The sequence below is a fragment of the Kribbella sp. NBC_01505 genome, from assembly GCF_045040285.1.
In the GTDB taxonomy this organism is placed as follows: Bacteria; Actinomycetota; Actinomycetes; order Propionibacteriales; family Kribbellaceae; genus Kribbella.
The window spans coordinates 3,853,826-3,911,496 of sequence record NZ_CP109425.1 but is presented as its reverse complement, the minus strand read 5'-3'; the positions used below and the strand labels follow the sequence as shown (position 1 = coordinate 3,911,496).

The following is a 57,671-nucleotide window of genomic DNA, read 5'->3' as shown; positions in this document are numbered from 1 at the left end:
GGCGTCGGTCAGTACCAGCACGACCTGGCCGAGAACGCCTTGTCCCGTTCGCTGGACGCGGTCGTCGAAGACTGTGTGAACGCGGTCGGCGTCGACCTGAACACCGCTTCCGCGCCGCTGCTGACCCGGGTCTCCGGGATCACCCAGGGCCTGGCCGACAACATCGTCCAGCACCGCGACACCAACGGCCCGTTCGCGTCCCGTTCGGCGTTGAAGGATGTCGCGCGGCTCGGCCCGAAGGCGTTCGAGCAGGCGGCCGGCTTCCTCCGGATCCCCGGTGGCGACGACCCGCTGGACTCGTCCAGCGTGCACCCCGAGGCCTACCCCGTCGTACGCCGGATCCTCGACGCGACCGGTTCCGACGTGAAGTCGCTGATCGGTTCCGCGGAGCTGAAGCGGCTGAAGGCGGCGGACTTCGTCGACGACATGTTCGGTCTGCCGACCGTCACCGACATCCTGGCCGAGCTCGAGAAGCCGGGCCGTGACCCGCGACCGGCGTTCAAGACCGCGGTCTTCGCCGAGGGCGTCGACAAGATCGCCGACCTGAAGCCCGGCATGAAGCTGGAAGGCCAGGTCACCAACGTGGCCGCCTTCGGTGCCTTCATCGACATCGGCGTCCACCAGGACGGCCTGGCGCACGTGTCGGCCCTGTCGAAGAACTTCGTCAAGGACCCGAGCGAGGTCGTCAAGGTCGGCGACATCGTCACCGTCAAGGTGCTCGAGGTCGACATCCCCCGCCAGCGCATCTCCCTCACCCTCCGCCTCGACGACGAGGTAGGCGGCGCCCGCACCTCCGGCCCCGGCCAGCGCGAGAACCGAGGCGGCGGTGGCGGCGGCGGTGGCGGTCGTGGTCCCGGTGGACGCGGCCCGGGCGGTGGCGGTGGACGTGGACCCAGCGGTGGTGGCGGTGGCGGTCAAGGTGGCGGCGGTCGTGGCCCCGGTGGACGCGGCGGCCAAGGCGGCGGACGCGGCCCGGCCCAAGGCGCCCCGAAGTCCGACACCCCCATGGACGAAGGTTCCCTCGCCGACGCCTTCCGCAAGGCCGGCTTCACCGTCCGCTGACCTGACATCGGCCGCCGTCTACCCCACCCCACAGCTTTGCACGTGGGCGGAAAGGCGGCGGCCGATCGTTACGCTCGACAGATGGCAAGTGCGCCGGCCCTGACCGACTGACCGGCGAGCTGCGAGGCTGGTACGACCGCCTGCCCCCGGAGCCGCGCATGTTCCGCACCCTGGCGTTGGCCGCGGCTCAGTCAGGTGCAGGTGATCGTGTTGGTCGGAACTTTGTCGCCATATGGCGCCGAAGAGTTTCCGGCTAGTGCCACTTCCCGTGCCTCAGCCCTAGCCCGTCAGTCCCAGGCGACGGGATCGCGGTCGCTGGGCTCGCCGTCCCCTTAGCCATGCGCTCTGCTCGCCGCGCTGTGTTGTCGGCCGCTCTTGGCGGTCGGGCGGGGTACAGACCGAAAGGCCTCGGCCGGAGACGTGCGCTGTGGTTCCCCGCCGCGACCGGCCGATCTGAAAGACAGCACGGCCGGGCGCCGCAGTGGCTGAGCCAGATGGCGAGGCCGGTGACCGCGAGTCCGTTGCCTAGGGCTGACGGGCTTTGGTTGCCGTCCGAGAAGAGGTCGGTGATCGGCTGTCCGTTGTTTGGGGTTGACGGGCTTTGGGTTCGGTTGCTGTTCGGGAAGGGGCGCCGGTCAGCAGTTGAGACGTCCCGCCGGGCGGTCCCGCCTGCGATGTGCGTTAGCCGGTGGATTTTCGTCACCGGGTCCCCAAAATCGACCGGATAGCGCGTCCACCCCTCGGCCTGCATCGGCGCGGTCGGCTGAGACGACGCGTCGTGGGCCTGGTCCACCTCGCTCGCGGACCGCCACCACTGACCAACCTCCGCGGCACCCACCTCGCCACGCTCAACCGCCACCCAAAAACCCTCGCTGGAGTGAGTTGGTCAGTGGCGCAGGTCCGCGCTCGCCATCCAGCTCAGCCACCGGCCCGGCTCACCGCGGCGAAGGTTGCCTGAGGGTGGCGGGCTTTGGCTGAGGCCAGTTGCCGGGGCTGTGGAGGGCGAACCGTGGGCTTGAACAAGTTATGACCTGTGCCGAGCCACCGGTTCCTGTTCAAGCCCACGGTTGGTGGCTCGGCCCGGAGCGCGGGTGGGGCGGGCGGTTGGCTTCTAGATCGGCAGGTCTACTTCGATGCCGGTCTGTTCGTGCAGGAAGGTCTGCGCGCGACGTACCGGCTCGACCAGGAACTCGCGGAAGTCGACCCGCTTCGCGGGATCCAGCAGGTCGTCCGAATCCACAGCGGGCAGAACGTTCAGCAGCCAGCGGACCGTCGTCAAGACCTCGAAGTAGGCGAGGTCGTCGAGCGGACGGCCGCTCTGCTGTGCGTACTCGGCTCGAACAGCGCTGCTGAACGATCGGGAGTCGCTGCGTTCCATCAGCATGCAGGTCCAGGCAAGATCGAACCGGGGATCGCCGAGCTGCCAGTCCCAGTCGATCACCCAGAGGTGTTCGGCGCTGTCCACCAGCACGTTCCAGGGATGGTAGTCACGGTGGAGAACTACTAGCCGCTCACACGCGACCGTCCGTTTGCGTTCTTCCAGCCATGCCACGACCTCACCCAGGATTGAACGTGGAGAGTTCGCGCAGTCGCGACGCATCTGCTCGAGTTCCCGGTCGAGATAGCCATCCGGATCCGCGCGAACAGCAGTCGGCTCAAGTAGTTCTGGATCAAGAGCATGCAGAGCGACCAGCTGCGCGACGAACGACTTGGTGAGTCGGGCTTGGGCATCTGGATCGGCGGCCTGCATGACCGACCAGAAGGGCACACCGGCGAGGTGTTCCATCACGATGAACGGCCGCCCAAGGTGGTGAGTGTCCGGTTCGTAGAGAATGACGCGTGGCACGGAGTAGTTCAGGCCGCGCAGCCAGGTGAGCACACGCCACTCCCGGGTGGCGTGCGCACTGCCACGCGTGTCCGGTGCGTACGTCTTGAGCACCATCGTCGTCGCGAGAGCCTCAGCCGAGTCCGAAAGCGTGAAGGTGTACAGGTCGCTCGCCCATCCGCCGGCCAGCTTCACCAGCGGCCCGAGCAGTGGCGGTGGCTGCTCCGGGCTGCGGCGAGCGAAATAGCTCGCCAGCCGAGAGTCATCCACGCTAGGCGGGGATGGTTTGGGTCGGTGGGTTCGAGGTGCGACGGGCCCAGGGGTAGTAGATCGCGGCGGTGACCACGAGGCCGATGATCCAGGAGATGTCGGCGCCGCCCAACGCATCGGTGATGGGGCCGGTGTAGAGCTTTTGGGCCAGGAAGGGGATCTGGACGACGATCCCCAGGCCGTAGGAGACGAGGGCTACGACGTTCCAGGCGCCGTAGCGGCCGGTGGCGTCGTACAGGGCTGGGATGTCTACTCGTTCGCGGGAGATCAGGTAGTAGTCGGTGAGGTTGATGGCGCTCCAGGGGGTGAAGACCATCAGCAGGACGAGGACGAAGTTCTTGAAGTTGTCCAGGAAGTCGTGGGAGGCGAACAGAGCGATCAGCACCGACACGAGCAGAAAACCGATCGTGTACGCCGATCGCGCGGCCGGCCCGATGCGCGTTGCACGGCTGAACGCGGAGACTGTGGTGAGCATCGTCATCGAACCGCCGTACGCGTTCAGGCAGTTCACGGCGAGCTTGCCGATCACGATCACCAGGTAGATCAGGATCGCGATCGGCCCGGCCAACCCGCCGAGGTAGCCGACCTGGTTGGCCAGGAATCCGGCGCCGCCCGCCGCGACTAGTGCGCCGAGCGTCATCGACCACTGCGAGCCGATCACGCTGCCCAGGAAGGTCGCGAGGAACGTGTGCCGCTCCGGGGTGTCGGCGGGCAGGTAGCGCGAGTAGTCCGCGACGTACGGGCCGAAGGTCAGTTGCCAGCCGGCGCCGAGGGAGATCGCCAGCAGGAACGACACCCAGGTGAACGGCTTCGCGCCGAAGAGGGCACCGACATCTGACGTCACCAGCAGCCGAATCCCCAGGTAGGTAAAGCCAAGCACGCCACACACCGTCGCGATCCGACCGAGCAGGTGGATCCAGCGGTAGCCGAGTGTCGCGAACACCGCGGTCAGCGCGCCGAAGGCGATGATGCCGATCGCGGCCGGGCCGACGTGCAGGATCTTGTTCACCGCTTGCCCCGCGAGCACCGTCCCGGTCGCGGCGAAGCCGAGGTACATGATCACGACCAGGACGAGCGGTACGACGGCGCCGTACACACCGAACTGGGCACGGCTCGAGATCATCTGCGGCAGGCCGAGCCGGGGACCCTGCGCGGAGTGCAGCGCCATCACGATGCCGCCGAGGATGTTGCCGAGCAGCAGGCCGACGATCGCCCACAGCGCGTCGGCCCCGAACACCACCGCCAACGCGCCGTCGACCACCGCCGTGACCTGCGTGTTCGCGCCGAACCACAACGTGAACTGGCTGATCGGTGTCCCGTGCCGCTCAGCCGCCGGTACGACGTCGATGCTCCGCTGCTCGATCACTCCACCCGGACGTGTCATGCCCGCGATCGTGCCACTAACCACCGACGACCTGTAGCACCTTTCCGTTCTTGTCGTACGCGGTCGCCTTCGCGTACATCTCCCCCTTCGGGTCATCGCTGCGCCAGGCCACCGCGAACCAGCCGTCGGTCAGCTTGATCTCGTGCCTGCCACCCCGCGGGGGCTCGATCACGATCCGGGCGATGTCCGCCGACACGCGTCCGTCGGCGTGGTAGAACCAGCCCTCGCACTTGCCGCCGCTACACAGCGACTCCCCCGGGATCACCTTGAAGTTCGCCTCGAACGAGTCATGCACAACCGCCGCGGTCCGCATGATGCGCGAGTTCGGGTCGAGTCTGGCGCCGTCGTTCGGCGTCGCTGCCAGCAGCGTGCAACTGGCGACGCTCTTGCCGGTCGGTGAGATCGCGACCAGGGCCGCGCCGTATCCCGGCTGGAAGTCGGAGGCCACGACCCGCCACTTGGTCATGTCGGTCCAGAAGTAGACCGAGCAGTTACGGAGCTGGTCCTTCAGCGTGGCCGGCACCGGGTCCTTCTGGACGGCCTCGACCAGCTTGGCCGACGGCTTGTCGCCGCCGGGAACGGTACAGTCCGCGGCTCGATCGCCCGGCTTCAACTGGTAGTCAGCGGTCCCACCCGCAGGCCGGCTCGGCGCGGAGCGCAGCGGCCGGTCGATGTCCGGGTTCCGCACGCTGCAGCGACGATTCGCCTCGGCCGCCGAGACCAGACCGCCCACGCCTGCCTCACCACGCGGTACGCCGGGCACCGCGGAAAAATCAGGCTCGTCGGTCAGAACAGACGGCTTGGTCGAAGCGACTGCAGGATCCGGGTCGGCCACGACCAACCCGGGCAGCATCGACGCACCGGCGACGATCGCCGCTACGCCGAGCATGCCTCCGCCGGCGCCCAGCAGGCGGCGGTTCCGGCGACTGCGGCGGCCGCGCGTGAGCATGGCATGCGGGTCGATCGGGTCCAGCGGGTCGGTGGCGGCGAGTCTTTCGAGTTCGGCGCCGACAACGCGTTCGTCATTCACGGGGTTCTCCTTCACGCAGGCCTGCCGACTCGGCGGGTCTGTTCGATGGCGGTCCGGAGAGTGTCGAGACCACGCGCCGACTGGCTCTTCACCGTGCCCTCCGAGCAACCCAGGATCTGGGCGGTCTGCTCGACGGACAGGTCCTCGTAGTACCGCAGCACCACGCAGGCCCGCTGGCGGGGCGCAAGCGTCGCGAGGGCAGCGAGGACCTCGTCACGATCGGCGTGCCCGACGGCCGGGTCGTCGTACAACGGAACCCGTTCGGCGGGCAGGTCAGCGGTCGGCACTTCCCGGCGCCAGGGGCGCCGGCCGCTGTCCAGGGCCGCGTTGACGACCGTGCGGCGGGCGTAGGCGAGCGGGTTTGCGCTGCGATCAAGCCTGGCCCACGAGCGGTACAGCTTGCACAAAGCGTCCTGTACGACGTCGTCGGCGCGATGCCAATCGCCACACACCAGGAACGCCGTCCGCCGCAGCGATGCACTCGCTGCCGCGACGAACTCGACGTAGCCCTGATCCCGGTCCACCATCAGCCCCTCCACTCTCCACTGTCCCCCTCAATACGAGAGGGCGGGAGAACGGGGTTGCATCTAGCGCAGAGCGTCTAGATGGCCGCCTGGATCGCCGAGGTGGACGGCCGTCGCCTGCGGCGCGTAGCCGACCCGGCGGTAGACGCGGTCCGCGCCGTCGTCGCCCGGCGTCAGCCAGGCAAGCGAGGCACCTGCCTGCTCGAAGGCGAACTGAGTCGCATACGCGGTCGCGATCCCCGCGAGACCCTGGCGGCGATAACTGTGGATCGTGCCGACTCCGGCCACCTCGGTGACCCCGTCCGCGACCGCCGTCCAGGCAGCTGTCGCCACTGCGACACCATCGACCCGGACGAGCACTGCGCCACCGTCCGCGAGCACCGGCTGGTACTTGAACTCGACGTCCTCGGTCTCATAGGCGTCCGCAGCCACCGCGTTGGCCTCGGCCCGCTCGGCGTCCGAACCGATCAGCTCCACAGTCACTCCGGTCGGCAGCTTGGTCACCAGCAGGTCCTCGGGCTCGACCAGCAGCAACGGCCGCCGCGCGGCGATGGTCATCCCGTTCGCGACCAGCAGATCGGCCAGCCCCGGGCTCGCCTCCTCGACGATCTCCGCACTCAGCCAGCGCCCCTCGGCCGCGAAGGCCTTCCGGACGATCGCCAGCGACTCCGGGATCTCTTCCGGCTCGAACGGAGTCCCGGGCTCGGCGGCCAGCATGGTCGACAGATACCAAGCTTCTTCGTCGTGCAGCATCGCGACCAACGGCCCGACGATCACCTGCCGCCGCGATCTCGCCAGTCCGGACAGCTGTGCCCGCGCGATGCGCACCCCGATCTCCATGACAACGACCCTAGTCCGTCCGCGCGGACGCACTCGACCGCATTTCGGCCAGCAGGACGAGGTCGAGCAGCCGGTCGAGATCGGACGTCGTGGGCGGTTGCCCGAGCAGGTCACCGAGCGCATCGAGCACGCGCACCAGATCTGCCCGGACGGACGGTCTGGTCCGTCGTGCTCCGGCCGCGAACTCGATGACGACGCGTCCGGCCCGCTCGGAACTGACCAGCAGATCGGCGCCGGCCGAGCTCGGTGGTGGCGGCTCCTCGTCGGCGATCCGGACCTCGAGCTGGGCGCCGAGCGCGCCGGCCAGGCGCTCCAACGCCGCCATCGTCGGGTTGCCGCGACCATTCTCCAGGTTCGCGATGTAGGGCACGGACAGGCCGGCGTCGACCGCCACCGACGCGATCGTGCGGCCTGCCGCGGCCCGGCGGGCGCGCAGTACTTCCCCGAGTTCCATGCCCGAACTCTATCCTCACGCAACACATTTGCCAATTTGTGTTCTGTCAGGATACGTTCCGCGGCATGAACGGCGACTTTCGGCGATTGTGGATCAGCAGCGGGGTGTCCGGCATCGGCTCCTGGCTGCTGGTGATCGCCCTGCCGGTGCAGGTGTTCACGCTGACCGGTTCGGCGGCGGCCACCGGGCTGACGTTGGCCTTGGAGGCCCTGCCTCCACTCCTGCTCGGGCCCTGGGCCGGCGCCCTGCTGGACCGGTGGGACCTGTCCCGGGCGCTCTGGATCGCCGATCTGGTCAGCGCGGCCGCCGTGGCGGTGATCCTGTTCGCCAACGCGGATCGGATCTGGCTGATCTACCTGGCCATCCTGGTCGAGAGCGCGGCCGCCACGGTGTTCCGGCCCGCATCCCGCGCGCTGATCCCAGCCGTGGTGGGCACCGGCCCGGAGCTGGCCAAGGCCAACGCACTCACCGCCACGACCGCCAGCATCATCCGCCTGGCCGCACCACCACTCGGCGCACTCCTCCTGACCGGCCCAGGCATGACCACCGTCCTGCTGATCGACATCGTCAGCTACCTGTTGTCGGCAGCAATCATCGCGACGATCCGGCCACGCCGCCGCGCGGAGCCGACAGCAGTGGGAGTGCGCCCCGGCGTCCAGTACGTCGTACGCCACCGGGCCCTGCGCGGAATTCTGCTCGGCCAGACGCTCTTCCTGACCGCCAATGCCGGCCTGACCGCACTCCTGGTGCCCTTCACCGTGGAACGCCTGCACGCACCAGGCGCCACCATCGGCTACCTCATCTCGGGGCTCGGCGCCGGCTACCTCCTCGGCGCCACCCTGAGCTCGAAAGCTCAGTCCTGGCTGGGCATTCGCGAGCTCCTGGTGACAACCCAGCTAGCCACCGCCGCCGCGTTCTTCCTCCTCGTCAACTCCCCGAACGTCGCCTGCGCGATCGGCGCCGCCGTCCTGATCGGCTTCCCCGGGAGCATCCTGCTGATCACCGCCGAGACCTGCATCCAACGGACCGCGCCGGCAGCCATGCTCGCCCGCATCGGCGCGCTGTTCTTCGCCGCCGATTCACTCGCCCTGATCATCGGCGCGCTCGTCGCGCCGGCCGTCACACTGCTCATCGGCCTGCCGACGGCCCTGAACACCATCGCGGGGTTCGCCGCGATCGCCGGTGTGCTGACGCTCCTCGCCGTGCCAGGTCATCCGGCGGCATTCACCCGGCCTGCACCACCGAAGCCACCGAAGCCGACGGAGCAGCCGTCGCAGCCGCGTCGTACCGAGCTCGGGAGGTAGCGATGGCCGCCGTACTGGCGACCGCGGACGAGTTGACGACCGATGCCTTCCGCAACGGTCTCCTGGTGCCGCTGGTCGCGACCGTCGTCGGAGCCGGCGTCGCGGCCGGTGGATTACGGATGCCGGTGCGTGACCGAATGGCCGCGAAGGGTTAGCAGGAAGTGCGACATTTCCACCTGACTCGAAACGTGCCGCAGGCTGCCAAATCGTTATTGGTAAATCCCTGCCAACATTCTTGACAGGTCATTCCCGACGGCGGATAAGCGGTCCGCGAGACCGCTCTGACCAGGGGATTCGTAGGGTTTCCCTACTCTGCGTCAAGGCTCTGTAAAGGTCCCTACGAAAGTGTTCCTGCGGGAGCAGTGATGAGGTGTTCTTTTCTCAGCACCGGACAAAGCCGTCCGGGGAGCCGACCGAGACTGCCGAAGGACCCCGCTGATGACCGAGACGCTGGAAACCCCCGCCACGCACCGTCGGGTGCGGGTTTGGTTCGGCGCTCACCCGATCGCGGACCACACCGCCACAGCGGAGCAGGCAGCGCAGTACGAGGAAGCCATGCAGCGGCGTTTCGCGTCCCTCCGGGTGACGAGCGAGCCGGTGCCGGCGGTCGTTGTGGCAGGGCCGGGTCAATGACGACCCGGCCGACGCTGCTCGGATATGTGCGGGCCGACGCGCTGAGTTGCGCGGAGGAGCTGGCCGCGGCGACGGATTCCCTCGCCGCCTTCGCCAGCGCCGAGGGATTCACCCTCGGCACGGTCTACACCGAGCGCGACACGGCCGAATCCGCGGCGTTCCACGCACTGCTCGAGGAGGTGAAGCGGTCCGATGTCAGGGCGGTCGTCGTGCCCGCGATGCACCACCTCGGATCGGTCGGCACCCCGGCTGCTCTACGGCAGCACCTCGAGTTCCACCAGGCACACGTCTGGGCGGCGAACCCGGGAGCGTAACAACTCAACAGACAAGCGGAGCTGACGTCTTGACCCCTGCATCGGCGTCGGTTCCGCTCTCCACCTCCACAGCTGCACCGGGAATGCTCGGGCGGTAGTGGACCACCAAGGCCCCACCGGCTGCTACCGGTGGGGCCTTGTCGATTGCCCTGGGCAACTATTTGCCCGAACCCCCGGCATGTTCGATGAACGTCAAGTTTTCGGATCGTCCCGCGTGCGTCGAGGTGTGCTCGGCGCCGGAATGGGGTACCACTAGGTCGTCCCGCGGTTCAGTCAGTGTCATTCGGGCATGGGTGAGACTCACCGAGCCGCGAGTTCTCCCACTGAGGGGCGGGAGAACGACCGGCCCCGGCGGGCGCATCCCAGGTGCGCCCGCCGTGTTCGGGTCAGGCCCCCGAGAAACTCGCTTCCCGGAAGCGACGCGCTGAACCTAGGCTCCACGGATGATCGAGGTCCCGGACGAGTTTCGGCAGATGCCCCGCTGGTGGCACGACGGCAGCACCTGGCTGGACGCGCTTCCAGGATTGGTGGCCACCCAGTGCGCGACCTGGAGCCTGCAGGTCAACGGCCCCCTTGCCTGGGGTTCGAACGCGCTGGTGATCCCCGTGACCCGCGGCACCGACGAGTTCGTCCTCCGGATGACCCCGCCTGGTCCTGAGGTCGACGTGTTGGCCGACGCACTCCGCTGGTGGGACGGCCGCGGCATGGTCTACCTGTACGACGCCGACGTGACGACCGGGGCGATGCTGCTCGAACGGCTCTCCACCCCACTCGCCACCCGCCCGCTCGGGGAGGCGATGGCGGTCCTCGGCCAGGTGATGCGACGACTCGCCGTACCGCCGAAGCCGGAGGCTCGTTCCACCGGAGAGATCGTGCGGCAGCGGTCGGTCGAACTGGAGAGGCAGTGGGAGGAGCTCGGACGCCCGTTCGATGCCGCGTTCCTGCGGGTGGCGCTCGAGATCGCGCCACAGCTCACCGACCCGGCGACGGATCTCTCGGTCAACGGCGATCTGCACGTCCACCAGGTGCTGGCCGGCACCCGCGAGCCGTGGGTGACGGTCGATCCCGTGCTGTACCGCGGTGACATCGAGTACGACCTCGGCCGGGTGCTGTGGATGCAGCTCGACGAGATGGCGGAGATCCCGCCGTACTTCGAGATCGTCGTCCAGGAAGCGGACCTGGTCCGGGACCGGGCCCGCGCCTGGACGGTGTTCCGTACGGTCGACTACTGGCTGTGGGGCCTCGGCAACGGCCTGACCGAGGACCCCGTGCGTTGCGAACGGCTACTCAAAGCACTGCTCTAGCGGCAGGCGTTCTTCGCGGGCAGGGTGCCGTTCAGGAAGTAGGCCGTGATGGCGGTGCGGGCGCAGTCGGAGTTGAGGTACGCCGTGTGCCCGTGGGCCTGCGCGATGAACAGGTGGCTGTTGTCGATCTGACGAGCCAGCCCTCGGGCCGCCGAGACCGGGGTCGACGGGTCATTGGACGACGCCGCGATCAGGATCGGCGGTACGCCGTGCACGGGCGTGCGCTGCCACGGGTTGCTCGGCGGGATCGGCCAGCCGGAGCAGGCCGCCGCCATCACCCAGCCCTCGACGGCAGCACCGACGCGCGGGGCGACGGCCTTGGCGAGGGCCATTCGGGCGCGGGCGTCGGCGTACCCCTTGAGTTCGCCGGGCAGGTCCATGCAGGAGACGGCCGCGTAGGCGCTCTCGAGGTTGCCGATGTAGCTGGCGGCGAAACCCGAGCCGTCGCCCTTGGTAGCGGCGTCGATCGCGCCGGCGAGGGCGGTCCAGTCACTGCCGAAAAGCTCGATCTTCGGCAGTAGCGCGGGCAGCGCCATCCGCATGACGTCGCCGGTAATCGGGCCGTTCGGACCGGTCAGCGGGGTCTTGTCCGCTTTGGCGACCGTCTGATCCCAGAGCGCGCCGACGTCCTGACCATGCAACGCACAGGCGGCGTCCGAAGCACACCAGTCGATGAACGCGTTGAACTCGCTCTCCATCGACCTGGCTTCCTCGAGCATGAAGCGCGTCGAACCCTGCGAGTGGTCGATGATCCCGTCGATCACCATCCGGTCGACGCGCTGCGGGAACATCTGCGCATAGATCGTGCCGAGGAACGACCCGTACGACAGGCCGAAGAAGCTCAGTTTGCGCTCCCCCAGCGCACCCCGGATCGCGTCGATGTCGCGCGCCACGGTCCGGGTGTCCAGGTTCCGCATCAGGTCGCCGTGCTGCTTCAGGCACTGCTCCCCGGTCTTCCGGCTCGACGCGACCATCGCGTCGTACTGCGCCTTGCTCTTCGGGAAGACCGGTACGCCGGGCCGCAGTACCGGACCGCAGTTCAGCTGGCTGCTCGCCCCGGTACCGCGTGGGTCGAAGCTGACCAGGTCGTAGGTGTCCCGGAGCTGACCAAGGAACGAATCAGCCAGGCCGGCCTCGAAGATCGACCCACCGGCTCCACCCGGGCCACCCGGGTTGAAGACCAGCGCCCCCCGCCTGTGCGCCTGGTCCCTGGCCGGCACCCGCACCACGAACACGGTGGTGGTCGGCCCCGACGGCTTGGCCCAGTTCAGCGGCACCTTCAGCGTCGCGCACTGTTCGATCGCCCCCGGCTTGCATTCCTTCCAGGCGAGCCCGGCCGCGGCCGCCGTACCGGCCGGCACCAGCCCGGCGAGCAGCACCCCTGCACCAAGCACCCCACTCAGCTGTCTCCACATACCCAGCAACCTACGATGCCCTCGGTCCACCGCCGGGCGGGGAAGTGGCATGCTCACGGTATGTCGCAGATCGTGTGGTGGGAGATCGAGACCTCAGCACCCGAGGTCTTCCAGCAGTTCCACGGCGCGTTGTGGGGTTGGACTTTCGAGCCGGCGTTCGCGGAGAGCGAGCTCGACGCCGACTACTGGATCATCAAGGTCGACGGCACGGGCATCGGCGGACTCCAACGCTCCACGAGCGACGCACGTCCACAGGTCGGCACCCGCCTGTACGTCGAGGTGGCCGATCTCGAGGAGGCTCTCCAAGAGGTCGAGCGTCGCGGTGGTCAGGTGGAGCGAGCGCGGACCGCGCTGGGCGGGGACGACCGATGGTTCGGCACCGCCCTCGACCCGGTCGGAGTCTCCTTCGGCCTGTGGACCTCACATCCGCCGGCTAGTGCTCCGGGGCGAAGTCGTGGAAGCCGATCATGTGGGTGATGCGGCCGTCGGGGTCGAGGTGGACGATGTCGGTGCCGCCGGCGACGGGCTCCTGGCCTTCGGCTTTGAGGTGCCAGGTCCAGCGGTGGTAGATGTGGTGGTCGTCGATGTCGCCGATGCGGACGAAGGACAGGCCGGGGAACATCTGCTGGGCGGCGCCCATCAGCTTGTTGAGTTCGTCGCGTCCGTGGGTCTCGAAGCTCGGGTCGACGAAGGTCGAGGTCTCGGACCAGGTCGCCGCGATCAGTTCGGCCCGGCGGTCGGCGTCGGGCTCGTTCCAGGTCGCGAAGTACTGGTCGGCGAGAGTCTGTGCGGTCATCGTTTCCTCCTGGTCGGTGCGGATGACCAGAAGCTTGCCGCCGGTACGGCGTCTGGTCGATGACGTCGGAGGTAATGGCGATGTCTACGTCGGCGGCTACCGTCTGAGGCATGACAGAGACCTTCCAGCGACCGGTCGGCGAGCTGCTGCGTGGCTGGCGCGAGCAGCGGCGGCTGAGTCAGCTCGACCTCGCGAACCGGGTCGAGGTGTCCACGCGGCACGTGAGCTTCGTCGAGACCGGCCGGTCCCAGCCGAGCCGGGAGATGGTCCTGCGGCTGGCCGAGCACCTCGACGTACCGCTGCGGGATCGCAACCAGCTCCTGCTGGCCGGCGGCTACGCGCCGATCTACACCGAGTCCTCGCTGCATTCGCCCGCCATGCTCGCGATCCGGTCCACCCTGCGCCGACTGCTCGAAGCGCATCAGCCCTATCCGGCTTTGGTGGTCGACCGCTGGTGGAACATCGTCGAGTTCAACTCCGGCATCAAGATCTTCACCGAGGACGTCGACGAACAGTTGCTCAAGGCACCTATCAACGCGCTCCGGCTGACCCTGCACCCGGACGGTCTCGCGCGCCGGATCACCAACCTGGCCGAGGTCCACGCCGCCGCGCTCACCAGCCTGCAACGCCAGGTGGTCAGCACCGCCGATCCCGAACTCCAGGATCTGTACGACGAACTCCGCAGCTACTCGACCGCCGATCAGCCGCTGCACCCCGGGCAGACGGAAGTCGTCCTACCGTTCAATCTCGACTACCAGGGCCACCGTCTCTCCCTGCTGACCATGATCGCGACCTTCGGCACCCCGCTCGACGTCACGGTCTCCGAGCTGATGATCGAGTCGTTCTACCCAGCCGACGAACAGACCGCCGAACTCCTCCGCGAGCTGGCATAGCAACGAAGCTCGGTGGCGTCGGCCTGCGCGGGCCGACGGAAATGGTGGTCACCGGCGAGCGGGAGGCTCCGCCCGCCGCCTGCTCGCCGGTGACCGGTTGCCCTACCGGCCTGAGGAGGGGTGGCCGGTCGGGAAGGTGGTCGGGAAGCTCGGCGTCGGAACGCTGGGCTTCGTGGTCGGGAAGGAGGGAATCGAAGGCTTGCCCTGCGGGTGCTTGCCCGGCTCGACGGTGACCTCGACGCCGCCGGAGACCTTGACGGTCGGAACGGCCGGCTTCGGCGCGTTCGGCTTCGGCGCGGGCACCGACGGCTTGCCGGGCTTACCCGGAACCGAAGGAACAGTCGGTACGCCGTGCACGCAGTCCGGAACCGTGGTCGGGACCTTGCCCGGCAGCGACGGCTTCGCGGTCGGCAGCGACGGCTTGCCCGGCAGTGAAGGCTTGGCGGTCGGCAGGGAAGGCTTGCCCGGCAACGACGGCTTCGCAGTCGGGAGCGAAGGTACGGACGGCTTCGTCGTCGGGAAGCTCGGCTTCGCGGTCGGCAGCGACGGCTTACCCGGCAGCGAAGGCTTCGCAGTCGGGAGCGACGGCTTGCCCGGCAAGGACGGCTTGGCGGTCGGAGCCGTCGGCAGGGAAGGCTTGGCCGGCAGCGAAGGCTTCGCAGTCGGCAGGGAAGGCTTCGCCGGCTGCTGGTTCGGGTCGATCGTCTTGTTGACCGAGATGGTCGCCACCGGCAGCTTCGGCTTGGCCGGAACGCTCGGCAGGCAGCTCGGGTCGACCGTCGGGGGCTTCGGGGTCTCGGCCGGTACGGCGACCACCGGCGGCTTCGGTGCACCGGCGAACAGGTTCTTCACCGGGGCCGGTCCACCGACCGCGGCGGACACCGTGGCCACCGTCCCGGCGAGCGCGGTCACACCGGCCGCGGCCAGACCGCGCCGTACCCAGGCACGCCGCTTGCCGCGCCGCATCAGGTCACCGGCATTCGGCGTGAACGGGTCCACGTCGTACTCGAGAGCGCTGCGTACCCGCTGCTCGTCACTCATCAGTTTCCTCCACTTACGCTGTCGATCAGGTCGGGTGCCAGACGCAACTTGGCCAGCGCCCGGGAGGCCGTCGACTTCACGGTCCCGGGAGCCATGCCCAGCAGCTCGGCTGTCTCGGCCTCGGAGAGATCCTGCGAGTAGCGCAGCGCGACGACGGCTCTCTCCCGAACAGTCAGACCGGCCAAGGCCGAGAGCACGGCCTCTCTGGTCTGCACCTGCTGGGCGAAGTCCGCTACCGCTCGCTGGTCCCAATCGTTCTCAACCGGATCACTGGGTACTTCGTTGTTCCAGCGCCGGCGGGCCTGGGTGAGGAACCGGTTGACCAGCACCCGCCGGACATAGCGAAGTTCATCGCCGTCCAGCTTGTGCCATTTCGGATACGACCTCATCAACGCCTGCTGCACCAGGTCCTCGGCGTGGTGCCGATCGCCGCAGAGCATCTCCGCGAAACGGAGCAGCGGGGTTGACTGGGTCTGCACGAAGCGCTCGAAATCGGCGTCCGCGGTCCGGGTCATCGAATCTCCTCAGCCTCTGTCACATCAGTCCAAACCCTTTGAGTGACCGACTAGGTTCTGTTGTGTCACCAACTCTCTGGAAGAAATTTGTTAACACGCTGTACAGAGGAGAGGTTTCTTTGTCACATTGGATCCCTGGAAGCACCTCACCGCCCCGGAGGTTCCGCGACATGCGTATCACCCGAACCACGAAACTCGCAGCCTGTCTGGTCACAGCTCTCACACTCTTGACGATCAGCCTGCCGAGCTCAGCCTCTCCACAGCCCGTCAGCAGCTCCAGCAACGTCCGGTACGACGGCAGCCGGATCATCCTCGGTGACGCGCCCGCCGCGATCGGGTCGGCCGGGATCAAGCAGCGCTCGGGCCTCGCCGAGCTCGCGCCGGTCCGGTTCGCCGCACCGACCTCGGCAGTCGTCGCCAACTACAGCACCGGTACGCCGGACGGTTCCGCGGCCGATGTCGACGTACGGGCTTGGGTCCACGACCGTTGGTCGGAGTGGACGCCGACGACGGCAGGCAAGCCGACCGCACTGCCTGGCGCGAGTGACCAGGTGCAGTTGCGGATCATCGTCAGCGCACCGCCGACCGGTGCGCAGCCGTGGGTCAGCGACGTGACCGTCCAGCCGACCGACAAGGTGGCGCCCAGCGGAATGACTGTCCAGGCCGCGCCGCTCAAGTCCCGCGTCTTCGCCACTCGCGAAGGCCTCGTCGGCGGTACGACGGCGAACGGCCACGTGATCGTCAGCCGGGACCACTTCGTCGCACTGCCCTCTCGCCGCGGTCTGGCGAGCAACGGCTCCGGCAACTACTCGGTCAAGGTCTGTACGGCGTCGCGCTGCGCCTTCGAGCCGGTCTGGGACGTCGGCCCGTGGAACACCAAGGACGACTACTGGAACCCGAGCGCCACCCGCGAGACCTTCAAGGACCTGCCGCAGGGCAAGCCCGAGGCGCAGGCGGCGTACGAGAACGGTTACAACGGCGGGAAGGACGGCTCCGGCCGCAAGGTCGCGAACCCGGCCGGCATCGACCTTGCCGACGGCACCTTCTGGGACGCGCTCGGCATGTCCAACAACGGCTTCGTCGACGTCACCTATCTGTGGACCGGCGACGGCGGCCGCGGCACGGTCTCGATCACGTCCGGCTACCTGAACCTGCGCAACAGCGCCAGCTCGGCCGGTGCCGTCGTGGGCATGGCCGGCAAGTCGGCCCAGGTCACGGTCGAATGCCAGACCACCGGCCAGAGCGTCTCCGGGTCGCAGGGCACCAGCAACGTCTGGCTCCGCGTCCACGCGGGCATGTACGTCGCGAAGGCGTGGGTCTCGGCCGGCACCTTCGGCGCCTGCTGACATCCACTGAGAGAACGGAGCGCCGTGCGGTCCACAGTCCGGGATCGCACGGCGCTTCTCGTTACTTGCCCGGTGACTTGGTCGCGGGCGGCTGCGGCGCGTTGCTCGGCGTCGGCTGCTGCGGGCGCTTGGTCGGCGGCTCCAGCGGCGACGGCGTATCCGTCGGGGCCGGCCGCGGCGCGTTGCTCGGCGTCGGCTGCTGCGGGCGCTTGGTCGGCGGCTCCAGCGGCGACGGCGTATCCGTCGGGGCCGGCCGCGGCGCGTTGCTCGGCGTCGGCTGCTGCGGGCGCTTGGTCGGCGGCTCCAGCGGCGACGGCGTAGCGGTCGGCGGCATCGGAGGCGGTGTGGCCGCATCGCTCGGCACCTCCGCCGGCCGCGGCGTCGCGGTCGGCGGCTCGACCGGCGGCGGTGTCGGCGCATCGCTCGGCACCTGGCTCGGGGTCGCCGACGCCGGTACCGGCTTGGTGTCGCCACCGCTGCGCGCCATCGCCGTACCGGCCACTGCCACCAGCACCACCGCTGCAGCCGCGACACCGCCCAGCACGATCCGGGTCGTGCGTCGCTTCCGGACTACTTCATCCATTTGTTGCCCTCCGCCACCAATTCGTCGTTCGGTCGGGCTGAAGGACGCGACCCGGCGGCGAAAAGGTTCTGCTCAGCCAGGAACCCGATTCGGCGTCGGTACGTCGGGCGCCTTGCTCGGAGTGTTGGTCGGCGGCGTCTGCGGACTTTCCGGCGATCCCGGCGGTGTCCGGGGCGTGTCGCTCGGCGTCGGCGTTGCAGGGGGCGGTGTCTGCGTCGATGGCGTGCTCGGCAGCCCGCTCGGTGTGTGCGGCGTCCGGCTCGGCGTTGTCACCGGCCCCGGCCCCGCGGGCTGCGGCACACTGCCGGAGCCCGGGCCGAGCGCGAATCCCGCCGCGGCCACCGCAACCACGGCCACCGAGGCGGCCCCAACGGCCAGCCCATGAACCTTGCGGCGCCGACGGGCCCCGGCGATCACTCGCATCGGGTCCAGCGGCGCAATGCTGCCGTCCGGAGCCAATGCAGTCCGCAGCTCGTCCTCGGTGTTCATCGCGTCACCCCACTCAGTTCCGGCGCAGCTCGCAGCTTGTCGAGGGCCCGGGCATTCGCACTCTTCACCGTACCGACCGCGATCCCCAGCACCGCAGCTGTCTCCCGCTCCGTCAGATCCTCGACATACCGCAGTACGACGATCGCCCGCTCCCGACGGCTCAACGTGGCCAGTGCGGCCCCGACCGTCAGCCGGCGATCGACCGCCCCGGACTGGTCGGCCACCGGGGTGTCGAGGACCAGCAGGTCCAGTTCGGCCGTGGCACCGGCCGGCCGCTCGCGCCACGGGCGACGCCGTACCCAGGAGAGGTGCTGGTTGACCACGGCCTGCCGCACATACGCGAAGGGGTCGGCCAACTCGATCCGGTCCCATCGCAGGTAGGCCTTCTCCAGCGCGTTCTGCACCAGGTCCTCGGCCAGGCCGGCATCGCCACAGAGCATCCGGGCGAAGTGCACCAACCGTCCGGACCTGGCCAGCACAAACGCCGTGAAGTCGTCGTCACGACTCATTCGCTCTCCGTCCACAGTGATCACACTCAGGACGCGACGGCGGACGAAAAGGTTCTGCCATCTGGGGAGAATTTCCGGCCTTGAGCACCCACCAGCCATCTCGCCACCGGAAAAGTGGTTGATGCGTGCCCAAGGTCGACAGATCTCCCCAGTCCCGGAGCCGGGTTCAGGCGCCGCAATCGGGGGTGCGCAGACCCCACGGGGGGCTTGAACAGGTAATGCCTTGTTCCAGCCCACCATTGCCTGTTCACACCCCCGACAAGTGGTCGCGCGGCGACCGCGACCCCACGTGCGGGGCTAGGAGTGATCGGTGGGAGCCGCGGCGCCGCTCGCGACCGGGCGAGCGGCCGGCTTGGGCGCGGTCATCGGCGAGAGGTCCGCGGCCAGGCGGACGCGGTTGCGGCCGGCGGCCTTGGCGGCGTACATGGCGCGGTCGGCGCACTGCAGCAGGTCGTCGACGGTAATGCCGTCGGCCGGGTAGACCGAGACGCCGATCGAGACGGTCAGGTGGAACGTGTTGAGATCCAGGTCCGGACTGTCGAGGACACCGGCGCACATCGCGGCCAGCGGGCTACCCGCGACCGCGTTGCGCAGTCGGTCTGCGGTGACTGTGGCCTCGTCGATCCCGGTGTCGGGCAGCGCGATCACGAACTCCTCGCCGCCGAACCGGCCGATCACGTCCTTGGCCCGGATCGCACTGCGCAGGATCGTCGCGACCGCCCGCAGCGCCTCGTCGCCGACCAGGTGCCCGTGCCGGTCGTTGACCTGCTTGAAGTGGTCGATGTCGATCAGCAGCACGGCCATCGGCTCGCGCTGGGTCCGCGCCCGGCGCAACATCTCCTCGGTCTGCCGGCGCCACCAGTCGACCCGGGTCAAGCTGGTCTTCGGATCGGTCTGCGCCTCGGACTCCAGCTGGCCGAGCAGCAGCGCGCGCTGCGCGGTCAGCGTGATCGGGATCGCCACGAACGCGAACCACGGGCTGATCAGGCACGCACCGGCCAGCAGACAGCCGAACATGGCGGCCGTCGCGTCGATGCAGAGGTCGTCGATCCCGCCGACCGTCTCCTGGCGGCTGCTGCCCGGAACGATCAGCGAGATGGCCAGGCCGCAGAGCAGGGTGTCGGTCGCCACGAATGTGATCGCCGTGACCACCATCGAGGCGACCAGGGCCAGCTCGCTACCGCCGAACAGGTCGCGCGCGGAGCTGAAGACCGCGTGCGCGGCACCGACGGCCAGCACGTGCACCGAGGTCGAGAAGGCCCACCGGTAGGGGATGCACTTGCCGGCGCGGATCCGCCACCAGATCCGGAGCAGCACCACGACGAGGATCGCCAGCGCCGGATGCAGGATGATCGCGGCCGCGATCATCCAGGCCGGGGCGAGGTCCTTGTGCAGCGCGCCGCCGCGGCGGCGCCGGTTCTCCACCCGGCGGGCGCCTTCGACCGCGATCAGGGCCGAGACGGTGAGCGCGGCCACCAGGTCGATCCCGTGCCAGCTCGGCAGCTCGGTGAACGCCTGGACGCCGTACCCGAGGGCCGCGAAGTCGACGAGCACGACGAAGACGAACGCCGGGACCGTCAGGGTCCAGAGCGCCCATTTCCGTACCGATCGCCTACTCTGCGCAACCATTACCCCCACGGTACGACGAGTAGGCGCATCGTCCCAATCCGCGACGGAGCGGCCCGGATGACAATGTGGAAACGATGATCAATGCCGTCGGATTCAGTCGTTTGATCAATCATCAAACGTAAAAACCTTTATCTGACTAGGTTTTTACACGGACCGAACGGTCTCGATAAGTCTTCCCGGGAAGCCCCGAAGAGACCGCAGGATCGGCGGCCGGGTCTGCTCAGCGGACCGGGCTCACCCCTGGACCGACTACTTGCGGCGACGAGCGGCGCCGAACAGGCCGCGGACGATCTCCCGGCCGGCGGTCCGGGCGAACTGCTTGAACGCCGACGAGCCGATCACCTGCTCGACCATCGACTTCTCCGGCTTCGGCGCCCGGCCGCGCGGCGCGGACTGCTCCTGCGGCTGCTGCTGCTTGGCCTGCTCCTCGGCCTGGGCCTGCTCGGCGCCTGCCTGCACCTTCTTGGCGAGGATCTCGTACGCCGACTCCCGGTCGAGGACCTGTGAGTACTTGGCGTTGTTCGGCGAGGCCTGCACCGAGGCGGTCATCTGGTCCGCCGCGGCCGGAGCCATCAGCGACAGCGGCGCCCGCAGCCGGGTCCAGGCGACCGGGGTCGGCGCGCCCTTCTCGTTCATCACGGTCACGATCGCCTCGCCGATCCCGAGCTGGGTGAGCACCTCACCGAGGTCGTACGCCGAGTTCGGGAAGGTCGACACGGTCGCCTTCAGCGCCTTCGCGTCGTTCGGGGTGTGCGCGCGCAGCTGGTGCTGGACGCGCGAACCGAGCTGGGCGAGCACGTCGTCCGGCACGTCCTTCGGGGTCTGGGTGACGAAGAAGACGCCGACACCCTTCGACCGGATCAGCCGGACGGTCTGCGCGATCGAGTCCAGGAACGCCTTCGAGGCGTCGTTGAACAGCAGGTGCGCCTCGTCGAAGAAGAAGACCAGCTTCGGCTTGTCCGCGTCGCCGACCTCGGGCAGGTCGTGGAACAGGTCGGCCAGCAGCCACATCAGGAAGGTCGAGAACAGCGCCGGCCGGTCCTGCAGGTTCGGCAGCTCGAGCAGCGAGATCAGGCCCTTGCCGTCGCGCTGCGCCAGCAGGTCCGCGGTGTCGAACTCCGGCTCCCCGAAGAACGCCTCGGCGCCCTGGTCGGCGAACCCGATCAGCGCCCGCAGGATCACACCCGCCGTGGCCGCGGACAGACCGCCGAGGTCCTTCAGGTCGGCCTTGCCCTCGTCGCTGGCCAGGTGCGTGATGACCGAGCGCAGGTCCTTCAGGTCGAGCAGCGTCAGGCCCTGCTTGTCGGCGTAGTGGAAGATCAGCCCGAGCGACGACTCCTGGACGTCGTTCAGCCCCAGCACCTTCGACAGCAGCACCGGCCCGAACGACGTGACCGTGGCCCGGATCGGGATCCCGGTGCCCTGGCCGCCGAGCGCGTAGAACTCGGTCGGGAAGCCGGTCGCGGCCCACTCCTGACCGATCGTCTTGGTCCGGGCCAGCAGCTTCTCGTTGCTCTCGCCCGGCTGCGAGATCCCGGACAGGTCGCCCTTGATGTCGGCGGCGAACACCGCGACCCCGGCCGCGGACAGCTGCTCGGCCATCAGCTGCAGCGTCTTCGTCTTACCGGTACCGGTCGCACCGGCCACCAGCCCGTGCCGGTTCACCATCGACAACGGAATCCGGACCGCGGCCTCCGGTTTCGGTTCACCGTCGACCAGCAGCGCGCCGAGCTCGATCGCCGCCCCTTCGAACGCATACCCCTGCTTGACGGTCTCGACGACATCGCCTGTCTCGGTCATGCGCGCATGCTAATACCTCAACATCTACAACCTGGGTATGACGTGTTTCTCATCCAAAAGGTTGAGTCTTGGTGCTGGGTGGTTTCGGTGACGTTCATGACCTCTCACGCGACCTCTGACAACGCTAGACTTCGGTGGGTGATCTTCAAGCGTGTCGGGGAGGAAAGGCCGTACCCGGAGCACGGGCTCAAGCCGAAGGACTGGTCGTCGCTGCCACCACGGCAGGTGCGGCTGGACCAGCTGGTGACGACCAAGGGCACGCTCGACCTGAACGCGCTGCTCGACGAGGACTCGACGTTCTACGGCGACCTGTTCGCCCACGTCGTCGAATGGAGGGGTGAGATGTTCCTCGAGGACGGATTGCACCGCGCGCTGCGAGCGGCACTGCAGCAGCGGCTGGTTCTGCACGCCCGGGTCCTGGTCGTGGACTGATCACGATGACCGCCCTTCAACCCCAGCCCCGGCCGCAGCTGCGGATCCACTGGCGCACGCCCATCACCATGGTCATCCTGCTGGTGATCCTGGTCGGCGGCGCCTGGTGGGGCTGGAACTCGCTGAGCAACAGCAGCGCCGGCCCGACCTGCGTCGACCAGCAGCTGCCGAACAACCGCCTGGTCCCCAAGCAGGTCTCGGTGAACGTCTACAACGGCGGCGCCAAGGGCGGCACGGCCGCAGCCGTCGCGGATCAGCTGCGCAAGCGCGGCTTCCACGTCGCCAAGGTCGCCAACGAGCCGAACGGCAACAAGGTCGAGACCGTGGAGATCCGGGGCAACGCCAACACCGCCCCCGAGCTTCAGCTGGTAGCCGGCCAGACCGCCCAGAAGGCCGTCCCCGTGGCCGACGGCCGCGACAGCCACACCGTGGACCTCGTCGTCGGCACCAAGTACACCAAACTCAACGCCAAGGGCCTGGCCTCCGTAGCCGTCGCCCCCGGCAGCTCCGTCTGCCTCCCCACCATCTACACCCCCCAGCCTGTCCCGAAGGGGCAAAATCCCAACTAGGGCGTGTCTCTAAAGCCTAATGCGTCATCAACATGCCCTAGTTGTGGCCGGAGACAGGCAGGCAGGGCTGGAGACCTGTGGTTCGAGGTCCCTCGCAACCGTTACCTGTCTTCGGCCGCCGCCCCCGCCTCCTCAACGACCGCATCACCGAGCCGACAGCCGGGGGTTTGAACAGGAACTGGTGGGGGCGGACAGGTCATAACTTGTTCAAGCCCACCCTGCGGTGTCGACGCCCCCGACGGCTGGCTCGCCAATTGTCAGTGGTTTTCGCGGCCTTTTTCGCCGAACCAACCGGCTAGGCGGCCGGCTCGGGAGATGGCTCGGAGGCGGCGGGCGGTCTGGTCGCGGAGCGGGCTGGGGGCTACGACGAGGAGGGAGTCGCCGGCGCGGAGGACGGTTCGGCGTTCGGGGACGAAGGCTTCGTCGCGGCGGATGATCAGCGAGACGGAGACGCCCGCGGGGAGGCGGAGTTCGCCGACCTCGACGCCGGCCAGGCGGGACTCGCTGGGGACGTGCACCTGGAGCATGTCGGCGCCGAGGGACTCCAGGGGCGCGACGTCGATCTCGACCTCGAAGGCGGCGTTCTCGTCGAGGACGCCGAGTTTGCGGGCCAGCCAGGGCAGGGAGGGGCCTTGGAGGAGGGTGAAGAGCAGGACCAGGACGAAGACGATGTCGAAGATCCTGGTGGCCTGCGGAACCTGCTCGGCCAGCGGGATGGTGGCCAGGACGATCGGTACGGCGCCGCGCAGGCCGGCCCAGGAGATGAACGCCTGCTCCTGCCACGGCATCTTGAACGGCAGCGTCGACACCACGACCGCGAGCAGCCGCCCCACGACCGTGACGGCGATCCCGATCACCAGGGCGATCATGACGTCGTTCAGGCCGATCCGGCCCGGCGAGGCGAGCAGGCCGAGCATCACGAACAGCCCGATCTGCGCCAGCCAGGCCAGCCCGTCCACGAACGAGCGGGTCGCCATCCGGTGCGGCAGCTCCGCCTTCCCGAGCACGAGCGAGGTCACGTAGACGGCGGCGAACCCCGAAACGTGGAGCAGCACGGTGCCACCGGCGTACGAGATGATCGCCAGCGAGACGACGGCGAGCGGATACAGACCGGCGGAGCCGAGAGCGACCCGGCGGATCAGGCCGACGCTGATCCAGCCGATCACGAACCCGAACAGCGCGCCGATCACCAGCTCATAGGCCACCAGCCCGGTGAAATACAGCCAGCCGTGCTCGCTCGTGGCGCCCGTGCTGACCAGAGTGACCAGCAGAACGGTCGGAGCGTCGTTCAGACCGGACTCGGCCTCCAGAGCACCCCGCAACCGCGGTCTGATCGGCACCCGCCGCAGCACCGAGAAGACCGCCGCCGCATCGGTCGGCGACGTCACCGCCCCGATCAGTACGGCGATCTGCCAGTCCAGCCCGAGGATGTAGTGCGCGATGCAGGCCACCACACCGACGCTGATCGCCACGCCGACCGTGGCCAGCACGAGCCCGAGCGGCATCACCGGGCGGACTTCGTTCCAGCGGGTGGTCAGACCGCCCTCGGTCAGGATGATCACCAGCGCGGCGAACCCGAGCGCGTGCGCGATCTGGGCGTCCTCGAAGTGAATGTGCCCCGGCCCGGACTCACCGAGGAGCAGACCCATCCCGAGGTAGATGAGCAGCGACGGCAGGCCGAGCCGTCCGGACAGGCGGACGGCGACCACCGCGACCAGCAGCACCACGGCTCCGGCCAACAGGATCTGGTCGAGCTCTGCCACGTTCACGGTTGGGGCCTTTCCGCTCAGGTCCCGAGATACGAAGACCCTGACGCATCACACAGCATCAGGGTCTTCGGTCCTACGTCCACTCCGGAGAGTGGTTGGCGGTGGCGGAGGGATTTGAACCCTCGGATGGGGGGTACCCATCACGCGCTTTCGAGGCGCGCTCCTTCGGCCGCTCGGACACGCCACCGCCGCAGAGGCTATCAAGACCTGTGCCCGGAAAAGAAATCGCGGAGCCGCGCACCCGCCTCATCGGCCATCACGCCGCCGTACACCTCGGGCCGATGGTTCAGCCGGCGGTCCCGGACGACGTCCCACAAGGACCCGACGGCACCGGCCTTCTCGTCGTACGCCGCGAAGATCAGCCGCTCGATCCGGGACAGCACGATCGCCCCCGCGCACATCGTGCAGGGCTCGAGAGTGACCACCAGCGTGCACCCGGTGAGCCGCCATTCGCCGACGTGCTGGGCGGCCGCGCGGAGCGCCAGCACCTCGGCATGCGCGGTCGGGTCGCCGGTCGTCTCCCGCTCGTTGTGCCCGCGACCGATCACTTCGCCCTCGGCGTCGATCACCAACGCACCGATCGGTACGTCGGGCAGCGCCAGCTCGGCCTCGTCCAGGGCCACCGTCATCAGCCGGGACCACTCGCGCTGCAGTGCCGGGCTAACCAAGAGCTTCGATCGCCTCGTGGAACTGGTTGCCGAACCCGAGCGCGTCGGCGATCTCCTCGAGCATCTCCTCCGGATAGAGGTCGACGTCGTCGCAGAGCGCACCGAGATCCATCGCGCTCATCCCGAGATCGGCGACGATCGCCAGGTCGCCGGCCGGGACCTGCTCGTCGTCGTCATCGGCCAGCGGAATGTCCAGCTCGTCGACGACCTGCTTGGCCAGCGGCCACTCGGTCGCCGCGGTCACGTCGGAGATCAGGTACTGGGCCCGGCCGCTGACGAGCCGGATCAGGATGAAGAAGTCCTCGTCGACCGAGATCATCCCCAGTACGCCGGCCTCGCCGGGGTACCGGCGCAGGCCGGACACCACCGCAGCCAGATCGGGCTCCCCGCGCAACACCAACGGGGTGACGGTCCAGACCTCGTCCTCGGTGTAGGCGGCCACCGCGAAGTCGAGGTCTGTGGCGATCGGTCCTGCTACTGGTCCTGCTGTGGCGTCGGACACAGAGTCATGGTGACAGAGTCCGGGGGCTCGTGGGAACTCAGTGGTGGTACGTCGCCCTCCGCATCGCCTCGCGGAGCCGCCGGACCCGGGCCCGGCGGGGCGCGATCCGGTCCCGCAGCGCCTTCGCCTCCTCGAGCTCCCGCAGGAACTCGGCCCGCCGGTGCAGCCGGTCCAGATCGCGGCGCGGCACCACCAACCGGGGGCGGGGCTGGTCAGGCAGGTCCTCAGCAGTCATCGGCACTCCCCGGGGCGAAGGCAGGGCACAAACCAATGCACTTTCGATGCTAAGGCCGCCAGAAGTTTCGCGGGAGGAATCGCCGACGGTAGCGTTCCGGGTTATGCAGATCCTCGTCGTGGACCACCCGCTCGTCGCCCACAAGCTCACCACGCTGCGGGACGAGGCCACGGACTCGCCCACGTTCCGTCGGCTGACCGAGGAGCTCGTCACGCTGCTCGCCTACGAGGCGACCCGCGACGTCCGGACCGGTCCGGTCACCGTGCAGACCCCGGTCGCCGCGGCCGAGGGCGTGAAGCTGACCTCGCCGAAGCCGCTGGTGGTGCCGATCCTGCGGGCCGGCCTGGGCATGCTCGAGGGGATGACGCGGCTGCTGCCGACCGCCGAGGTCGGGTTCCTCGGCATGATCCGCAACGAGGAGACGCTGGCCGCGTCGACGTACGCCGAGCGCCTCCCGGAGGACCTGTCCGGCCGCCAGTGCTACGTCCTGGACCCGATGCTGGCGACCGGTGGCACGCTGGCCGCCGCGATCCAGTTCCTGGTCGACCGCGGCGCCGACCACATCACCGCCATCTGCTTGCTCGCGGCCCCTGAAGGCGTCGAGCGCATCGAGCGCGAGCTGACGCACCTCAACATCCCTTGCAACCTCGTCGTCGCCGCGATGGACTCCCACCTCAATGAGAAGGGCTACATCGTCCCCGGCCTGGGCGACGCCGGTGACCGCCTGTACGGCGTCGCCCAGTAAGTCCTCAGACCAGGGTGTTGCGGAAGAAGAGGTTGGCTCGGCGGTCGCCAGCGACACCGGAGGCGAAGCCGAAGTAGAGGCGAGCGGTGCCGTCGGTCGAGCCGTAGACCGCCATGCCCTCGGGTTCGCGGTAGGTGAGGCTCTTCCCGGCCAGCGTCAGGAACGAGTCGACGAGCTCGCCCTTGTTGATGTCGTAGCACCAGAGCTTCGAGTTCGCCTTGGTCTCGTCCGGCGCGCCCGGGTAGGCCTCGCCTTCCCAGAAGTACACGAACGAGCCGTACAGCGCCCACCCCTGGAAGTCGATCCCGGACGTCAACGCAGGCTGCTTGAAGGTCGCCAGCACCTTCGAGAAGTCACCGGTACGCGCGGCCGCCAGCGAGTACACGTTGATGTGCATGCCGTCCGACCGCGAGTGCCGCACCCCCAGCTGACCGAACCGCTGGTCGACGGCAGGCGTGTAAACGGTCGCCCCCGCGACCGGCTTCCACTTGGTCACCGAGGCCGGCGTGAGCGTCTTACCGTTCTGCCACGCGAACCGGGTGAGCTGACGCCCGCGCCCGTTCGTGGTGTCGGCATCCGTCTCGGTCCAGATGTACGACGTACTGCCAGAGGCCTCGGCGCCGATCGACACGGCGTGACCGAAGCCGGTCAGGTACATGTGGCCGAGCACATTGCCGGCGAAGTCCAGCTGGCTGAGCGTCAGATCGCCGCTGTTCTCGGGCGTCTCGGACCGCAACTGGCCGGTGAAGAGCCGGTTGTTCGGGGTGTCGAAGGCGAACGACTGCATCACCCGCGGTCCCCACAGCGGTTTGTGGCGGAAGAACTCGTTGGTCGTGGCGCTCATCTTGAAACGCTTCGAGGCGGGCAGGGCAAGGCTCCGGGCGGAGGCGGTGGAGACACCCAGGGAGCCGGCGGCGAGCAGCGCACCGGCACCCGTGAGCAGTCCACGGCGGGAAATATTGGCCATGCCGAACGATAACTTCTGTGAACTACTCACGAACAGGTGTTACAAAGACTCCGGTAGATCCGGAACCTCCAGCGAGACCAGCTGGGCCGGCGTCGGCGTCCTGAGCTCGGACATCCGGTGCGCCTGCCGCTCGGTCATCGCCTGGAAGATCTGCCGCGCCGACCGGCCGTTGCCGAAGCCGTCGCCCCGCGGCAACTGCTCGATCAGACTCATCAGCGCCGTCCGCGCATCCGCCGTCATCTGGTACTCGTGCGACCGCGCCTGGAACTCGACGATCTCGACCAATTCGGCCGCGCTGTAGTCGTCGAACAGCAGCGTCCGGGTGAAGCGGGACGACAGCCCCGGGTTCGAGTTGATGAAGCGCGACATCTCGTTGACGTACCCGGCCACGATCACCACCAGATCGTCGCGGTGGTCCTCCATCAGCTTCACCAACGTGGCGATCGCCTCGGCTCCGAAATCGTTGCCGATCCCGAGTGGTGACAGCGAGTACGCCTCGTCGATGAACAACACTCCGCCGAGTGCCTGCGTCACGGCCGCGGTCGTCTTCGGCCCGGTGTGACCGACGTACTCACCGACCAGCGCCGTGCGGTCCACCTCGACCAGATGCCCCTTGCGGAGCAGGCCGAGCGCCTTCAGCACCCGCCCGTAGATCCGCGCGACTGTCGTCTTACCCGTACCAGGATTGCCCGCGAACACGAGATGCCGGCTGAGCGGTGGCGCCGGCAACCCGGCCTCCTCGCGCATCCGGACCGTCTGCATCAGCTTCACCATCGACTGGACGTTGCTCTTCACCTTCTCCAGTCCGACCTGCTCCTCGAGCTCGGCGAGCACATCCTCCAGCGTCTCGTCGTCCGGCGGCATGCTCTCCTCGAGCGCCCCCGGCGAACTCACACCGGAAACGCTCGCGGCAGCCGCGGCAGCAGTCGGCGCGGCCACCTCGGAGACCATCGCCACCCCGTCGACCGTGCAGTCCTTGAAGACAGGCTGCGCGCCGTCCTCCTGGCCGACCGCCTCGACACAGTCCCGGATGCGTAGATGCTGGAACACCGGTGCGGAGTCCTTGCTCAGATGCAGCGCCGGGTACTTGGTCGCGGTGACATCGCAGTCGGCGAAAGTCCCGGCAGCCTTCTCGGCCAGGAACACGCCGTTCTTCCCGACCGAGGCGACCCGCAACGCCCCTACGACGGGAGCGGCGCCGGCCCAGACCACCAGACCGGATCCGGCGCAGTTCTCGATGGTCGTCGAGGCGATCTCCGTCGCGGCGCCCGTGCCCACCACGATTCCGGCAGCCTGGCCACCAGTGACCCGCACCGCCCGGAGGCTGGCCAGGCCCGCGCCGGCCAGCTCGATACCGGTCCCGACGGAGCCGCTCACCGTGCAGGCGTCCAAGCCGGTAGCGTTTGCGGACTCCAGGCGGGCACCGGTCCCACACGCGATCATCCTGCAGTCGACAGCCTCGACCGTCGCAGCGTCGACGACCGACAATCCGGTCAATGTGGCGCCGCTGATGCCGCACCGGGTCAGCTCGACTCGCGCGGTCGCAGTGGCATGTACGCCGTGCTCCGCAGCCTCACGGATCAAGCAGTCCGTCAGCCGACCGAGCGCCGTACCGGTGAGATGAACTGCGCTGTACGCCGAACGGTCGAAGCGGCTGTCAGTGAGGGAAACGGTCGCCGCATCCGAGATCAGCAAGGCATTCGCGCCGATGTCGGCGATGACGCAGTCGGTCGCTGTGAGGTCGGCCTGGTCCTGGACCACCAGTCCGCTGGCCGCGACATCCCGCGCCCGGAGGCCGGACAGTTCAGCCTTGGCCGTCCCGGTCAGGTGGACGCCTGGCCCGCCCGTCTTGTTGATCCGTACGTCGGTCAACGAGGCCGTCGCAGAGTCCTCGAGCAGAACTCCGGCCAGCCCGGCTTTGCGGATCTCGCTGTCGGTCGCGGTCAGTCGACCCGCACCCCGCACCCGGAACCCGTAGCCCGACACGCCGTTCAACTGCAGCCGGGTGGCCTCCAAGGAGGCCGATCCCGAGAGGACCACACCGATCCCGTCGATGGCATCGATCACGCTGTCCTCGGCCTGGGCATGCACCCGCCCGGACAGATGGACGCCGGCCAGCCGGGATCGCTCCACCCGGGTCCGGTGCAGCCTGAGCTTGGTCACGCCGTAGCCGGTCAGGTCCGAACCGTGTTCGGCACCATCGTTGCCTCGGGCATGGATACGGCCACCGCTCACGCTGCAGTCGTCGAGCAGCAACCCGGCGCCCGGCGCCACCCCGACGGCGGGAAGGCCGCCGTCGGCATCCACGACGGCCCGGATCGTCAGTCCACGCACGGTGCACTCGAGGCCCTCGACCACCACCGCAGGCTCGCCCTGGACACCGATCAGTGTGACCTCGCCGCCCTGCCCGGGCGCGGCGATCACAGAGACTGATCGGTCCAGCCGCAACTGCTCGATGTACTCGCCCGGGCTGACGACGATCACGTCACCCGGCGCGGCCGCGCGGACAGCCTCGGAGATGCGGCGGTAGGTGCCTCGCCCCTTGGGGGCGACATAGCGGTTCGTCACTGTGCTCCTAGTGAACCCGGCGGTAGCCAGAGGCCGGCGGCCGGGACCTTGACAGTACCGGGCGCCGGATCTCCCGAGCCGCCTGACTGGTACCAGGACGGGCTGATCGACACCCGGTAGGCGTTGGTCAGGAACATCCCCTGCATCGACCCTTCGAAGATCCGGAACGGGATAGCCTGCCAGAACTCGCCGAAGCCCTGCCGGTGCAGGATGCGCGAGCCGCCGATTCCGGTCGCCAGGTTGCGCAGCAGCGCCGTACTGACCCCGGAGGTGAACGAGGCCAAGGCGCCGATCGCACCTTCTCCGATCGCGTCCCAGCCGGTGAGCTTCACCTTCTGGCCCGATTCGTTGACGATGCCGAAGATCGCCGCATTCATGGCGCCGTTGACGAATCCACCCAGGACCGCGAGGCCGACGTTGACCCCGTAGTCGAAGATGGCACCCGATCGCCAGCGCAGCGCGAACTCGTTGCCGGCCCACTCGTTGCTCCAGTGCCGGTCCGGGTTGAACGGCCGGGCGGTGAACGGCTGGCCGCGGTCGAGGTTGTTCATCCCGAACCGCAGGTCTTTCAGGCCGAGCAACCTGGACTCGGTCAGGGCGGCACCGACGCCGACCTTGATCGTCGCACCCGTCGCGGCGTTCATCAGTGCCTTGAGCGCGTCCTCACCGGTGAACGGCCGGTGCTGGCCGGCGGCAATGATCCCGTACACGGTCAGATAGGCGCCGAACTGCAGCACGAACTCCTGGCCGAACTCCAGCGCCATCTTCGCCGCGACCAGTTGCCACGTCGGTGCGTACCGCGCCTCGCGGTACCCGGCCTGACCGACCGGAGCGATCGACGTACCGCCGGGGGCCCAGTCGGAATGGCCCAGCCAGGGAATCCGTTGTGCCTCGCGAACGCGCCGGCCCCAGCCGCGGATCTCGGTCAACGGTCCGCGGAAGTCGTGCTCGTCACCGGTCAGGCGCAGCCTGCCGTTGTGCATCTCGAAGACCAGGCCGTTCTGGCCCCGCTCGGCGACGAGGTCGCCGTCGGCGTGCCACAACTTCCACTGTCCACGCCAGGTGGTCTCCAGGTAGTTGTCCCCGACCAGCTTCCGCTCACGCACGATCGCTCCGCGGTCGAACTCCTTCCACTGCCGCAAGTCCGTGCCGTTCTCGCCGAGGTGGTACTCGCGGATCCGGACCACCCCGCCCTCGATATGTTTCGGCGTCTCCCGGACGACCTGTGGAGCCCGGCCGTCGAGCAGCGGCAACTGATCGCGGCTGTACACGGCGCCGGGGCTCCAGTCGCGCTGCCAGTCGCCCTGCTTGGTGCTCCAGAGCCGCTCCAGCTCCACCGACCCGGTCGCCCGGTTCCCGAACTTGTCGAACGCGACGCTCCGCCAGCCATCCGGCGTCGACCAGGATTCGACGTAGCGCCCACCGTCGAGCATCCGCCGATCACGAACGAGGTTGCGCGCGGCATCAAAATCGCGGAACGACTCGTCCCACGACAGCCGGTCGTCCCACGAACCACGGAAGAACTCTCGCTGGCCCCCGGCACCGAGCTCGGCCCCGTTGGCATCGACTTCACGCCACGTCCAGCGGCTCGAGAAGGCAGGGCCGGTCGCTTCGACGAACATGTCCGGCCGGTCGATCGAACGGCTCGACAGCCCGACGAGGTTGCCGTGCGCGTCGCGGTCGGTCCACACCGTTCGGACCGCGGGATCGGGGAACTCCCGCACCACGCCACCGGGGCGACCCTCCCGCACCACCACCCATTCGCCGTCGACCCACCGGACATCCTGCCAGTTGAGGCCCTCGCCGATTCGCCATCCACGCTGGGCGCCTGCCTCCCACGGCAGGCCGCCGGACAGGTGCGGTTGCTCGGGCGGCCGGGCGTGGTCGCCGACCTTGAGCTTGGTTCCGTCCGCGAGGGTCGTGGTCGATCGCACGAAGTTGCCGCCGGCATCGACATCGAAGGTGTGCGCGCCGGGGTTGGGCGCGACGTACCGGAGACCGGCCCGGTCGCCCTGGGACCAGACCTGGACCTGGACCCGGCTGTCGCCGGCCAGGTGTGCGGCCGCGCCGTGCGGACGCGGATCACGGAACAGCGGGCTCTCCCGGACCAGGACCGGTGGACGCTGCTCACCCCGGCGGACGACCTGCAACAGGTCGTCGCCGACCTGCGTCAGGCTGCCGGTTTGCGGGCCTTGACGAGCCTGCTGCAACCAGGTCGCGGACCTGGTCCACTGACCATCGACGCCGCGGGTGATCGTGAACTCACGATACTGCCCGGCCGTCTCGGGGAGATGCCAGGCACCCCACTTCTGTTGGGCGATGTCCGTTCCGGTTCCGCCCGCCCGGATGACCGTGTCGGTCCAGCCATCGCCTATCCGCTCCAGTGTCCGGTTGCCCTGTGCGACCAGACCGGCGTGGTCGTCGTACCGGTGCCAGATCCAACTGCCGTCGGCCTGCTTGATCGCCAGTACGTGCCCGGCCCCGTTGTTGTACTTCTGCAGTCCCGAGCGGTAGTCGCGGACCGTCCGATGGGACGCGTCGACATCATGCCAGCCCGTGCTCGTGTCGAAGTGCCGGGTGCCATGGTTCGCGAGCGCGCCGTCCGTGTCGGTTGTCACCCACGTCGTCCGGCGATCGAACCAGCCGAAACCGAGCGTGTCGGTCCTGCGGAAGCTGTCCAGGATCGTTCCATCCGGAAGCCAGCGGCGTTCGAAGACGTCGACCTTGCCTCCGGTAGAACTCTTCAGCCGGATCTGACCGTTGCCCAGGCCCGCGACGTCGACCGAGCCGTGATGAAAACCACCGGTGCCCAGGTTGGTGCCATCGGTTCGGGTCCAGACGTTACGGACCCGGTCGACGACGTACGTGAACTCGGTCGGCCGGCCGTTGCGAACGACCGGGAAGCCCTGCTCGACCAGCCGGCCGTCGCTGAAGACGTGGTACTCACCGTTCCGGACACTGCTCTGAACGTTCAACTCGATCCGGATCGAGCCGTCGCCGGCGATCTGTGCCCGGTACGGCGTCGTCAGCGGGCTACCGTCCACGGCGGTCCAGGAGACGTTGCCGTTCGGGTCACGGGTGACCCGGCCGCCGACCGTTGCGAGAGCGTACCCGTCGAGGTCTGTGACCTCCCGCAGCACAGCGCCGTTCAAGCCGAAGACGTCGAATCCACCTGCGCGACCGACGGTAACCTCACCGGCGTCCTGGTCGATCCGGACCTGCCGGCCTTCGATCGACTGGAAGTTCGGGTCCAATCGGCGTGCGGCGCCCCCGTTCGCGGCGATCTCGAGGTATCCGTTCTGGCCGGGCAGGCCGACAGGATGACCGTTGGCCCGCACCGTTCCGGCTCCGTCGTAGGTCCGGTAGGCGGCGCCGTCGACGCCCCCGTCCCGGTACCCACCTGGGATCGGCTCGGGAAGTGCCGTCGTCGTGGCCGGGTCCTGCCACCGCAGCCGGCCGCCCGCCTCGTGCACGAGAATCCGACCGTCGACACCGCCGAGGGCGATCCGCTGATCCAGATAACCACCCGCGGCGTCGAAATTCCGCACCACCGTATTCGGCTCGGTGATCCGGAAACCGCCACCGTCCACCGCCGCGGGAACCGCCCGCTCCCGGCTTCCGCCCGGAATCACCGGATCGTGCAGACGCAGAACACCATCCGCGTCCTGAACCAGAACACGCCCACCACCCGAACCACGCAGCGTAATCTCCCGGCTCAGATAACTCCCAGCCGCATCAAAATTCCGCACCACAGTATTCGGCTCGACAACCCGATAACCACCACCCGGCACATGCTCAGGCACCGCCTGCCCAGCAACACCCGGCGAAGACACCGGATCCTGCCACCGCAAACCACCCCCCGCCTCATGAACCAGCACCCGCCCATCATTCAACCCACCCAGCAGAATCCGCTGATCCAGATAACCACCAGCCGCATCAAAACTCCGCACAACCCCATCCGGCTCGATCAGCCGATAACCCCCAGGCACCTGCTCGGGAACGCTCCCCACCACCGCCGGATCCTGCCAACGCAGAACACCATCCGCGTCCTGAACCAGAACACGCCCACCACCCGAACCACGCAGCGTAATCTCCCGGCTCAGATAACTCCCAGCCGCATCAAAATTCCGCACCACAGTATTCGGCTCGACAACCCGATAACCACCACCCGGCACATGCTCAGGCACCGCCTGCCCAGCAACACCCGGCGAAGACACCGGATCCTGCCACCGCAAACCACCCCCCGCCTCATGAACCAGCACCCGCCCATCATTCAACCCACCCAGCACAATCCGCTGATCCAAATAACCACCAGCCGCATCAAAACTCCGCACAACCCCATCCGGCTCGGCGATCTGGAATCTGCCGTTCGCCAGCAGTCTGGTGTCGGTGCCCGGGATCGGCACACCCCGTTCGTCGACCGCACGGATGCCGCCCGCGCCGTCCGATGAGGTGAAGCGGGTGTCGAACAGGTCGTCGTGACCGAACAGAGCACGACCTTCGCCGGCCAGTTCACCGCTGCCGTCGTAGAGCTGCGAGCGACCGTCGGGACCGGTGACGCGGAAGCCGTCGTCGCCGAAGTCCTCCACCCGGAACTTCTCGGCGTCCGGTCCGGTCACATGCGGCTGGCCACCTTCGGGCCGGTTCAGCATTCGGCCGCCGAAGTCGCCACTCAGCGGATCCTGCCGGACCGCGGGCAGGGTCACAGCGCCCACCGTGATGTCGTCCCACGACAGCGGCCGCGGGATGACCTCGAACACGACATTGTTGTGCAGGACGTTGCCCCGCAGATCGGCGGCCAGGCCCTTGAGCTCCAGGCTCTTCCAGGTCTCTTCGAAGACTTCGTACCCGCCGCCGTCGAGCTTCACCGAGACCGTGCCGGCCGCCGGGTCCTTGCTGATGTTGATCATCAACGGGTCGGCGGCGCCGGGCTTCGTCACGGTCATCGTGGTGGAGTTGCCGTCGGCACCCGTCGCCGTCGAGACCTGGACGTCCTCGAAGTCCTCCCAGCGGATGATCGAGTTCTGGTCGAACGCCTTCACGAAGCCGTCGTACGCCGTCTCGATCGGCATCCCCGGTGGGGTTCTGTGCAGCAGGTCGGGCAACTGGTCGATCGGGATCCGTTCGGCCCGGACGGGGATGATCGTCAAGCCGTTCTGGATCCGGTCCGGCCCGGTCCGCCGGTAGACGGCCGGGGCGAGAGTGACTTCCGATTGCCCGGGGTTCACCGCCGGAGCCTCGCCGGCGTTCGCGCGGTAGCCCTCCGGGTAGGACAAGGCCAACTTGCCGTGGCCGGGCGGTACGTCGATCTCCAGAATGAACCGGTTGCTCGCGGCGCCGTGGGCAGCCCACTCGGTCTGGAACCCGAGGTTGGTCGAGGCCGAACTGGGGACGACGTCGGTGAACACGTCGGCCTTCGCGGACTCAGGATCCATCGACAGTCCGCGATAGACGGTGATCGCGTTGTCGGGGCCGTCGAACAGGAGGTCGTCGGTGATCTTGACGAACCGCTCGACGGAGCCGAGCAGCCGGCCGTCCGCGAGCTGGGACGGATTGACGAAGCCGCCGTCCCCGCGCCGGGACGAGAACGTTCCGGCCTTCACATCGTTCATCATCCCTCTGACCAGGTCGTCACCGGCCGCCCTGGTGAGCTGGATCCGGGACAGGTCGGCCTGTGCGTGCCACCGGGCCAGTTCGTCGCCGGCGAGATGAGGCGGCGGCACCGGACTGCCGAGGTGTCCGGCAACGCCCGGATCCGCGCCCTGGAAGGCACCGCCACGGTCGTAACGCAGCACTCCTTGCGGTCCCGTGATGGTCAGGTCGTCGCCCGTCAGCCGGGTCAGTCTCGTGATCCCGTCCTGCACGAGCGTGCCGTCCATCCGGCCGATCCCCTGCACGGTCAGCACCTCTCCTGCGAGTGGGCCGTCGGTGAGGTGGACCGACTGCGACTGCAGGTTGAAACGCTCGTTGCCTCTGGCAAATGTCCAGCTGCCGGTGGACGCGCCGTCCGCCCCCCACCGGGTGACGGTCACTTCCTGACCGAGAACCGAGCCGGTGAACGAGTCTGCCCGGGAACCGGCGAAGTGGACCGACGATCCCACCACCTGGAACGAGACATCCGCGCCCGGAACATCCTGGAGCCGGCTCGCGCCGCCGTCCAGCTTCGGCCGCTTACCCAGTTGGCCGACGACGTCGCCGAGGTCGTCGGGGTCGATCCCGTGCTTGCGCTCGAACCGCACCTTGCTCGCGTCCAGATCGGCGCGCGCGGACTCCAGGTCGATCTTGGACTGCTGACCGACCGGCACGCCGGACGACGGTCCGTCGATCCGGTGCCCGTCCAGCCCGAAGTCGCCGTGAGCCTTGTCCAGACCGGCCTGGGCCTGCTGCAACCTGCTGAAGTCCTCCAGGCGATCGTCGACCATGCGGGGGGTATCACCCGGCTGCCGGAACACATCCTTTTTGGCGGCCAGATCGTCGGCCCACTGTTGGTGGAACGGCTGCTCTCCGCCGAGCCAGCCCGCCGGCTGACGCAGCTTGAACACGTCGTTCTGGTGCAGGGTACCGGCGCGCAGGTCGATGGCGATCGGTTGGAATCCGTCCTTGCTCCAGGCCCCGACCTCGGTGGTCCTGCCGTCGGCTGTGACCTTCACCTGCACCGAGTCGGCCTGCTGGTTCCGGATGACCTTGATCACCATGTCCTGGCCGCCGAAGCCCGGTTTGCGCACAGTGATTTCGATGGTCCTTCCGTCCGGGCTGAGCTTCGACGTCGCGGTCACGTCGGACATTCCCCAGAACTTGCTCAGCTTCTCCGTCTCCAGTGCCTTCGCGAAGTCGTCGAAGGCCTCCGCCGACGCGATCCCCGGCCACCGCTCCTGGAGATAGCCGCCGATCTGGGCCGCCGGGATCTGCTCCGCCCGAACCGGAACGACCGTCAGCCCGTCCTTCACGTAGACGGGCCGCCCGGTCGGCGTCAGCACCGACGGCGAGACGGTCATCTCGAACTGGGCCTGGTTCCAGGCGACGGCATCCTCTCCGGCGCGTCGATATCCCTCCGGGTAGGCCATCGACATCTTCCCGTGGCCTGGCGGCACCTCGATCTCGAGGACGACCCGCTTGGCCGGATCGGCACCCTGGAGCAGGTCGAGCTGGGTCTTCCAGTTGTTCGACGTGGAGAACGGCAGCCGCTCGATGAACTGAGGCACCGCGGCGCCGGCCGGATCCATCGCCATCCCCCGGTACACCGTCGTCGGACCGACCGGTCCGTGCGTCATCAGGTTCTCGGCGATCTCGTTGAAGTCCTCCACCCTGCCGACCAGGTTCTCGCCCCCGCGCAGTGCGGCTTCGTCGATGAATCCCCCGAACCCACGCTGGCTGGTGAATCCGCCCTCGCTCACGAAGAGCATCATGTCGCTGACGCCTTCGAGTTCGCCGCGGGCCGCGAGATGCGTCCGGGCCAGATCGACATGGTTCTGCCAACTGGCCAGGTCGGCACCGGTCAGGCCGGGCGGCGCCTCCGGACGGGGGCGACCAGCTACCAGACTCGGCCCTTCGCCCACGAACTGACCGGACCGTTCGTAGTGCAGCGGACCTTGACTCGACGGAACCACGAACAGGTCGTCCTCTTCGGCGACCGGGAGCCGGCCACCGAATCCGTCATCGACCGAAGTTCCGGCGAAGTTCCCGTTGCCGTCGTACGTCGTTGTCACCCGTCGGCCGTCGAACGCGCCGCCGGACAGCGGGAAATGCTCGGTCCGCAGGGGCGGCGGGCTGCCGACGCCACCGAGCAACCGGGGCCGTTCCTTCAGCGACTTGCTGACGACGTCGTCCAGTTGCCGCTGAATGCTGTCGACGCTGACGCCGTACTTGCCTTCGTACGACGCCTTCACCCTGGACAGCTCGTCGTTCGCCGACCGCAGATCCTGGTAGGCCTTGTCGCCGACGGCCGGCCCGGTAGAGGGGCCGTCGATCCGCTGTCCGTCGATGTCGACCTTCTGCTGCGCGGCAGCGACCCGCTGTTGCGCGGGCCGCACCTCGACGGCGAATTCCTCCATCTTGACCTTGCCGGTCGCCTCGGTGTCACCGGCCTGGCGGAACACACCTGCCTGGGCGGCGTGGTCCCGGCTCCAGTCCACGGCAGTGGTCCGGGGCGCGAGCCTGCCATGGCTGTCGTACTTGACCGCCACCCGGTCGTTGCCCGTGATCTCGACCTGGCCACCGTCGGACCGGTGAGCGGTCACGCCCGGTACGAGATTCCCCTCGAGATCCGTGACCCGGACGGTGCCGTTCGGCCCCTCGATCAGCACCCGGTCGTCGATCCGCGGCAGCCCGTCGGCCTTGGTCAACCGGATCCCGGTATCGATCATCTGCCCGGCGTTGTCGACGCGGGTCGTCCTACCGGTGCCGGTGTCGGTGATCCGCACTCCTCCGCTGTCGAGCGGATCGAGGCGGGCGTTCGGGCCGCCGCCGTGGAGGTTGAACATCGCGATCCCGCCTTCGAATCGCTCCACCTTGACCAAGGCGTCCGGGTGACCGGGCAGGCCAGTCAGCGGGATCTCGCTCCGTCCGGGGGAGAACCCGGCATTGGCCGGGCTCGGTATGTCGGAGCCGACGCCTCGGGGCGGCGCCGGGACGTCGGTCTTCGCCAGGGCCGGCGGCTGGAAGTGCGTCATGCCCGGCTCACCGTGCAGCAGGTTCAGCGCGCTGTTCACGCGGTCGAAACTCGACGGCATGGACGTCTGCAGCGCCTGGCTGAACCCCGCGTGCGGGACCGGTGTGGTCACGGCCGAAGTTCGCAGGATGTCGTCGATCGAGTGGTTGAGCAGATTGGCGGCGAACCCGTGCGCGATCCCGTCGTGAAGCGCGCCGGTGAAGTTCGGCGCCAGCACCGGTGAGTTGCCGCGGAGGCCGTTCGCGACCAGGTCGCCCACGCTCATCGGGGCCGGTGCCGTCGGGGACACCGCATTGTGCCCTGGTACGCCGGCCTGCGTCGGGATCGCCGACGGCTGGCCGGTGTGCGGTGCCGGAATGGCGTGCGGTGCCGGAATGTTGAGCGCCGCCGTCCCCTGCACGCCGGACGTCGCGGGCAGATCCAGACTGCTCACCCCGGGCGTCGAATGCCCGCTGAACCCGTTGCCCACGCTGCTGGTGCTCGGGGGCGATATCCGGATCTCGTGCAGGCTTTCCCCCATTCTTCCGGCAAAGAAGCCGGATCCGGTGTCGATGCCGAACCTGTTGATCTGGATCCCGTCAACCGGCTTCACCTCCAGCGGATTGAACATGTGCTGGATGAAGTCGTCCTTGGCCTGCGTCCAGAAGCCCTTGCCCAGTCCGACGCCGATGGTGGCGTCGACCGAGGTCGAGATACCGCGGCCGGCCGCGGCGACCACCGGGATGCCGGTCAGATGCTGCGAGAACACCCCGCGCCCGACCACACCGACCTTGAGCGCCTGGGCGAAGGCCTCCAGGTTCGTCAGGCCGGCGGCCTTGAAGGCCCGGATCTCGTCCGCCGCGACCGGCAGGATGATTCGGGTCCACTGCAGGCCGCCGAAGTGGGCGCCCAGGAACTCCTTGGTCCCACCCCAGAACCTCGCGATGCCGTTGCCTACCGCCGCCAGTCCCGTGCCGACGGCGCCGATGGTGGCGTCGATCGCCTTGAGGCTGAACTTGCCGAAATCGGCCAGGAGTGCGCCTGGGCCCGCCTTCAGCACCCATTTGATGCCGTCGATCACGAACAGTCCGCTGCCCCGGAGGGAGAGGTTTCCGATCAGCGAGAGCTTCCCACCGAGCCACGCCCCCGCCCGGAACAGCGAGGGCCCGCTGAAAAGGATCTTGAGGCCGTTGAAGACGCCCTTACCCGCGGCGGTGATCCCGGTGATGCCGCCCTTGACGAGGCTGAGGATCGGGAGCCCTCGCGTGGTCGGCGCGATCAGGCCGAGACCGGCCAGGAACAGGTCGAGGAAGCTGGCGTCGCCCTTCACGAAGTCGATCGCCGCCTTGATGAACAACGCCAGGTTGACGCCGATCGCGATCAGCGCGACCACTCCACCGAACACCAGCGCCGGAACGATCAGGAGAATCGCCAGTATCTTGAAAGCCTCCCAGAACAACTCGCAGTTGGTTTTCGGCAGGCTGATGTCGAGCGACGAGATCCGCTTCGAGTACTCCGTCCCGAGCCGGGCCTGCTCGCGGCCGGCCTCCTCGGCGATCCCCTTCTGCCGGTCGCGTTCGGGGTCGTCAGCGTTCAGATTGCGGCCGGCGGCGAGCGCTCCGTCGGCCTTGCGCTGCTGCTCGACCAGAGCGGTGTGCCATTCGCCCACCACCTGGCCCGCGGTCTGGAAGGCATTTGCCACGCTCCCGATGTGGTCGCGCAACTTGCCGTCCACCTTGCCACGCAACGCATCCGCGGCCTCGCCGACGAAAGCACTGTCGTCGTTCTTGTTCATCACCTTTTCGATCGCCTCGAAGATCTTCCGGGCCTTGTCGCCGAGCTCCGTCAGCACCTTGGGAAGGTCGGCGAACTGTTCCGGCTCGCCCGGCGTGGGGTCCTTGTCGAGCCCGATCGCGTTCCAGTCGCTCGGCCGTGGCATCCGACTTCCCCCTTGCTGATCCGGAGTCTCCGTACTGACCACGCCGCAGCGGCGGAACAGGTTCAGAGCAGAGTGAACCTGAGCGGCTGCCGGGGCGTGGTCACTGTGGACACCCCAGGCACCGGGAGGCAACGTGACGAGTAAATACACCAGGCTCAGAGCCGACTACGGCCTGCTCAACGAGACGAAGGTCGGCCTGGAAGCGCTCGCGAACGACATCACTCCGACGATGAACAACGCGGCATTCAAGCAGTCGACGACCGCGATGTACGGCAGTCTGGACATGGCTTCGGCGATGAACGCTCTGCACAACGACGCGTCGTACACGATGAAACAGGCCGAGAAGAAGATCAAGCAACTGGCGGCCTCCTTCGGCTCGGTCGGCGAACTGTTCGCGCGCTTCGACTCCGAAATGGCCCTCGGCATGATGGCGTCAGGTGCGACCACGGCAGTCCAGAACTACTTCGAGCAGAAGAAGCAGTGGGACTACTACCAGGACCACAAGTCCGAGTGCGACGTTCCCGACAAGGACAAGCCGGGGTTCTGCAGCGCCACGGATCCCGGTGACGAACCTCCACTGCACCAGACGACGACCGGCAACACCGGTGGGGCCAAGATCTACACCGATGTCGTCCTGGGTGACGACAAGAAGACGGTGGTCAAGGAAACCACGACGGTCGAGTTCGACGGCAAGACCTACACCTCGACGACCGCCTACAGCAACGACGGTCACCACATGGTGACCGACAGCAAGTCCCCCGACGGCAGTACCTCGCACACAGTCGTGGACATCAGTGCAGACGGCAGCGGGACGTCGAAGACCACCAGCGACGACGGCAAGTGGAGCGAGTACACCCGCGGTCCGACCCCGAAGGACAAACCTCCGCTGGACTGGGAAGAGACCGCCGCCAGCAGGGAGGCCAACGCGCCAAAATCCCCGGGCGAGGTGGAGGACGACACGCCGCCACCGAAGGGGCCATCAGGAGCCGGTCCGAAGATCAACTGACCCGAACCACCAGAATGCCCCGAACGAAAAGGAACCCCAGTCATGGCGTACGAAGGCATCAACCTCGAATACGACAAGATCCTCGAGGTTGTGAAGCTGTTGCACAACAAGTACGGCGAACTCGTCCCGCAGATCAAGGGCCTGCATGACAGGGTGAACCTGCTGGTCGAGGACGGCCTGGTGTTCAAGCAGTCCAGCGAGGTGATCCGGGAGACCTACGACAAGTTCAACACCAGCCTGAATCTGGCCGTGGAGGGCATCGAAGGTTTCTCCAAGATGTTCGACAACATCAAGACCAACGCCGAGAAGTTCGACAGCGACCTCAAGGAAGCCATCCTGAACCCCAAGAGCTGAACCGCTCGGCTATTCCACCCGCAGGACAGTCAGCGGGACCTGGACCGTGACCGGCAGCGAAGCGGGGCCGGTGGTCCAGGCCCTGCCGACGCGCGGCTCGGCACGGACGATGCTCTGCCCCAGCCGCACACCGATCAGCTCACCGTCGATGGACGACTGCGCCCCGAGCAGAAGCCCGCGCCGAGCTCTCCGCGCAGCCGACGCCCAGCCGCACAACCCGCTCTGGAAACCGTCGACGGTCGCGGCGAAGACCAGCGCGAGACCCTGGTCGCGACCGGACACGACGATGTCCTTCAGCATTCGGTCCGCGGACGGGTTCATCATCAGATCGGCATCGTCGACCAGCACGACCTTGGGCCCCGGCAACTGTTCCAGCGTCGCGCTGAGCACATCCTCGGACGGATCCGCGTCACTCATCACGGTCACCTGCGGATGCCGTCGCAAGGTCCGCAATGGCGACTCCCGCGGAGTGATCACCACGAGCGAGGTGCCGCCCGCGAGCAAGGACACGGCCACGCAGGCCAGCACGTTGCTCCGGCCCGCTCCGGGTGAACCGAGCACCGCGTACGACGAACCGGCGGCACCAAGATCGACGCCGACTGCTCCGCCGTCGTCGCCACCGATACCGATCAGCGCCCAGAGCGGCCGACGCTGATCGGCTGCCACCAGCTCGTAGGCCGCAGAGAACTCGATCAACGCCGGAAGACCCACCACCGGGAAGGGCTGCCGGGCTGCCGGTACTTTCGCGTCCCGCTTCCGGCTATCCACCCCGATCGCCTTGAGCGCCTCGACCTGCGCAGATCCGCCCCCGGCCGCGAGCACCGCGACCTGACTCTCCGAGGAGCTGAGGACATGCCATCCGCGGCCGGGCGGCACTACCGCCGGCACCTTGTCCGCCTTCAACCCGGCCGCCTGATAGTCGCTACGGTCGGCCTGTCGTAACAGCAGCTTGTGGTCGTTGTGCGCCGCCAGTCTGCCACCGAGCAGTGAGCGTTCCGAGGTGGCGATGACATGGACGCCAAGGGCGCCGCCCTCACGCAGCAAGCGAATCACGTCCTGCAACAGCTGGCCGTAGTCATGCTCCTCGAGCATCGCAGCCAAGGCGTCCCAGCCGTCGATCAGCACCAGGATGTGGGCCGGGCGCTCGGCCTTCGGCAACAGGGTACGCAGCTCGGTCAGTCCGGTCGCGTTGTGCTGACCCGCCAGCTCCTGACGGGAGGTCAGCTCCTGGTTCAGCTTTCGCAGCAGCCGGGTCAGACGCTCCATGTCGTGCCGCGAAACGACCGCGCCACAGTGCGGCAGCGCTGCGAGCGGGGCCAGTCCGCCGCCCGCCGCGTCGATGCCGTAGAGGTGAACGTCGGCCACGCTCCGATACTTGGCCGCCGATCCGGCGATCGTCCGCAGCAGCTGCGTTCGCCCGGACCGCGGCGACCCGATGACGTAGAGGTGGCCGAAGGTTTCCAGATCGATGCCCGCCACCCGCTGCTGCTGCAGCGGTGGCAGATCCTCGAGCGCGTACGGCACGAACAGCGGTGCACTGCTGGTGTCGGGAAGATCCTCCAGCAGGATCTGCGGTGCGAGCGCGGGCTGCCACGGCTGCGGCTGGGCGGTGAAATCGTCCAGCTCGGCAGCCGCCGCGGTCAAGGCCTCGACGAGTGTTTTGAGGTCGGTCGGCAACGGCGCCTCCCGGACGGGTTCCTCGATGTCGGGCAGTGCACCGCGATCGACCGGCCGCCCGAGCTCCGCCCACGGCAACTCGAAGACCTGTACCTGCTCGGTCGGATCGGGCGGATCGGGCGACTCGGCACCGTCGGAGCGCTCGGCTCCCACCCACGCTGTCTGGAACAGATCCGCGTTGCGCGGGCCGCGGCGGATCACCGCCCGCCCGGGATTCTTCGGACTGAACGAGGCGGCATCGCTCACCTCGGCCACGTCCTGGCTCTCGATCGAGTCGGTGACCCGAAGAGCGATCCGCAGGTTCGTGTTGGCCCGGATGTCGGGGGTGACCACACCGCCCGGCCGTTGGGTGGCGAGGATCAGGTGGATGCCGAGCGACCGGCCCCGCTGGGCGATGTTGATCAGCCCGGGCACGAAGTCCGGGATCTCCCGCGCCATGGTTGCGAACTCGTCGATCACCAGCAGCAGCCGCGGCAGCCGGGCCAGCTCCGGGTCGGCGATCCGCTTCGCCTGGTAGTCGGGCAGGTCTTTCGCGTCCGCGGCGGCCAGGACACGCTCCCGGCGCCGGAGTTCGGCGTCCAGCGACCGCAGCACTCGTTCGACCAGGTGCGGGTCGAGGTCGGTGACCATGCCCAGGGTGTGCGGCAGGCCGGCACATTCCTTGAACGCGCTGCCGCCCTTGTAGTCGACCAGGACGAAGGTGAGCTCATCGGGCCGGTTCGCAACCGCCAGTGACGCGACCATCGTCTGCAGCAGCTCCGATTTGCCGGATCCCGTCGTACCGGCGATCAGGCCGTGCGGGCCGTCCTCGACCAGGTCGACGGTGAACGTGCCGTCGAAGTCGGCACCGAGCACGAACGACGTACTGGCCGGACGCCGGCGCCAGCGGCCGGCCAGCTCCGCCGCGGTCGGCGGTTCGAGGTCGAGGACGTCGAGCAGCTTGACCTGCTTCGGCAGACCGGCGTCGTGCTCCGGGCTGACGTCATGAATCGGTGCGAGCGCACGGGCGATCTGGTCACACCAGTGCGGCGTGACCAGGTCGGCGCGGACGCCTTCCTGGTCGGGGACGCCGGGGAGACGGACCGTCAGGGTCTCGGCCCCGGTCGCGACCACAGCACTGCATTCCTGGGGTAGCAGGCGCTCATCGCCGTCCAGGCAGACCGCGTAGACACCGACCGATGGCCCGTCGGTCAGCACCTGGATGAATCCGGGTACGTCGCGCAGCCGCCGGGAGCCGTCGGCGATCACCATCACCTCGGTGTCGATCGGCTCCGGCGTGCTCGTGCCGGATGCCTCTCGCCGGCGATTCTGGACCTGCGCCACCAGCTCGCTGATGCGAGCGGCGGTCGTCGAGTCGTCGTTTGCTATCAGGACCGCCGCGGAGGCCTTGTCCGGCCGCAGGTGCGGCAGCCACCGGACCCATTCCCAATCCTCCGCATGGCCCGGCTCGGCCAGCACCACGATCCGTAGTGCCTGCGGCGAATGCAGTACGGCGGTCTGGATCGTCAGCCAGCGAGCAAGTCCGCGGACCGTGGTCGTGGGCCCGGCGATGCCAAGGACGCCCTGGGCACGCAGGGCGATCGCGATGGGCGCGTCCGGGATCGTCCAGCGGATCGTCTGGTGGTTCTCCTCGCGCCCGCCGTCGTTCAGCTCCTTCAGTGACGGCTGGTGCCCGGTGCCGACGCGCAGCACCAGATAGTCCCCGTCGCTGCGCCGGCGTTCCCACAACCGGCTGCCAGGCCGGGTCGCCAGCTGCGCGATCCGGACCGGGTCCGGCGTGGTCAGGTTCCGGACCCGGCGCTCACGGGCCACCGCGACCGCGATCTCGTCGTCCAGTGCCGCCTTACGGGCGAAGTACCGGCGCCTGGCCTCGATGTGCTGGACGCGATTGTTCTTCTTACTCATGACGGCGTTGCTCACCATCATGAGGGGGCTCAGCAGGGTGAAGACCAGGAAGTAGTACGAGTTGAACATCCAGACCATGACCATGCCGAGGACGATCGGCGAGAGCAGCACCAGCAGCGGGAACGGGTTCGGGCGTGGCGGCGCGGGCGGTGCCGGGAGCCGGAGCTTCTCCTCGTCGAGGTGCGGCGCGAGCCGGGGCGGCCGGTTGTAGTCGAGGCCGAAGCCGTCGTCGGCCGGCCGGACCGCAGCGAGCGACTCGAGCTCACCGGCGCACCGCAACAGCACCGGTCCCACGGCGAGGTCCTCGTCCGGCGGCCACTCGTTCACCTGGCCGACCGGACCGGCCCCGGGATCGATCACCCGCGGCTTGGCCGGTTCGTGGGCGACCTCGTCGTCGTCCACCCGGACCGCGAGCGTCGCCGCGTCGTCCGTCGGCGGGCCGATCCGCCGGCTGGTCACCGCGCCACCGAGATCCTCCGTCCGGTGCCAGTACGCCGCACCGGCCGGCCCGACGGTGATCCACAGGCCCCGTTCGGGCACGCCGTCACCCTCGAGGGTGATCGCACACTGCGGGTCGGCGCCGATCTCGTGGCTGCCCGCGCCGACCCGCCACACCCGCCCGGCCTGCGGGCCCGAGACGGCGTGCAACTCCACAACGACCGGTGGTCGCCCGTCCGGCGCCGCCTGCAGCAGGTCCGGTACGTCGACCGGCCCGCCGATGCCAATGACGGCGCCTTGGCGGACGCCGGACTTGGCCAGCGATCCCGCCGGATCCAGACGTCGGCGGCCGAGGAACAGCGTCGTGCCGGGCACACCGAGACCTGCTGCGAGGTCCTTGACCGAGAGACCGCGCGGTATCCGGACGATCCGCTCGGCGCGGGTGCCCGACCGGGCCTCGATCATGGTCAGATTCAGCTCCATGTCGCCTCCCGGCTCACTGCGGAAACCCCGACCGCCGCGGTCGGGGCCGGCACGTCGCTCAGGTCATCGGTCTCGACCGGGTCCGGCGCCGTGCCGCCGCCGAAGTCGTGCGGCGGCACGTCGCGGATGGACCGGGCCACAGCTCTTGCCAGCGGCAACGGGTCGATCCGGAGCCAGCTCGCGCCGCCGTGCAGCCGCAACGTCTGGTCAGGCATCGCCTCGAGCAGCCGGGCACTGCCGCGGGCGACCCCGAGACAAACCATCCGTCGCCCGGTCGGCAGCGGAACCGGCAACGGCCCGGCGCCGATCACGAACCAGGCACCTAGGCGCCGGGCAGCATCGGAGAGCGGCAGCCCGTCGTGGTACGGGTGGATGCCTTCAGCGACTTCAACCGCGCCGACCGGTAGCCGGACGTCCAACTGGGCGGCGATCGCCTGGACGACAGCGCGTGCTGTCGGCTCCGCACCGTAGACGGACAAGGTCCGGGGACCGGACAACAGGTCGAGCATGACGACGGTCGTGCCACCGCTGTCGGTGCCGAGGCAGGTGAGCAGCGGCATCTCCTGGATCGGGCTGCGACCCGGCACGTCGCCGCGATCGATCCACCACAGTCGTGGATCCACCGCATCCGCGCTCCACGGAACCGGCGGCTCGAGAACGGTGCCCCCGGCAACCAGCACCCCGATCCGCCGGCCGGCAAGAACGACGGCGTACGGGGCCACCGTCGGACCGATTGCCGACGCGGCGCCCAGCGCGCGTTCGGCCTGGTCCCAGCTCTCTTCGTCGCGAAGCACCTTGGCCAGCAGCCGAAGCCGCCGGCGATATCGCCGGCGGGCCGCGATCGGCTCCACGAACGCACGCCAGGTCCTCTTGATCTCCCTGCCCAGCCAGCCGAACAACCGCTTCCAGCCGCCGAGTCTGCGAACCAGCAGGTGGATCAGAACGATCGTCAGCAGCGCCAGCCCGATCAACCCGAGCAACTTGTGCATCCCCGGCCCCGCGGCCCCGGTCATGGACCCTCCCGTCCTGGAACCAGTCGTGTCCCGTGCACCATCACGCGGCCGCTCCGGTCCGGTCTTCCCGGGTCAGCTCGGCACGGAGTTGGCGCACAGCGTTGTGGGCCCGTGACTTCACCGTCCCGATCGGCAGCCCCAGGACGGCGGCGACCTCCTCACCCGGATGCCCGAGCAGATGGACCCGCGCAACAACCTCGCGGTGGGCCGGCGACAACCGCCGGAGCAGGTCGACCAGCATCCGGCGGTTGATCACCTGCTCGGTCGGATCGGGCTGGTCGACCCGTTCCGCCAGTTGGTTCGACCCGAGTCCGACCGGGATGGCGCGGCCACCGCGGCGATAGTGGTCGACGACCAGGTTCCGAGCCACTCTGAACAGCCACATCCGCACCGGGCGGCGCTCCCAATCGAGACGCTCTGCACCCTGCCAGGCACGCAGTAGCGTTTCCTGCACCACGTCCTCGACCATGTGCGGGTCCTGCCCCAACAGACTCGTGACGTAGCGCCGTAGGCCCTCCCGCTCGGCCAGGCACTGCTCGATGACAGCGGCCTGATGGGTCTGCGCGTCCATGGTGGAACCCCCTAGGTGATTCGGGCAGAGGCTGCTCACAGCTCGAGATGGCATGGGAACGCTCGTAGGTTGAGTGCAAGAACCACTTTTCGGTGACCGGGTGACGCTTGGACCGCTGAACGCCGAGTTGATATACCAGCTGCATATACCAAGTAACGCGTCGTGACACTAGGCTGGCGATCCGCCGGGTGCAACCCGCCGTTCAAACGATTAACCGGACCTGAACCTGACGGCCGGCCCGGAGACGAAATCTTGATCACCGGCTCCGGGCGGCCGGGCTACCATGACGAGGCTCTCGCCTGTACGAACGTTTGAGGGCAGCCGCCCACCGCCGCAAAGCACAGGAGTCGACGTGCGCCACCACCGACCTCACGATTCGTCCCGGTTCGCGGACACGTTCGCCCGCCGGCCGGAGGCTCCGCGGATCACCCGGCTGCCCGACCGCAGAGCCTGGTCCACCACTGCGGTCGTGGCGGCACTGGTAGCCGGTGTCGTCATCGGCACCTCGGTGATCACCGGCGGCGGGTCCGGTCCGGGGTCCACGACCGACGTCGCCTTCGTCCCCGGCTCGACGACGACCAGCACCCCGGCCACGCGACCGGTCCCAGGAAAGTCTGTGACCACGGTCATCCGGCCGGGCGTGACGGTAACGTTGCCTCCGACAACGGTCACCGCCCCGGGCAAGAACATCACCACGGTTGTCACCGTCCCCGGCAAGAACATCACGGCGACCGTGACGCTGCCACCGGCCACCACCACCGCTACCGCCACGACTACCACGACCAGCAAGACGACCACGACAGTCAAGGTCCCGACCGGTGAGAAGACCGCGAACATCAACGGCCCGCAGGCTCCGGGCGCACAGCAGCCGGTGACGCTGAAGAGCGACAGCTCCAACCGCTGCATCGACGTCAAGGACGCCGGCGACGGCGTCGGCCGCGACGGCACGCCCCTGATCGCCTGGGACTGCACCGGAAACGCCAACCAGAGCTGGGGTTTCCAGCCTGACGGGTCGATCCGCTCGATGGGTCTGTGCATGGATCTGGCGAACGCGCAGAGTGCCGACGGCACCCGCGTTCAACTCGCCAACTGCAACGGGGGCTGGGCTCAGAAGTTCCAGCTCACCAAAGAGCGTGAGCTGATCAACCCCAACACCCACAAGTGCGTCACCGCCGCCTCCGGCGACAACGGCGCCGGCCTCGTCCTCCGCTCCTGCACCGGTGCCCCGGTGCAGAAGTGGAAGCGCTGAGCTAGAAGGCGCCTAACCTAAAAGGCATACGGGTACGACGACCAGTCCGCTGGGCGCTTCTCCAGGAAGGAGTCGCGGCCTTCGGCCGCTTCGTCGGTGCCGTAGGCCAGGCGGGTCGCCTCACCGGCGAAGATCTGCTGACCGACCAGGCCGTCGTCGATCATGTTGAAGGCGTACTTGAGCATCCGTTGGGCTGTCGGCGACTTCGCGCAGATCTTCTTGCCCCACTCGAGCGCGACCGCCTCGAGCTCGGCATGCGGGATGACCTTGTTCACCATGCCCATCCGATAGGCGTCCTCGGCGGAGTACTCGTCGCCGAGGAAGAAGATCTCCCGGGCGAACTTCTGACCGACCTGCCGGGCCAGGTACGCCGACCCGAACCCACCGTCGAACGACGCCACATCCGCGTCGGTCTGCTTGAACCGCGCGTGCTCGGCCGACGCCAGGGTCAGGTCCGCGACGACGTGCAGGCTGTGCCCACCACCGGCGGCCCACCCCGGTACGACGCAGATCACCACCTTCGACATGAAGCGGATCAGCCGCTGCACCTCGAGGATGTGCAGCCGCCCGGCCTTGGCCGGGTCGATGGACTCCGCGGTCGTCCCCTCGGCGTACTTGTAACCGTCCTTGCCACGGATCCGCTGGTCGCCACCGGAACAGAACGCCCAACCACCGTCGCGCGGCGACGGCCCGTTGCCGGTCAGCAGCACGCAACCGACGTCCGACGACATCCGCGCGTGGTCGAGCACGCGGTACAACTCGTCGACCGTGTGCGGCCGGAACGCGTTGCGCACCTCGGGCCGGTTGAACGCGATCCGGACGACGCCTGCGTCGACCGCGCGGTGGTAGGTGATGTCGGTCAGCTCGAAGCCGTCGACCTGCTTCCAGGCCGACGGGTCGAAGATCTCGGAAACGGTCACGCTAGTGAGCCTAGATCAGCTGCGTGCGGTGCTTTCGCGCAGGACGACCTCGGCCTTGAAGGTCTCGACGGTTGCCTCGCCGCCCTCGACCGCGAGCTCCAGCGCGCGTCGGCCCATCTGCTCCAACGGCAGCCGCACCGTCGTCAGGCTCGGCCACACGTCCCGCAGGGTCGCGATGTCGTCGAACCCGGCCACACCGAGCTGTCCCGGTACGTCGACACCTCGCGCCCGCAGCGCGGACATCGCGCCGACCGCCATCACGTCGTTCACCGCGAACAAGCAGTCCACGTCGACACCTCGGTCCAGCAATGTCTCCGCGGCCGCATGTCCGCCGTCCCGGGTGAAGTCACCGATCTCGACAGCGACCGGCTCGAGTCCGGAATCGGCCAAGCCGGCCAGGAAACCGTCTCGCCGATCGCGCGCCGTCGCCAGCGTTTCGGGCCCACCGAGAATGCCGAACTTGCGCCAGCCCAGCCCGACCAGCGAACGCGCCAGCTCGGCCGCACCAGCGGCGTTGTCGGGCTCGATCGTGTGCGCAGGCATCCCGGCCTGGCTCACCAGCGCGAGCCCTGCCCCGGAGTTCAGGAACGATCCGACTTCGGCCGCCGTACGGGCCAGGCTTTCGCTGTCGGTACGGCGGCTGCCGATCATCACCGCGGCGCGGGCGCGCTGGGCGCGCAGGGAGGCCAGGTAAGCAATCTCACGCTCGGCATCACGGAACGTGCTGGCCAGCATCACCAGCAGGTTGCGCTCGTCGGCGGCGCGCATGACGCCGTTCGCGATCGCGGCGAAGTACGGGTCCTCGATGTCGTGGACCAGGATGCCGACCACGTTCGTCGAGGACTTCGCCAGCGCCTGGGCCTGCGCGTTCGGCGTGTAGCCGAGCTCGTCGGCCGCTGCTTTGACGCGTTCCTGCAGCTCCGGGCGGGGTACTCGGTCGCCGCCGTTCAGGACGCGGGAGGCGGTCGCGACGGACACACCGGCGCGTTGTGCAACGTCCAGCAATGTGACCGGTGCTCGCAGATTCACTGGGCTACCCTTTCGTGCCTTCCCCCCGGGGCGGTGCCGGTCACCATATCGGAAAGGCGTTGCCGTGACGCTGTGTACCTGGCAAGTCGCGGGCAATCCGTCCAGAACCTGGCTTTGCGACACCCGAGTGACTAGCCTTCCCATCCATGACGACCGTCCGCACCAGGGTGACGATCCTGGTCTCGTCCACTGCGCTCTGTTTCGGTGCCGCCGTCAGTACTGCCACGGCGGCACCGCTCCCGAACGACTACGACAGTGGCCCGAGCCTCAGCCCCGCCCCGACCGGCCCGCCGCCGAACGTCGACCAGCGCACGAACAGCACCAAGCCGGTCTACGACTACAAGAACGCGATCCGCGAGTCGGTCTACGTCGACACCTCGATGGACACCGACTCCGACGGCAAGAACGACGTGATCGCGGTCGACATCGTCCGGCCGAGCGAGACCGCGCTCACCGGCCGCAAGATCCCGGTGATCATGGACGCCTCGCCGTACTACTCCTGCTGCGGTCGCGGCAACGAGAGCGAGACGAAGACGTACGACGAGAACGGCGTCATCCAGAAGATGCCGTTGTTCTACGACAACTACTTCGTCGAGCGCGGCTACGCGATGGTCGGTGTCGACATCGTCGGCACGAACCGCTCCACCGGCTGCGGTGACGTCGGCGGCAAGAACGAGATCAACTCCGTGGTCGCGGTGATCGACTGGCTGAACGGCCGCAACAGCGCGCACGCCGGCGACGGTTCGCCGGTGACGGCGTCCTGGACGACAGGCTCGGTCGGCATGATCGGCAAGTCGTACGACGGCACGCTGGCCAACGGCGTCGCGGCCACCGGGGTCAAGGGTCTGAAGACGATCGTCCCGATCTCGGCCATTTCCTCGTGGTACGACTACACCCGCTCCGGCGGCGTGCCGTACTCCGACGACTACATGCCGTGGCTCGGCGAGTACGTCGGTCACGACACGGCGGCCTGCGACGCGGTGCGCGCCGACCTCGGCGAGAACGACGACGACGAGACCGGCGACTACACGAAGTTCTGGGCCGAGCGCGACTACCTGAAGGACGCGAGCAAGGTGAAGGCGTCCGTCTTCATGACCCACGGCCTGAGCGACTACAACGTGCAGACCAACCACTTCGCGCAGTGGTGGACGGCCCTCGCCAAGAACAACGTGCCGCGGAAGATCTGGCTCGGCCTCGAGGACCACGTCGACCCGTTCGAGTTCCGTCGCGACGAGTGGGTCAGCGAACTGAACAAGTGGTTCGACTACTGGCTGCAGGGTCTGCCGAACGGCGTGATGCGCGAGCCGATGGCCTCGGTCGAGACCTCGCTGAACACCTGGCACGACTACAAGACCTGGCCCGCTGCCAAGGTTTCGGCACCGGTCCCGCTGGCCGCCGGCAAACTAGGTGCCATAGGCAAGGGAACCGTCACGGTCACCGACGACCCGGACCTCACCGAGGACGACATCGTGGCGACGCCGTCCGAGGTGATCGCCGGCCGGCAGATGTTCCTGTCCGCACCACTCCCGGCGGCGATCCGGGTCAGCGGCACCCCGACCGTCACGCTGCGGATCAAGGCCGACTCGACCACGACCCCGATCACCGCCCGCCTGATCGAGTACGGCGACGCGGCGCGGTACTCGGGCCTCCAACGGAGCACTGCCTCGTCCTGCTACGGCGGGAGGACCGACTACGATGACGGCTGCTACTTCGAGGTACAGAAGCTCACCAAGCAGTCCGACCACGGCATCGTCAGCCGCGGCTGGATCGACGCCGCGCACAGCAGCTCACTGAGCAAGCCGAAGCCGCTGACTCCGGGCAAGTGGACGACGGTCACCGTCCCGCTGCGGGCCCAGGACGAGATCATCCCGAAGGGCCGCGTGCTCGGCCTGGCCGTGACGCTGTCCGACATCAAGTGGACCAGCCCGAACGACACCGGCGCCACGATCGACATCGACCTGGCCGGCAGCCGGCTCAACCTGCCACTGACCACCGGGAAGCTGACCGCACCGGCGAAGGTCACCCCGATCCAGGTGGACATCACCACCCCGACCGAGCGGCCGGACCTGCGCGACCCCAAGAACTGACCCCAAGAACCAATCACAGCAACTTCCTGACAGGCGTCCCGGGACTCTCCGGGGCGCCTGTTTCACGTCCTGTGTTTACTCATTGCGTAGTACTCCGCAGTGTGTAGTAGTGTGTGGTGCAGACAAGGAGGCTGGGATGGATACGAGCCAGTTGCTCAAAGGGGTGCTCGACCTGGCGGTGCTCGCGGTTCTGCGCGACGCCGACGGTTACGGGTACGACGTGCTCCGGCGGCTGCGGGCCGCCGGGCTTCATGACGTGGCGGACGCCTCGGTGTACGGGACGCTCCGGCGCTTGTTCGCGGCCGGCGCGCTGACGTCGTACGTGCAGCCCAGCGAGGAGGGCCCGCACCGTAAGTACTACGGGCTCAACAAGACAGGCCACGACCTGCTCAACCAGTCCACCCGGACCTGGACCAACTTCGCCGACATCATGGCGGAACTGCTGCTGACCAAGGAGGCCGCGTGAACAGCACCCTGACCGGAGCGGTCGCGATGTACCTGAGCCAGGTGCGCGCCGAGCTCAGCGATCTGCCGCCAGGCGAGTTCGCTGACGTCCTGGACGACGTCAGCGGCCACCTCACCGAGGTGGCGGCCGAGTTCGACACCGAGCCGACGATCGCCGCGCTGCACGAACGCCTCGGGACGCCGCGGCAGTATGCCGACGAACTGCGGACCGCGGCCGGCTACCCACCGCGGACCACCAAGCCGCCGGTCGATCAGAATCCGGCCGAGAAGGCACTGACCTGGGGGCTGATCGCGACCCTGGTCGGCCCGTTCCTGATCATCATCGCGATCTTCGCCGGTGGCGAGGGAGCCAGTGCCTTCGTCGGGTTCGTCGGCTTCGTCTTCCTGTTCGGCGGCGCCTACCTCGGCGTCCGGGCGCTCCGCGGGAACGACCCGCGGAGCATCATCGCCACCCCGCGCGGTCAGCGTGGTGAGCGCGCGGTCCGCGAGCTGATCGAGCAGATCCCGCCGAACCTGCGCAAGGAGCTCGTCACCATCGGCCAGCCGGTCTGGTGGGTGCTGCGCGGCGCGGTCGGCGGCGGCGGGTTCTTCCTGATCTTCGGCGCCGGCGCGGTCGCGGTGGTCGGTGCGATCGTCGGGGCCGTCGTGTCGGTCTGGGTCGCCCGCCGGACGCAGCAGGACCAGCGTTGGCTCTGGTACGTCGTCCCGCTGAACGTGGTCGCCGCGATCGCCGTACCGGCGTTCCTGTCCGCTGCCTTCCTGGGTGCCTACAGCAACGTCTTCGACCACAGCACCTCCAACGGCTCCAGCAACTACAACCCGCCGTCCGACGGGCTGCGCTGGAACGGCAACGAGGTCACGAACCTCTACCCGTTCGATGCCCAGGGCAAGCAGACCTCGGTCGCCCTGTACACGCAGGACGGCGAGGCGGTGACGCTGCCGTTGCAGGACTGCATGACCCAGAACAACATCGACAGGAACAACGCGACCGCGGGCACCAGCAACATCGTTCCGCACACTGTCGCCGCGACGGTGGAGCCGCCGAGCGCGAGCATCTCCGAGACCGACCCACCGGTCGAGCCGGTCTGCAACGACGTCGCGAAGGCTCCGTTCGCCCCGCCGCAGTTCCCGACCGCGGGCCCGACCACCGGACCGACCCCGGGACCGACGCCGACCCCGCCGGCCGCTTCGAAGCCGGTGACCAGCACGAAGCCGACGACGCCTCCGAGCAAGCCGGGCACGACGTTGACGGTGCAGCCGTCGCGCTAGTAATGCGCCGCGGCGACGTGGCGGTAGGAGTATCCGAGGCGGTGGTAGACCGCGATCGCGGCGGGGTTGTCGCGGTCCACCATCAGCCCGGCGCGGCCGTGGCGTTTCACCAGCTCGGCGGTGACGAATCCGCAGACCTGCCGGGACAATCCCTTGCCTCGGGCAACCGGCCGTGTCGTCACCCCGGCCAGGAATCCGAGCTCGGGTGCGCTCCACGCGTCGGCCGCGATACTCAGCAGCTCGCCGTCATCCCCCGAGATCGCGGCCCAGCGCCGTACACCGGGACGCCCGGGCCACGCGTACGACGAGGGTGACGCCTCGGTGAGCAGGGCCTCGACCCCGTCATCACCCTCCATCCACGCAGCGGTCGTCGTGACCGCCGGAACCTCGGCCGTGTCCATCCAGCCGAAGGCCGCGGCAAACTCCAACCCAGGAACACGATCCGCCAACTCGCGGATCAGATCCTCGTCCCCGAACGGCCGGTACGACGGCTCTGCGTCGATGGCCGCAATCAGCCGGGCAACCTCGTCCGCTGGTCCCGCGACAGCCAGCCGATCGTGCTTCGAGAGCTCCGGAGCAGCAACAGCGACCGCCCTCCCGTCGTACCAGGCCCGCACGCCAGGACCGAAGCCCTGCCCGGCCCAAACGATCAACGGATCCCCGGCGGCGGCGGCGATCAGGTCAGCCGTGGTGTGAATCTCCTGCACACCGTCATTGTGTCTCAGCTCGTTGGAGGGCGTAGGGGACGAGGTGGTGGTAGCCGCGGACGTTGAGGCGGCGGAGTTTGCGGAGGCGGTAGGACGGGTGGCCGTCGAGGGCGGCGGCCAGCTCGCGGTCGACGAGGACTCGGCCGGGTTTGCATTCGGAGGTGAGGCGGGCGGCGATGTTCACGACCTCGCCGTACACGTCGCCGAGGCGGATCAGGATGCTGCCGTAGCAGAGGCCGATCCGCAGTTCGGGGAGATCGTCGACCGCGGCGACGGCATCCTGGAGGGCTAGGGCGACTGCCGCGCCTTGGGCGGCGGTGTCGGTGACGAACAAGACCTCGTCGCCGATCGACTTGATCACCCGGCCGCCGTTCAACGCGACCACGTCCGCGGCCATCCCCTCGAAGCGCTCGATCAGCTGGCCGAGCTCGACCTCGGTCAGTCGCCGGGTCAGTCGGGTGTAGCTGACGATGTCGGCGAAGCCGACGGCACGGATCCCCCGCGCCAGCTCGTCGGAGCCGGCCACCGCCCGCCCGGCCGCGGCGGCCAGGTGCCGGCGCCAGACGTAGGTCTGCAGCTTCTCCATCGCGGGCAGCAACAGCCCGGCGACCTCGAGCGCCTCGTCGGCCTCCAGCGGCGCCGTGGCCAGGAACTCCAGGAACATCGCCGACTGCCACGAGGCCAGCCGTGACTGCGTCTGGCCGAGCTTGCGGGCCAGCGAGGACTCCATCTCCGGGTCGATGAAGTTGTCGTCCTCAAGCGCCGCGACCAGCCGCAGCGCCTCGACATCATCGTCGGTGAACGCGACCTCGTCGTCCGGCACCGTCGCGAACCCGAGCGCGTGCCACATCCGCTCGGCGCGCGCGATCGAGATCCCGGCCCGCTCGGAGACCTCGATCCGGGTGAACTTCCGGTCCCCGCCCAGCAGGGTCCGCTCGAACTCCGCCTGCAGGGCGCCTAGATCCGGCTGCCCGTCAGCGGCGGCAGCTCCGGCGTCAGGCTCCACCGCGGCGCTCGGCGATGGTGGCGTCGATGGCGTCCCGGAAGTCCGGCAGCCGCCGGGTCAGGTCCTCGAACTTCTCCCGGGTGAAGTGCAGCAGCTGCAGCCGCGACTTCGCGGTGACCGTTGCGGTCCGCAACATGTTCTTCCGGACCCCGACCTCGCCGGCGATGTCGCCCGGCCCGAGCTCGGCGATCTCCACGCCCTTCTCCCGGACCGCCGCCGTACCGCTCAGGATCAGGTACGCCGCGTCCGGGGCGGTCTGCTCGAGAATGAGCGACCACCCGGCCGGCACCGACACCTCTTCGCCGGCCCGGAAGATGTCCCGGATGTCCTTACCGGACAGGTCCGCGAACAACGGCAGGTCTCGCGGGGACGTTCTACCCAGTGCCACGTCGATCCTCCGAATCGCCGATGTTTCCCGTCGGTAACTCTAACGGCTGCACCCACGGAGGTCATCAGCATCCCCGAACTGGTCCACCCGGGCCGATTGGCAC

The 57,671-nt window shown here is 68.4% G+C and carries 49 protein-coding genes and 1 tRNA gene (1 of these 50 cut by a window edge); 18 read left to right on the top strand and 32 right to left on the bottom strand.

Annotated features, from left to right (window positions below):
- Positions 1-1,062: the end of a Tex family protein gene (locus tag OG474_RS18545; protein WP_405063578.1), read on the top strand. It extends 1,395 nt beyond the left edge of the window; only the last 1,062 of its 2,457 coding nucleotides appear in the window; its start codon lies beyond the left edge, outside the window; its stop codon occupies positions 1,060-1,062.
- 1,111 nt (positions 1,063-2,173) lie between these two features.
- On the opposite strand, the gene OG474_RS18540 is transcribed toward OG474_RS18545, so the two are convergent.
- From OG474_RS18540 to OG474_RS18515, 6 genes are read right to left on the bottom strand one after another with little or no spacing between them, the layout of a single operon-like run.
- Complete coding sequence (locus OG474_RS18540) at positions 2,174-3,157, bottom strand: phosphotransferase (RefSeq protein WP_405063577.1); 984 nt, start codon at positions 3,155-3,157, stop codon at positions 2,174-2,176.
- A gap of 1 nt (position 3,158) precedes the next feature.
- A complete protein-coding gene (locus OG474_RS18535) occupies positions 3,159-4,541 on the bottom strand; it encodes a purine-cytosine permease family protein (protein ID WP_405063576.1) in 1,383 nt (460 codons plus the stop codon).
- A gap of 16 nt (positions 4,542-4,557) precedes the next feature.
- Entirely contained in the window at positions 4,558-5,571 is a 1,014-nt protein-coding gene (locus tag OG474_RS18530; RefSeq protein ID WP_405063574.1) for a hypothetical protein, read from the bottom strand.
- Between the two features lie 11 nt (positions 5,572-5,582).
- Complete coding sequence (locus OG474_RS18525; RefSeq protein ID WP_405063573.1) at positions 5,583-6,098, bottom strand: SigE family RNA polymerase sigma factor; 516 nt, start codon at positions 6,096-6,098, stop codon at positions 5,583-5,585.
- A 60-nt stretch (positions 6,099-6,158) separates the two neighbouring features.
- Positions 6,159-6,935, bottom strand: coding sequence for a GNAT family N-acetyltransferase (locus OG474_RS18520; protein ID WP_405063572.1), 777 nt, complete (start codon positions 6,933-6,935; stop codon positions 6,159-6,161).
- Positions 6,936-6,945: 10 nt separating this feature from the next.
- The gene (locus OG474_RS18515) at positions 6,946-7,389 is read right to left on the bottom strand and encodes a helix-turn-helix domain-containing protein (RefSeq protein WP_405063571.1); all 444 of its coding nucleotides are present in this window, start codon (positions 7,387-7,389) and stop codon (positions 6,946-6,948) included.
- 65 nt (positions 7,390-7,454) lie between these two features.
- Here OG474_RS18515 and OG474_RS18510 point away from each other — a divergent pair, with 65 nt between their 5' ends.
- The 5 genes from OG474_RS18510 to OG474_RS18490 all read left to right on the top strand — a co-directional run bounded on the left by OG474_RS18510 (position 7,455) and on the right by OG474_RS18490 (position 10,944).
- Entirely contained in the window at positions 7,455-8,693 is a 1,239-nt protein-coding gene (locus tag OG474_RS18510; RefSeq protein ID WP_405063570.1) for an MFS transporter, read from the top strand.
- A gap of 2 nt (positions 8,694-8,695) precedes the next feature.
- A complete protein-coding gene (locus tag OG474_RS18505; RefSeq protein WP_405063569.1) occupies positions 8,696-8,848 on the top strand; it encodes a hypothetical protein in 153 nt (50 codons plus the stop codon).
- 283 nt (positions 8,849-9,131) lie between these two features.
- Positions 9,132-9,326 carry a hypothetical protein gene (locus tag OG474_RS18500; RefSeq protein ID WP_405063568.1) on the top strand — a complete coding sequence of 65 codons (195 nt, stop codon included), beginning with the start codon at positions 9,132-9,134 and terminating at the stop codon, positions 9,324-9,326.
- Positions 9,323-9,640 carry a hypothetical protein gene (locus OG474_RS18495; protein WP_405063567.1) on the top strand — a complete coding sequence of 106 codons (318 nt, stop codon included), beginning with the start codon at positions 9,323-9,325 and terminating at the stop codon, positions 9,638-9,640. The genes OG474_RS18500 and OG474_RS18495 overlap by 4 nt, the downstream gene beginning before the upstream one ends.
- Before the next feature lie 443 nt (positions 9,641-10,083).
- The gene (locus OG474_RS18490; RefSeq protein WP_405063566.1) at positions 10,084-10,944 is read left to right on the top strand and encodes an aminoglycoside phosphotransferase family protein; all 861 of its coding nucleotides are present in this window, start codon (positions 10,084-10,086) and stop codon (positions 10,942-10,944) included.
- Here the strand turns inward: OG474_RS18490 and OG474_RS18485 are convergent.
- Positions 10,941-12,359 carry an alpha/beta hydrolase gene (locus OG474_RS18485; protein WP_405063565.1) on the bottom strand — a complete coding sequence of 473 codons (1,419 nt, stop codon included), beginning with the start codon at positions 12,357-12,359 and terminating at the stop codon, positions 10,941-10,943. The genes OG474_RS18490 and OG474_RS18485 overlap by 4 nt on opposite strands.
- Positions 12,360-12,419: 60 nt before the next feature.
- Here OG474_RS18485 and OG474_RS18480 point away from each other — a divergent pair, with 60 nt between their 5' ends.
- A complete protein-coding gene (locus OG474_RS18480; RefSeq protein WP_405063564.1) occupies positions 12,420-12,836 on the top strand; it encodes a VOC family protein in 417 nt (138 codons plus the stop codon).
- On the opposite strand, the gene OG474_RS18475 is transcribed toward OG474_RS18480, so the two are convergent.
- Entirely contained in the window at positions 12,793-13,155 is a 363-nt protein-coding gene (locus tag OG474_RS18475) for a nuclear transport factor 2 family protein (RefSeq protein ID WP_405063563.1), read from the bottom strand. The genes OG474_RS18480 and OG474_RS18475 overlap by 44 nt on opposite strands.
- Positions 13,156-13,265: 110 nt before the next feature.
- Between OG474_RS18475 and OG474_RS18470 the strand changes: the two genes are divergently transcribed.
- Positions 13,266-14,048 (top strand): helix-turn-helix domain-containing protein, encoded by a 783-nt coding sequence (locus OG474_RS18470; RefSeq protein ID WP_405063562.1) that lies wholly within the window; start codon positions 13,266-13,268, stop codon positions 14,046-14,048.
- Between the two features lie 102 nt (positions 14,049-14,150).
- On the opposite strand, the gene OG474_RS18465 is transcribed toward OG474_RS18470, so the two are convergent.
- On the bottom strand, positions 14,151-15,089 hold the full coding sequence (locus OG474_RS18465; RefSeq protein WP_405063561.1) for a hypothetical protein: 939 nt from the start codon (positions 15,087-15,089) through the stop codon (positions 14,151-14,153).
- Positions 15,089-15,604, bottom strand: a complete 516-nt coding sequence (locus OG474_RS18460) for a SigE family RNA polymerase sigma factor (protein WP_405063560.1) — start codon at positions 15,602-15,604, stop codon at positions 15,089-15,091. Before OG474_RS18460 ends, OG474_RS18465 begins: the two co-directional genes overlap by 1 nt.
- A 170-nt stretch (positions 15,605-15,774) precedes the next feature.
- Between OG474_RS18460 and OG474_RS18455 the strand changes: the two genes are divergently transcribed.
- Positions 15,775-16,950 carry a hypothetical protein gene (locus OG474_RS18455; protein ID WP_405063559.1) on the top strand — a complete coding sequence of 392 codons (1,176 nt, stop codon included), beginning with the start codon at positions 15,775-15,777 and terminating at the stop codon, positions 16,948-16,950.
- A gap of 61 nt (positions 16,951-17,011) precedes the next feature.
- Here the strand turns inward: OG474_RS18455 and OG474_RS18450 are convergent, their stop codons facing one another.
- The 5 genes from OG474_RS18450 to OG474_RS18430 all read right to left on the bottom strand — a co-directional run bounded on the left by OG474_RS18450 (position 17,012) and on the right by OG474_RS18430 (position 21,960).
- On the bottom strand, positions 17,012-17,533 hold the full coding sequence (locus OG474_RS18450) for a hypothetical protein (protein ID WP_405063558.1): 522 nt from the start codon (positions 17,531-17,533) through the stop codon (positions 17,012-17,014).
- 72 nt (positions 17,534-17,605) lie between these two features.
- A complete protein-coding gene (locus OG474_RS18445) occupies positions 17,606-18,022 on the bottom strand; it encodes a hypothetical protein (protein WP_405063556.1) in 417 nt (138 codons plus the stop codon).
- A complete protein-coding gene (locus tag OG474_RS18440) occupies positions 18,019-18,531 on the bottom strand; it encodes a SigE family RNA polymerase sigma factor (RefSeq protein WP_405063555.1) in 513 nt (170 codons plus the stop codon). Before OG474_RS18440 ends, OG474_RS18445 begins: the two co-directional genes overlap by 4 nt.
- A gap of 297 nt (positions 18,532-18,828) precedes the next feature.
- Positions 18,829-20,160 (bottom strand): diguanylate cyclase, encoded by a 1,332-nt coding sequence (locus tag OG474_RS18435; protein ID WP_405063554.1) that lies wholly within the window; start codon positions 20,158-20,160, stop codon positions 18,829-18,831.
- A 249-nt stretch (positions 20,161-20,409) separates the two neighbouring features.
- Positions 20,410-21,960: a helicase HerA-like domain-containing protein gene (locus OG474_RS18430; RefSeq protein WP_405063553.1), complete on the bottom strand. Its 1,551-nt coding sequence runs from the start codon at positions 21,958-21,960 to the stop codon at positions 20,410-20,412.
- Positions 21,961-22,098: 138 nt separating this feature from the next.
- On the opposite strand from OG474_RS18430, the gene OG474_RS18425 reads away from it, so the two are divergent.
- Positions 22,099-22,392: a type II toxin-antitoxin system VapB family antitoxin gene (locus tag OG474_RS18425; protein WP_132409342.1), complete on the top strand. Its 294-nt coding sequence runs from the start codon at positions 22,099-22,101 to the stop codon at positions 22,390-22,392.
- A gap of 5 nt (positions 22,393-22,397) precedes the next feature.
- Positions 22,398-22,961: a LytR C-terminal domain-containing protein gene (locus OG474_RS18420; RefSeq protein ID WP_405063552.1), complete on the top strand. Its 564-nt coding sequence runs from the start codon at positions 22,398-22,400 to the stop codon at positions 22,959-22,961.
- Between the two features lie 257 nt (positions 22,962-23,218).
- On the opposite strand, the gene OG474_RS18415 is transcribed toward OG474_RS18420, so the two are convergent.
- From OG474_RS18415 to OG474_RS18395, 5 genes are all read right to left on the bottom strand, one after another.
- Positions 23,219-24,730, bottom strand: coding sequence for a potassium/proton antiporter (locus tag OG474_RS18415; protein WP_405063551.1), 1,512 nt, complete (start codon positions 24,728-24,730; stop codon positions 23,219-23,221).
- A gap of 96 nt (positions 24,731-24,826) precedes the next feature.
- Positions 24,827-24,917: transfer RNA gene (locus OG474_RS18410), tRNA-Ser, on the bottom strand.
- 13 nt (positions 24,918-24,930) lie between these two features.
- A complete protein-coding gene (locus OG474_RS18405) occupies positions 24,931-25,359 on the bottom strand; it encodes a nucleoside deaminase (protein WP_405063550.1) in 429 nt (142 codons plus the stop codon).
- A 31-nt stretch (positions 25,360-25,390) separates the two neighbouring features.
- Positions 25,391-25,900 (bottom strand): tRNA adenosine deaminase-associated protein, encoded by a 510-nt coding sequence (locus tag OG474_RS18400; RefSeq protein WP_405063549.1) that lies wholly within the window; start codon positions 25,898-25,900, stop codon positions 25,391-25,393.
- Between the two features lie 37 nt (positions 25,901-25,937).
- Complete coding sequence (locus tag OG474_RS18395) at positions 25,938-26,135, bottom strand: hypothetical protein (RefSeq protein ID WP_405063548.1); 198 nt, start codon at positions 26,133-26,135, stop codon at positions 25,938-25,940.
- A gap of 103 nt (positions 26,136-26,238) precedes the next feature.
- Between OG474_RS18395 and upp the strand changes: the two genes are divergently transcribed.
- Positions 26,239-26,880 carry a uracil phosphoribosyltransferase gene (gene upp, locus OG474_RS18390; RefSeq protein ID WP_405063547.1) on the top strand — a complete coding sequence of 214 codons (642 nt, stop codon included), beginning with the start codon at positions 26,239-26,241 and terminating at the stop codon, positions 26,878-26,880.
- 4 nt (positions 26,881-26,884) lie between these two features.
- Here the strand turns inward: upp and OG474_RS18385 are convergent, their stop codons facing one another.
- The 3 genes from OG474_RS18385 to OG474_RS18375 are packed head-to-tail and all read right to left on the bottom strand — an operon-like array spanning position 26,885 to position 41,001.
- Positions 26,885-27,847 carry a hypothetical protein gene (locus OG474_RS18385; protein ID WP_405063546.1) on the bottom strand — a complete coding sequence of 321 codons (963 nt, stop codon included), beginning with the start codon at positions 27,845-27,847 and terminating at the stop codon, positions 26,885-26,887.
- Positions 27,848-27,886: 39 nt separating this feature from the next.
- Positions 27,887-30,415: a right-handed parallel beta-helix repeat-containing protein gene (locus OG474_RS18380; RefSeq protein ID WP_405063545.1), complete on the bottom strand. Its 2,529-nt coding sequence runs from the start codon at positions 30,413-30,415 to the stop codon at positions 27,887-27,889.
- A complete protein-coding gene (locus tag OG474_RS18375) occupies positions 30,412-41,001 on the bottom strand; it encodes a hypothetical protein (protein WP_405063544.1) in 10,590 nt (3,529 codons plus the stop codon). The genes OG474_RS18380 and OG474_RS18375 overlap by 4 nt, the downstream gene beginning before the upstream one ends.
- Before the next feature lie 133 nt (positions 41,002-41,134).
- Here OG474_RS18375 and OG474_RS18370 point away from each other — a divergent pair, with 133 nt between their 5' ends.
- Positions 41,135-42,007, top strand: coding sequence for a hypothetical protein (locus tag OG474_RS18370; RefSeq protein WP_405063543.1), 873 nt, complete (start codon positions 41,135-41,137; stop codon positions 42,005-42,007).
- Positions 42,008-42,049: 42 nt separating this feature from the next.
- The gene (locus OG474_RS18365) at positions 42,050-42,361 is read left to right on the top strand and encodes a hypothetical protein (protein WP_405063542.1); all 312 of its coding nucleotides are present in this window, start codon (positions 42,050-42,052) and stop codon (positions 42,359-42,361) included.
- A 9-nt stretch (positions 42,362-42,370) separates the two neighbouring features.
- Here OG474_RS18365 and OG474_RS18360 read toward each other — a convergent pair whose 3' ends face one another.
- The 4 genes from OG474_RS18360 to OG474_RS18345 form a co-directional block, all read right to left on the bottom strand.
- Positions 42,371-46,864, bottom strand: coding sequence for an FtsK/SpoIIIE domain-containing protein (locus tag OG474_RS18360; protein ID WP_405063541.1), 4,494 nt, complete (start codon positions 46,862-46,864; stop codon positions 42,371-42,373).
- Entirely contained in the window at positions 46,855-47,877 is a 1,023-nt protein-coding gene (locus OG474_RS18355; RefSeq protein WP_405063540.1) for a hypothetical protein, read from the bottom strand. Before OG474_RS18355 ends, OG474_RS18360 begins: the two co-directional genes overlap by 10 nt.
- 40 nt (positions 47,878-47,917) lie before the next feature.
- Complete coding sequence (locus OG474_RS18350; RefSeq protein WP_405063539.1) at positions 47,918-48,448, bottom strand: sigma-70 family RNA polymerase sigma factor; 531 nt, start codon at positions 48,446-48,448, stop codon at positions 47,918-47,920.
- 369 nt (positions 48,449-48,817) lie between these two features.
- Positions 48,818-49,078, bottom strand: coding sequence for a hypothetical protein (locus OG474_RS18345; RefSeq protein WP_405063538.1), 261 nt, complete (start codon positions 49,076-49,078; stop codon positions 48,818-48,820).
- On the opposite strand from OG474_RS18345, the gene OG474_RS18340 reads away from it, so the two are divergent.
- Positions 49,065-49,697: a ricin-type beta-trefoil lectin domain protein gene (locus OG474_RS18340; protein ID WP_405063537.1), complete on the top strand. Its 633-nt coding sequence runs from the start codon at positions 49,065-49,067 to the stop codon at positions 49,695-49,697. The genes OG474_RS18345 and OG474_RS18340 overlap by 14 nt on opposite strands.
- A gap of 17 nt (positions 49,698-49,714) precedes the next feature.
- Here the strand turns inward: OG474_RS18340 and OG474_RS18335 are convergent, their stop codons facing one another.
- Both OG474_RS18335 and OG474_RS18330 read right to left on the bottom strand, forming a co-directional pair.
- Positions 49,715-50,617, bottom strand: coding sequence for a 1,4-dihydroxy-2-naphthoyl-CoA synthase (locus OG474_RS18335; RefSeq protein ID WP_405063536.1), 903 nt, complete (start codon positions 50,615-50,617; stop codon positions 49,715-49,717).
- Between the two features lie 15 nt (positions 50,618-50,632).
- Complete coding sequence (locus OG474_RS18330) at positions 50,633-51,646, bottom strand: LacI family DNA-binding transcriptional regulator (RefSeq protein ID WP_405063535.1); 1,014 nt, start codon at positions 51,644-51,646, stop codon at positions 50,633-50,635.
- Between the two features lie 146 nt (positions 51,647-51,792).
- On the opposite strand from OG474_RS18330, the gene OG474_RS18325 reads away from it, so the two are divergent.
- From OG474_RS18325 to OG474_RS18315, 3 genes are all read left to right on the top strand, one after another.
- The gene (locus OG474_RS18325) at positions 51,793-53,733 is read left to right on the top strand and encodes a Xaa-Pro dipeptidyl-peptidase (RefSeq protein WP_405063534.1); all 1,941 of its coding nucleotides are present in this window, start codon (positions 51,793-51,795) and stop codon (positions 53,731-53,733) included.
- A gap of 136 nt (positions 53,734-53,869) precedes the next feature.
- Positions 53,870-54,199 (top strand): PadR family transcriptional regulator, encoded by a 330-nt coding sequence (locus tag OG474_RS18320; RefSeq protein ID WP_405063533.1) that lies wholly within the window; start codon positions 53,870-53,872, stop codon positions 54,197-54,199.
- Positions 54,196-55,467 (top strand): HAAS signaling domain-containing protein, encoded by a 1,272-nt coding sequence (locus OG474_RS18315; protein WP_405063532.1) that lies wholly within the window; start codon positions 54,196-54,198, stop codon positions 55,465-55,467. The genes OG474_RS18320 and OG474_RS18315 overlap by 4 nt, the downstream gene beginning before the upstream one ends.
- Here OG474_RS18315 and OG474_RS18310 read toward each other — a convergent pair.
- Genes OG474_RS18310 through OG474_RS18300 form a run of 3 tightly spaced genes read right to left on the bottom strand, consistent with a single transcriptional unit; the run spans position 55,464 to position 57,568 of the window.
- Positions 55,464-56,174: a GNAT family N-acetyltransferase gene (locus OG474_RS18310; RefSeq protein ID WP_405063531.1), complete on the bottom strand. Its 711-nt coding sequence runs from the start codon at positions 56,172-56,174 to the stop codon at positions 55,464-55,466. The two genes, OG474_RS18315 and OG474_RS18310, sit on opposite strands and share 4 nt — an antisense overlap.
- Positions 56,175-56,178: 4 nt before the next feature.
- Entirely contained in the window at positions 56,179-57,180 is a 1,002-nt protein-coding gene (locus OG474_RS18305) for an adenylate/guanylate cyclase domain-containing protein (RefSeq protein ID WP_405063530.1), read from the bottom strand.
- Positions 57,170-57,568, bottom strand: a complete 399-nt coding sequence (locus tag OG474_RS18300; RefSeq protein ID WP_405063529.1) for a cyclic nucleotide-binding domain-containing protein — start codon at positions 57,566-57,568, stop codon at positions 57,170-57,172. Before OG474_RS18300 ends, OG474_RS18305 begins: the two co-directional genes overlap by 11 nt.
- Between the last annotated feature and the right edge of the window lie 103 nt (positions 57,569-57,671).

Coding starts and splice junctions, on each gene's coding strand:
- OG474_RS18455 (WP_405063559.1), top strand. CDS start 15,775: ATGCGTATCACCCGAACCACGAAACTCGCAGCCTGTCTGGTCACAGCT.
- upp (WP_405063547.1), top strand. CDS start 26,239: ATGCAGATCCTCGTCGTGGACCACCCGCTCGTCGCCCACAAGCTCACC.
- OG474_RS18445 (WP_405063556.1), bottom strand. CDS start 18,022: ATGAACACCGAGGACGAGCTGCGGACTGCATTGGCTCCGGACGGCAGC.
- OG474_RS18500 (WP_405063568.1), top strand. CDS start 9,132: ATGACCGAGACGCTGGAAACCCCCGCCACGCACCGTCGGGTGCGGGTT.
- OG474_RS18325 (WP_405063534.1), top strand. CDS start 51,793: ATGACGACCGTCCGCACCAGGGTGACGATCCTGGTCTCGTCCACTGCG.
- OG474_RS18345 (WP_405063538.1), bottom strand. CDS start 49,078: ATGACCGTGGTCACAGACTTTCCTGGGACCGGTCGCGTGGCCGGGGTG.
- OG474_RS18525 (WP_405063573.1), bottom strand. CDS start 6,098: ATGGTGGACCGGGATCAGGGCTACGTCGAGTTCGTCGCGGCAGCGAGT.
- OG474_RS18385 (WP_405063546.1), bottom strand. CDS start 27,847: ATGGCCAATATTTCCCGCCGTGGACTGCTCACGGGTGCCGGTGCGCTG.
- OG474_RS18515 (WP_405063571.1), bottom strand. CDS start 7,389: ATGGAACTCGGGGAAGTACTGCGCGCCCGCCGGGCCGCGGCAGGCCGC.
- OG474_RS18520 (WP_405063572.1), bottom strand. CDS start 6,935: ATGGAGATCGGGGTGCGCATCGCGCGGGCACAGCTGTCCGGACTGGCG.
- OG474_RS18405 (WP_405063550.1), bottom strand. CDS start 25,359: ATGACGGTGGCCCTGGACGAGGCCGAGCTGGCGCTGCCCGACGTACCG.
- OG474_RS18440 (WP_405063555.1), bottom strand. CDS start 18,531: ATGAGTCGTGACGACGACTTCACGGCGTTTGTGCTGGCCAGGTCCGGA.
- OG474_RS18320 (WP_405063533.1), top strand. CDS start 53,870: ATGGATACGAGCCAGTTGCTCAAAGGGGTGCTCGACCTGGCGGTGCTC.
- OG474_RS18395 (WP_405063548.1), bottom strand. CDS start 26,135: ATGACTGCTGAGGACCTGCCTGACCAGCCCCGCCCCCGGTTGGTGGTG.
- OG474_RS18420 (WP_405063552.1), top strand. CDS start 22,398: ATGACCGCCCTTCAACCCCAGCCCCGGCCGCAGCTGCGGATCCACTGG.
- OG474_RS18350 (WP_405063539.1), bottom strand. CDS start 48,448: ATGGACGCGCAGACCCATCAGGCCGCTGTCATCGAGCAGTGCCTGGCC.
- OG474_RS18480 (WP_405063564.1), top strand. CDS start 12,420: ATGTCGCAGATCGTGTGGTGGGAGATCGAGACCTCAGCACCCGAGGTC.
- OG474_RS18475 (WP_405063563.1), bottom strand. CDS start 13,155: ATGACCGCACAGACTCTCGCCGACCAGTACTTCGCGACCTGGAACGAG.
- OG474_RS18355 (WP_405063540.1), bottom strand. CDS start 47,877: ATGACCGGGGCCGCGGGGCCGGGGATGCACAAGTTGCTCGGGTTGATC.
- OG474_RS18485 (WP_405063565.1), bottom strand. CDS start 12,359: ATGTGGAGACAGCTGAGTGGGGTGCTTGGTGCAGGGGTGCTGCTCGCC.
- OG474_RS18430 (WP_405063553.1), bottom strand. CDS start 21,960: ATGACCGAGACAGGCGATGTCGTCGAGACCGTCAAGCAGGGGTATGCG.
- OG474_RS18365 (WP_405063542.1), top strand. CDS start 42,050: ATGGCGTACGAAGGCATCAACCTCGAATACGACAAGATCCTCGAGGTT.
- OG474_RS18360 (WP_405063541.1), bottom strand. CDS start 46,864: ATGGAGCTGAATCTGACCATGATCGAGGCCCGGTCGGGCACCCGCGCC.
- OG474_RS18450 (WP_405063558.1), bottom strand. CDS start 17,533: ATGGATGAAGTAGTCCGGAAGCGACGCACGACCCGGATCGTGCTGGGC.
- OG474_RS18465 (WP_405063561.1), bottom strand. CDS start 15,089: ATGAGTGACGAGCAGCGGGTACGCAGCGCTCTCGAGTACGACGTGGAC.
- OG474_RS18490 (WP_405063566.1), top strand. CDS start 10,084: ATGATCGAGGTCCCGGACGAGTTTCGGCAGATGCCCCGCTGGTGGCAC.
- OG474_RS18510 (WP_405063570.1), top strand. CDS start 7,455: ATGAACGGCGACTTTCGGCGATTGTGGATCAGCAGCGGGGTGTCCGGC.
- OG474_RS18495 (WP_405063567.1), top strand. CDS start 9,323: ATGACGACCCGGCCGACGCTGCTCGGATATGTGCGGGCCGACGCGCTG.
- OG474_RS18375 (WP_405063544.1), bottom strand. CDS start 41,001: ATGCCACGGCCGAGCGACTGGAACGCGATCGGGCTCGACAAGGACCCC.
- OG474_RS18535 (WP_405063576.1), bottom strand. CDS start 4,541: ATGACACGTCCGGGTGGAGTGATCGAGCAGCGGAGCATCGACGTCGTA.
- OG474_RS18470 (WP_405063562.1), top strand. CDS start 13,266: ATGACAGAGACCTTCCAGCGACCGGTCGGCGAGCTGCTGCGTGGCTGG.
- OG474_RS18505 (WP_405063569.1), top strand. CDS start 8,696: ATGGCCGCCGTACTGGCGACCGCGGACGAGTTGACGACCGATGCCTTC.
- OG474_RS18435 (WP_405063554.1), bottom strand. CDS start 20,160: ATGGTTGCGCAGAGTAGGCGATCGGTACGGAAATGGGCGCTCTGGACC.
- OG474_RS18460 (WP_405063560.1), bottom strand. CDS start 15,604: ATGACCCGGACCGCGGACGCCGATTTCGAGCGCTTCGTGCAGACCCAG.